The organism is Streptomyces sp. McG3 (assembly GCF_018619185.1).
Taxonomy (GTDB): Bacteria; Actinomycetota; Actinomycetes; order Streptomycetales; family Streptomycetaceae; genus Streptomyces.
The window spans coordinates 1-47,013 of the sequence record NZ_JAAXYC010000024.1 but is presented as its reverse complement, the minus strand read 5'-3'; the positions used below and the strand labels follow the sequence as shown (position 1 = coordinate 47,013).

The window sequence follows — 47,013 nt, the reverse complement described above, 5'->3', positions numbered from 1 at the left end:
AGGCTCAGAGGCGTTCGTAGACGGAGACGTGATAGCTGCTTGCGCGGGTGAACGGCTCGCCCGTCCAGGAGCCCAGGCGCCTCCGGAGCCGCAATCCCGCCCGCTCCGCCATCAGGTCCAGTTCTCCCGGTGAGGCGTAGTGGAAGCGGACCCGGAGGTGACGGGTGCGGTCTCCCTCGTGAACGAGGTAGTGGGACTGGTACGTCGCGGTGGACGGGTCGATCCTGCGGTGGCAGAGGATCAGGTGGTCATCGGTCTCGGAGACGACCTCGGGCACCCCCGACGCGGCCGCGACGGCCAGGGCTTCGGGCACGTGCGCGTCGAGAACGAGGGCGCCCGTCGGCGTGAGCCGGTCCGCCGAGGCGATGAGGCAGCGCTGAAGGCTTTCGTGGGAGGTGAGTTCGAAGAGGGTGCCCCCCACGACGAGGATGAGGGAGAACGGTCCCTCGACGGGCACATCGGCGAAGTCGCCGAGGGTGACGTGGACGTTGTCCCCGCCGGGTTTCGCGCGGAGCCGCGCCGCCATCGCCGCCGACGCCTCGATTCCGTGAACGTCGAAGCCTCGTCGGGCGAGTGGCAGCGCGACCCTGCCGGTACCCACCCCCAGTTCGAGAATCCGGCCCTCACCGGCGAGCTCGGTGAGCATGTCCACGGTCGCCGTGGTGACGCCGGGCTTGGCGAACCACCGGTCGTAGTCGGCTGCGTGGTCGTCCGCGTACTGTCCCGCCGGGACGGTCCTGGGGGCGTGGCGGTCATCGACGGGGCCCGGTGTCACGGAGGGCCGGTGGGGCGAGGGGGCTGGTCTGTCGGGTTGGACGGTCATGCCGGGCCTCCTCGGCCTGCGGTCGTTCCGGTCCCCGTGACGAGCGGTGGTCTGCGCGGTCACGGCCGGCCGGCGGGCGGTGTGCGGATCGCGGGATCATCCGAGCGGGTGCGGGCCGGGCCCGGCCGCCGGGCCGGGTTCACCGTTCGGGCCGGTCGGCAGGGCACGTGCCCCCGGAGCCACGACCCGTACTACGGTCCAGCCCAAGGAGGCCGGCTGTCCGCTCGTGGTGTCCACGACGACGAGGTCTCCGCCGGTGTGCTCGGCGAGGGCGTCCGTTCCCGACCGGTGGGGCGCCCCGGCGGCCGGTTCGCGGCGGACCCCGCTCCGCGGGGCGCGGGACGTCCACAGGCGGAGGCTGTCCTGCCGGTGATACGTCCACAGCGCGTGCTTGACCGCGGAGTCCGGCGGATCTTCGCCCCGCCAACGCGCCCATGTGTCCTTCACTACCGCTGTGTTCATGCTCCAGCGCACCATGAGCGCCTCATAGGCCGCCTTCTCGGCCAGCGTGTCGACATCGCCCGTATCCGGACCGCAGCGCGCCCCGAAGGTCTGCCGGGTCCCGTCCGCGGCGTGCAGAGCCACGGCCACGCACCGTGCTCCGGCGGGGGCCGGCAGATCGAGCCCGGTGGCCTCCGTCCCCGTGCCGTCGAGCAGTTGGGACAGGGGCTCCGGCAGCCCGGTCGAGGCCATCACGTCCGGGCCCGGAAGGAGGCCGTACCAACTCCCGCGGATGAGGTCGCGTTCCAGTACCTCCCAGGCGGCGTGTTGCGTTGCCGCCTCCGGATCCGGGTGGGCGGCGATGCCGGTGGAGCCGGCGCCCGGCCCTGGATCGCACCCGGTCGGCGCCCGGTGGTGGAGGAAGACCGCTCCGGCCGGTACGTGCACCTCGGCACCGGTGCGCAGGGAGCGCCCGAGCACCCAGAGCCGACGGGCCTCGCGCACGTCGTCCAGCGCAGCCGCGCCGCCGTCTGCCGTGAGCCCGGCGGGATCGACGGCGGGGATCCCCTTGCGGCGGAGCTCCTTGTGGGTCGCGACCACCGCCGCGTCCGCCTCGGCCGCACGTCCCGCCAGGACGTTGCCCATACGTTCGAGGAGTTCGCCGCGCGCGCTTGCCGCGACCCTCTCCGGGTCGTGTCCGGCCGAACTCCCCACGAGGATCGGACGGTCACCGGCGGCGCAGACGGCGTCGAACTGCGGTGAGCGCGCCGCCACCCGGGCGAAGACGACCTGCGGACAGGAGGCGTACGGGGCGAAGACCTGAGGCGTCCAGGAAGCCACGGCCATCAGGCGCGCACCTGTGCCACCAGTGCGGCGTCCTCCAGGATCGCCGCACCGTGTTCGGTGAGCGCGTCACGGTGCCCGGCCATGGTGCCGACCGCCTCGGCGGCGGAGCGGGCAAGGAGGTCGTGGCGCGATCGCACGGCAGCGTGCGTGCCGGCCTCGTCCGGGGCGTCGGCGATCAGGTGCCGGTACAGCAGGACACTGCGCGCCAGGACCACCATCTGCTGGAACAGGCCGGTGAGCGGCCTCGGGTCGATCCTGAGAGGGGTGGTGACCATCGGTCCGTCGTCCTCCAGGGGCCGCAGGAACGGCCGGGTCGCCACGGACGCGGCGTTGCAGCGCGTGTGGGCGCCTTCGTGGACGAGGGCTTCGGCCAGCCGGACGGGGCCCGGCAACCCGTCGGGGTCCGGCGTGAGACGGTCGCGTCGGATGAAGACGGCGCCGTGGACCGTGAAGTCGGTGAACCCGTCGATGGCGGGTCCGTCCAACAGGGCGATCTGTACGAGGACGGTGCTCAACTCGGCCGCCGCGCCGGGCCAGGCCGACGTCAGCAGGGCGATCGCGTGGTGCGCGGTGTCCCTCTCATGGGTGCGCCACCCGGTCACCTCGGAGCCGTGGAAGGTGTCCGGTTCGGTGGCTCTCTTCGGTACGGACCTCAGCGCGCGGACAACACTGCGTTCCAGGTGTGGCCCCGGCTCCGTGAGTTCGACCGGCCAGGGAAGCCCGGAGGAAGGCGAGGCGGGGCCGGCCGACCGGGCTCGGTCGAGCATGCCGGTCACGCGGGTGAGGCGCTCGGGCGTGGGATGACCGGTCCGCATCATGTGCTGGGCGACGTGCGCCGCCTCGACCACCGCTGGATGCGTGGCTTCCCGCGACAGGACCTCCAGGCCCACCCGTTCCAGGGCCGTGCGGGTCATGAGCGCCAGGGCGGAGCGCTCCTCGGTACTCTCGCGGGCGTCGGGTTCCACTCGCACCGTGGATGACCTCCGTGCTGCCGTAGGAGCGGGGATCGGGTGAGCGGTGGGGGACGGGCGGCGAACCGGATCGGCTCGCCGCCCGGGTGGCGCCGCGTCAGCTGGGCACGTCGACCATCAGTGCCAGTTCGGGAAGTTCGTCTTCGGGAATCTGCTCGATCTCCTCGGTCGTGTCGATCATGTCGATCTCCCTTCGATTACCGTCTCCGCCGACGTTGACGGGGAGTCACGGCGCGACCACGGTAGGCGCGGTCCGGAAGGGAGCACAAGGTGCCGCTGGTTCGCCGCGACGCCCGCACCACGGCCCGTTCGGCTCCTGAATACCCGGGTGGAAGTCCCTTGACGGCAGGGTGTTCCCAGTGGTCGGCACCGACGCCCGTGCGCCGCCCGCCTGCGTCTCCCGGTCGGCCCGGCGTGCTGATCGCAGCCCGGGCCTACCACGCGCGGCAGCCGTCGGAAACGCCCCCGCTCACAGCACGTCCGCTCTGTCACCTGTTCCCTCTCGGACACATTTCTGTCCGGAAGTTGCCGACAGAAGGGATGGGTCCGACGCCGGACCGGCGTTCCAGGCTTCGCCATCGGCTTGTCCGCTCCCGCGATGCGGGCAAAACTGGCGGAAACAGGACAGCTGAACAGGCTGAAAGGTCACTCTTGGAAAGCCCCGCGGCACACAGGATGATGCTTCGTCAGCTGCCCCGTCCCGAGGAGACGCCCGTGGATTCGATGGACACCCGGTCCCAGCGACCTCCAGCCGCCCCGCGGCCCGGATCCGCCACCACGGCCCCGCGGAGCTAGGCCGGCATGCGCATCGCGTACCTGCACGGGGGCAGCATTCCCTCCCCCTTCGCCAACGGAGTACACGTCATGCGTATGTGTGACGCGTTCGCGGAGGCCGGGCACGAGGTCACCCTCTACTCCGTACCCGGCTCGGGCGAGGACCCCTACGCCTACTACGGTGTGCGCAACCGCTTCCCGATCCGTCTCGTGGCCTGCCCCGACTACACGCCCTCCGGCTACTGGAAGCGGGCCGAGGACATCCGGACACTGGTGGAGGACGGCCCCGCCCCCGACCTCGTCTACGGGCGGGATCCCTACGCCCTGGCCGCCCTCGGCGACCTGGCGCCCCTGGTGTACGAGATCCACCAACTGCGCGAGGACCTCTCGCCCGTCGGCACCGAGGAAGAGCTCCTCCGCACCCCCCGACTGGAACGCGTCGTCGCGATCACTCACGCCCTGGCCCACGACCTGCGGGAGAAGTACGCGGCCCTGGGCACGCTGCCCATCGTGGTCGCGCCGGACTGCGCGGACCCGCCGGGCCCTGCCCCGGCCGGCCGTTCGCCGCTGCCGGGCCGCCCGGACGCCCCGCGCGTCGGCTACGTCGGCCACCTCTACGACGGACGGGGCATCGGCCTCGTCCTGCAGCTCGCCGAACGCTTTCCCTCGATCGATTTCCACCTGGTCGGCGGCACGGACGAGGACCGCGTCCGCTGGCAGAAGGTCTGCCGTTCTCCACACGTGTACTTCCACGGCCACCGGCCGCCCGCCGAACTCGGGTCGTACTACCCCGGCTTCGACGTCGTTCTGGCCCCCTACGAGCGCAAGGTGTACACGTGGGGAAGACTGGGGGAGACCGGGCGCTGGGCCTCGCCCATGAAGGTGTTCGAGTACATGTCCCACGGCCGCCCCATGATCGCCTCCGACCTGCCGGTCCTGCGGGAAGTCCTCCAGGACCGCGTCAACTGCCTCCTCCGCCCGCCCGAGGATCCGGACGCCTGGGCGGGAGCCCTGCACGAACTGATCACCGACTCCTCCCTCCGCCACAGACTCGGCGCCGAGGGACGGCGGCAGGTACGGGAGCGCTATACCTGGCGCCGACGGGCCGATGTCGTCCTCGCCGGGCTCGGCGGCCCGGGTAACCGCCCGACCGGGCCCACCCCATGACGGATGAAGCGCCCATCGACGGGGTAGTGGTGAACGGCTATCCGGGCCGGCCCAGCGTGCGGGCCGGCGAGATCCTGCGGCTGCACATCTCGACGCGAGCCCGGCGGTTCCGGGCCGACTTCTACCGCTGCGGCCCGCGTCCACGCCTGATGGGCCATCTGGAGGGACCCGGCGCATACGCGGAGCCGGGCGGCCACGACGAGGACTGGACCTGGCCCGGGCACGACATGGCGATCCCTGGGCACTGGCCCTCGGGGGTGTACGTCGCGGTACTCGGCCCCGGCACCGGACACCCCGCCGCGCGGACGCCGGCCGATGCGGCCGCCCTGGACGCCCGGCACTCGCGACTGCTGTTCGTGGTGACGGCCCGCGACCCCGGGCGCACCGCTCGCATCCTTTACAAGGTGCCGCTCTTCACCTACCACGCGTACAACCGGAGCGGCGGAGCCAGCCTGTATGGTGCCCTCTCCCGCACGGAGACCCGTCGCACCGTCACCCTCGCGCGCCCCGGCGGCGGAACCGGCGGCCCGGTCAAGGGCAGGCCCGACGCCCACGACCCCCGCACTCCCCGCCAGACCTTCGCGCACTGGGACGCGCCCTTCATCGCGTGGCTGGAGACATCCGGGTTCACCGCCGACTACTGCACCGACCTCGACCTTGACGAGGACCCGGAACTCGCACACCGCTACCGGCTGCTGCTGTCCGCGGGACATGACGAGTACTGGAGCGAGGGCGTCCGTCGACACGTCACCGACTTCCGCGACCAGGGCGGCAACCTGGCGATCTTCGGGGCCAACACCTGCTGGTGGCGGGTGACACCGAACTCGGCCGGCACGGCCATCAGCTGCGCCAAGTACCCGCCCGGAGCACCCCAGGGCGCCGACACCGACCGGATGCGCGGCGCCCCCGACCACTGGTGGGAGATCGAACCGGAGAACCGGCTCATCGGCGTCAGCTACCGCAACGGCGGCGGGCACTGGGAGGGGGCACGCGAGTCACTGGGCTTCACCGTTCAGCACCCCGAGCACCCGGTCTTCGCCGGCACGGGCCTGAGAGAGGGCGACGTGCTGGGAGGTGAGCATCACCTCGTGGGGTACGAATGCGACGGAGCCGCCTATCGGCGCGACCAGCAGGGCCGGGCGGTCGCCACCGGAGAGGACGGAACACCCGACGGATTCACCATCCTGGGCGTCGCGGACCTCCCCACGGCCCCCGCGTCGGGCTGGCACACGGCCGTACGCGAAAGTGACGGCCCGGGTCGAGCCGCCACCCTCGGGATCTACACGCGGGGCGGAACCGTCTTCAACGCGGCCACCACCGACTGGCCGCGGCTCCTGCCCCTGGAACCCCGGATACGAACCATCACCCGCAATGTGATCACTCTGCTCACATGAGGTCTGCCCCGGTCCTGCCGGCACCCGGGCGCCACACCCGACCGCACGTTCCCGCTGACCACCGTCAGGCCCATCGCCCGCATCCCAGGGACCGCGCCACCGCAACGGACTCGCGCACCGAGAGCGTCCTGCGCCCTTCACACGGGGGCGAACCGCCCAGAGGGGAACTGCTCATGCCCGTACGGCCCAGCACGCCCGACCGTTGCGCTCCCGCCGCGACCCCACGCGCCGGAACCCGGACCCGACGCCCGCGGGTTCCGGGCCGACCACGCCCGTGGGCGGGGGGCGCGCGACCCCATGTGTCCGGCGAGAACAGGTGAACGGGTCCGCCCCGGACGGGGCGTCACCGCGCGAGGCGGCGCGTCCCCCCACACGGCCCGGCCCGTCCCGTGGCCGCGCGGTGATCGTCGGGCAGGGCTACGTCGGACTGTCACTGGCCGTACGGGCGGCCGAGAGTGGATACCAGGTCGTCGGCTATGACGTGGACAAGGAACGAGTGAGCCGTCTGGTGGACGGCGACTCCTATGTCGAGGACGTCTCCCGCGCGCAGCTCCTCCCCCTGCTCGCCTCCGGCGCCTACCGGCCCAGCCGTGACCCGGCCGACTGCGAAGGCTTCGACATCGCGGTCATCACCGTTCCCACACCACTCAGAGACGGACTGCCCGACCTGTCCCACATCGTTGACTCGGCCCGGACCCTGGGCGGTTACCTCCGGCCGGGAACCACCGTCGTTCTGGAATCAACCACCTACCCGGGAACGACCGAGGACCTCGTGGCCCCTCTCCTGCAACAGACATCCGGACTCCTCGCCGGCCGCGACTTCCAGCTCGGCTACAGCCCCGAGCGCATAGACCCCGGCAACACCCGCTGGCGGCTGGACAACACCCCCAAACTCGTCTCCGGCGTGGACGCGACCTCCCTGCGGCGGGTCACGGAGTTCTACGGCTCCATCGTGGACACTACGGTGCAGGTCAGCAGTTGCCGGACCGCCGAGATGGCCAAGCTGCTGGAGAACACCTTCCGCCACGTCAACATCGCCTTGGTCAACGAGCTCGCCACGTTCTCCCACGACCTCGACGTCGACGTGTGGGAGGCGATCGACGCGGCGGCGACGAAACCCCACGGATTCCTGAGCTTCCACCCGGGACCGGGAGTCGGCGGACACTGCCTGCCGGTCGACCCCTCCTATCTGTCCTGGTGGGCCGAGCGCACGGCCGGCCGCACCTTTCGTTTCGTGGAGCTCGCCAACGACGTCAACGGCCACATGCCGGACTACGTGGTACGCCGGCTGACCGACGGGCTCCGGCGACGCGGCAAGAAGGTGGACGGATCACGCGTCCTGCTGCTGGGCCTCGCGTACAAGGCCAACACGAGCGACGTCCGGGAGACTCCGGCCGTCCGCATCACGGAACTGCTTCTCGCCCTGGGCGCGAACGTCAGCGCCGCGGACCCGCACGTCGCGCGGTCGGTGCCGCCGGCCTCCGGGCCACTCGACGCGGTCCCACGGGTGACGGCCGGGGAACAGGAGCTGTCGGCGGCCGATGCGGTCGTCCTGCTCGCGGACCACGACGCGTTCGACTACGGCCTCATCGCTCGATGTTCCACCTACGTCCTGGACTGCCGCCGACGGCTCGGCGGCGACAACATCGACGTTCTCTGACCACGGACTGGGAGTGACGAGCGTGAAGATCGTGATCACCGGAGGCGCCGGCTTCATCGGCAGCAACCTCGCCCATGCCCTCACCCGCTGCGGCGAGGCGTCCGAGGTCCGTGTCCTGGACGACCTCTCCACCGGTTCCCGGGACAATCTCACCGGAGCCGACGTGCGGTTCGTCGAGGGCAGCGTCCTGGACGCCGCGCTCCTCGACCGGGTGTTCCGGGGAGCGGAGACGATCGTCCACCTCGCCGCCCTGCCCTCGGTCGCCCGCTCGGTGGCCGACCCCCTGGCCAGCCATCATGCCAACTCCACCGGAACACTGATGGTTCTGGAAGCGGCCCGGCGCGCGGGCGGCGCCCATGTGATCGCCGCTTCCTCCTCCTCCGTGTACGGGGCCAACCCCCACCTTCCCAAGCACGAGGACCTGCGCCCGGCCCCCCTCAGCCCTTACGCGGTAGGCAAGTTGGCGGCCGAGTCCTACCTGGCCTCCTACCACCACTGCTACGACTTGCCGGTTCTGCCGTTCCGCTTCTTCAACGTGTACGGTCCCCGGCAACCCGCGGGACACGACTACGCGGCAGTGGTGCCCGCCTGGATCAACGCCGCCATGACCGGTCAGCCGGTCCTCGTCAACGGAGACGGCCTCCAGAGTCGCGATTTCACCTATGTGGAGACCGTCTGCCGGGTTCTCACCCGGGCGGTGCTGCGCAAGGTCGTCTCCGCCGATCCGGTGAACCTCGCCTACGGGACGCGTACGTCCCTCGCCGAACTGATCACGGAGCTGGAGGCGGTTCTGGGGACCCCGCTCGACCCGCGGCACCTGCCGCCCCGGCCGGGAGACGTTCGCCATTCCCATGCCGAGAACTCGCGGCTTCTGAACCTTGTCCCCGGCGTGCGGCCGGTCCCGTTGCGCGAGGGACTCGAACGGACTGTCGAGTGGTTCCGGGAGCAGGCCCGCTAGGACACCACCCGGCGCGGAGGCCGGTCCACCGGATGTCTCCGCCGCAGCACCCGGTACACACCTGATGGGAGCCGGACATGACCGAGCCTCGCACCACACGGCAGGACCGGCGGCAGGCAGAGGAACAGCGGCGCTCACCTGCCGTCCGGGCAGGCCTGCGCATCGCGTATCTGCACCCCGGGAGCGTCCCCTCTCTCTATGCCAACAGCGTCCACGCCATGCGGATGTGTGACGCGTTCACCGAAGCAGGGCACGACGTCACGCTGTACACGGCGCCGGGCACGTACACCGTCCCGGACCCGCACGCGTACTACGGGGTGCGCCACCGCTTCACCGTGACGACGGTCCGGAGCCCCGACTACTCACCGGCCGGCTACCGGGACCGGGCGGACCGGGTGCGCCTCCTGCTGACCCGCGACCCGCCGGACCTCATCTACGGCCATGACCTGTACGCCCTCACGGCAGCGGCCGAGGTGGCGCCACTCGTCTACGAGACCCACCGTCTGAGGGACGACCCCAACACCCTGCGCATCGAGGAGGACCTGCTCCGTAACACTCCGCCGACGCGCATCGTCGTGATCACCCGTGCCCTCGGGCAGGACTACCGGCTCGCCTACGGCCACCTGGGCAGCCTTCCGATCGTGGTCGCTCCGGAGGCCGCCGAAGAGCCCCGGACTCCCGCCCACCGGCAGGATCCACCGCCGCTGCCGGGGAGGCCGGGCGCACCGAGCATCGGATACGTGGGACATCTCTACGAAGGGCGCGGAATCCATCTCGTCCTGGCGCTGGCCAACCGCTTTCCCGACTGCGACTTCCACCTGGTCGGCGGCGCTCCCGAGGATCTCGACCGGTGGCGGAGGAGGGGCGGGCCGCCGAACGCGTACTTCCACGGTCACCGGCCGCCGGGTGCCGTCGAGGCGTACTACCCGCTGTTCGACGTCGTTCTCGCTCCCTACCAGGCGAAGGTCTACACCGCCGGCAGCCACTGCGAAACGAGCCGCTGGGCCTCCCCGATGAAGATCTTCGAGTACATGGCGCACGGGCGAGCCATCATCGCCTCCGATCTGCCCGTGCTGCGCGAAGTCCTCCAGGACGGCGTCAACTGCCTCCTGCGCCCGCCCGACGATCAGGAGGCCTGGGCCGAAGCCATCGGCCGCCTCGTCACCGACACGACCCTCGGACGTTCACTCGGCGAAAAGGCCCGCCGGCAGTTCCTGCACAGCCATACCTGGAGCCAGAGGGCCCGCTTGGTCCTCGCGGACCTCGACACGTTCGGTGTCGGCGCCGAACAGTGAGGCTGCATGGCACATCGAACCGGCCGGAGAGCCCCCGCCGTACCCCCGCTTCGTCAGGGGTGACGCACCCCGCCCGACCAGCTCTCCGCCCACCGATCACGGGTGAGCTATTCTGCGCGCATGCGCGGACAGTTCACCGGCTGGCCGGAGCAGGCCATGGACGTGTTGTGGCAGCTTCAGGGCGAACCGGACCACGCGACCCGCGAACGCTTCCGCGCGGACCGCGAACGCCTGGTCCGGCTCCCGATGATCGCCCTCCTCAACGACGTCGCGGACACCGACCCCCGGTACGAGGACTTCTCCGTGTGGCACTACCGCACCGACTCCTGGTGGTGGCAGCACCAGGCCGCGGTGATCCGGCTCGGCCGCAAGATCGAGATCGGTCTCCGGTTCTCCCTGGACGGCCTGCGGATCCAGGGCGCCTGGTGGTACCCCGACCCCGGCCAGGTGGACGTGTTCCGCAGAGCCGTGGCCTCCGAGAGGAGCGGCCCCGAACTGTCCGCCATCGTCGAGGAGGTGCGGAGGAAGGGCTACGACGTCTCCGGGGACGTGATGAAACGCCCCCCGCGCGGCTATCCGGCAGACCACCCCCGTACGGATCTGCTGCGCCACCGTTCGCTGATCGCCGCCCGTCCCCTCGGCTACGAGGAGTGGCTGCACACCCCGGAGGCGGTCGACCGGGTCCTCTCGGCCGCCGCCGACCTGGACGCCCTGCTGATGTGGCTGGTCCGCCACGTGAAGCGCGCGCCCTGACCCGACGAGGCCCGCGCGGCACGTCGGAGCGTGACCGGGAAGGGGCGTGCTTCAGTGCGGGGTCGACCACCATGTCTCCTGCCACAGGTACGCGGTCGACTCCATCGCGCGCCACTTCCCCGACACGGCTCAGCCGCCGTAGTCGTCGTGGTGGCGGACCCAGTCCATGATCCCGGCCTCCTCCTGGCGCCCGAGGGGGGTCAGGTCCAGGTAGTTGAAGGTGCCGTTGAGGAGATCGGTGCCACGCGAGTACGTCGAGTAGGTGTGGAACACACGATCGCCCTCGCGGAGGAAGACGCTCAGGCCGTGCTGCTCGCCGCTCTCGGCCCAGGACCCGATTCCGGCCTCCCGCAGCTCGTCCTTCGTGCGGAAGTTGAAGAGAACGGGCGTCACGGATTCATCCATGGTGACGTGGAAGTCGTAGTTGAACGATGTCCCGTGGGAGGAGAACCAGGGGAAGGTCCACTCCATGCGTTCGCGGAACTCCGTGATCCTCGCCAGAGGCGCGCGCGAGACCCCGGCGAATGATGTCCGGGCCGCGTGCAGATGCGCCAAGTGGCCGATGTTGTCGGCGAGGAGCGAACACCCGGTGCAGCCGGCCTCCCAGTCGGGTGCCAGCATGAAGTGGTAGACGATGAGCTGGCTGCGACCGTCGAACAGGTCGACGAGGCTCACCGTGCCGTCCGGACCGTCGAAGACGTACGGTTCGGTGACCTCGACCATCGGCAGGGCCCGGCGCTGTGCGCTGAGCGCGTCCCGCTCCCGGTCGAACTGCTTCTCCCGCGCCAGCAGTTCCTTCCGGGCCGCCAACCATTCTTCTCGCGACACAATCGCCGGACTGTTCATCTTCGGTCCTCGCTGTCGTCGTACCTTTTCAGCTGTCGGAACGTTACGTGAGGAGGCGGGCGCTCTGTCTGCCGTACTGCTCGTTCATGGCCTGTACCACCGTCCCGAGCACTTCGGCAGGGTGGCGGAACGCTTGCGGACCGCGGGCATCGAGGTCGTCGTGCCCGAGCTCCACCGGGGCTCGCTGTCCGCCGACACCGCGGCGGTCCAGTCCGCCGTCGACGCGTTGGCGGAGCCTCCGCTCGTGCTCGGCCACTCCTACGGCGGGTCGGTGATCACCGGAGTGCGCGGGGCGGGGCAGCTGGTCTATCTGACGGCCTTCGTGCCGGACACCGGCGAGAGCGCCGCCACCCTGGGCGGGGCATCGCCGCGACTCCAGGAGGCGATCATCCCCGAGCCCGACGGATCGACCCGTCTGTGTCCCGACCTCGCGGCCGAAGTGCTCTACAACGGCTGCCCCGCACCCCCCGCTGCCTGGGCGGTCGGCCTGCTCCGTCCGCAAGCCCCCGGCTGTGGACGGGGAGTCCCCCTCCATCACAGCTGGAAGGACACGCCCTCCACCTACGTCGTCTGCGGCCAGGACCGGGTCATCGACCCCGCTCTGCAACGGAAGATGGCCGCGCGGTGCACCGAGGTACGTGAGTGGCGGACGGGCCACTCCCCGTTCGTGGGGCACCCCGGTCTCCTCGCCGAACTCCTGGAGGAACTCATGCGGCGTTAACCGATCCGTCACGGCCTCTTCCGTTCTGTTCGATTCTCTTGGAACATCCTGTTCGCTTCTGTTCCCCACACTCCAAGAGGCCCCTCACTCATGGCTGATATGAATCGGCGCCGCTTCTTCCAGATAGCCGGTGCGACGGCGGGATTCGCCGCACTGTCGGGCAGCATCGACCGCGCCGCCGCCATCCCCGCCCACCGGGCTTCCGGGACGCTCCAGGATGTCGAACACATCGTCGTCCTGATGCAGGAGAACCGTTCCTTCGACCACTACTTCGGGGCGCTGAAAGGCGTCAGGGGGTTCGGGGACCCGCGGCCCGTGACGCTGCCGAGCGGAAAGCCCGTCTGGCATCAGGCCGACGCGACGGGCAAGGAGACCCTGCCGTTCCACCCGACCGCCGACGACCTGGGGATGCAGTTCCTCCAGGGCCTCAACCACGACTGGGCGGGCGGCCACCGGGCGTACAACGACGGTCGGTACGACCGCTGGATCCCGGCCAAGACGCCGACGACGATGGCCCATCTGACCCGGGACGACATTCCCTTCCACTACGCGCTCGCCGACCGGTTCACCGTGTGCGACGCCTACCACTGCTCGTTCATCGGGGCCACCGACCCCAACCGCTACTACCTCTGGTCGGGGTACACCGGCAACGACGGCACCGGCGGCGGACCCGTCCTCGGCAACGAGGAGCGCGGCTACGGCTGGACGACGTACCCCGAACGACTGGAAGAGGCCGGGGTCTCCTGGAAGATCTACCAGGACATCGGCGACGGCCTGGACGGCCCCGGCGGCTGGGGCTGGATCGACGACGCCTACCGGGGCAACTACGGCGACAACTCGCTGCTCTACTTCGACAAGTACCGCGACGCCCAGCCCGGGAACCCGCTGTACGACAAGGCGCGCACCGGCACGAACGTGGCCGGAGGCGACGGCTACTTCGACGGCATCGCCGCCGACGTCCGGGCCGGAACCCTGCCGCAGATCTCCTGGGTCGCCGCCCCGGAGGCCTTCACCGAGCACTCCAACTTCCCGTCCAACTACGGCGCCTGGTACATCGCCCGGCTGCTGGACGCGCTGACGTCCGATCCCGAGGTGTGGAGCCGGACCGCCCTGTTCATCACCTACGACGAGAACGACGGCTTCTTCGACCACGTCGTGCCGCCCTATCCGCCGACCTCCGCCGACCGGGGCCTGTCCACGGCCGACACCTCGACCGAGGTGTACGCGGGCGGCGCCGCGTACGGCCCCGGTGTCTACGGACTCGGGCCGCGCGTCCCGATGCTGGTCGTCTCGCCCTGGAGCACCGGCGGCTACGTCTGCTCCGAGACCTTCGACCACACCTCGGTGCTGCGGTTCATGGAGCAGCGCTTCGGCGTGCGCGAGCCGAACATCTCACCGTGGCGGCGTGCCGTCTGCGGCGACCTGACCTCCGCCTTCGACTTCGCCCGCACCGAGCCCGCCCCCGGCGACCTGCCGGACACCTCCGCCTACGAGCCCCCGGACCGCGAACGTCACCCCGACTACCGGCCGACCCCGCCCGCCGTCGGATCACTGCCGAAGCAGGAACCGGGCAGCCGACCCGCCCGGCCGCTCCCGTACGCCCCGTACGTCGACGGTGCCGTCGACGCGGGCACCGGGAAGATCGCGCTCACCTTCAGCCCGGGCACGGTGGCCGGCGCGCAGTTCTACGTCACCTCCGGGAACCGGACCGACGCCCCGTGGACGTACACCGCCGAGGCCGGCCGGACGGTGTCGGACGCCTGGAACTCCGCCTACTCCGGCGGCACCCACGACCTCACGGTCCACGGCCCCAACGGTTTCCTCCGTACGTTCAGGAGCCCGGGTTCCACCGTCGGCCCCGAGGCCACCGCCCGCCACAACGACGGCAGCGGCAACCTCGACCTGACCCTCACCAACCCCGGCGACAGCGAGGTCCGCCTCACGCTCTCCAACGCCGACGCCTACGGGGGAGCGGAGCAGTCGGTCACCGTCCGGCCCGGCGCCACCGTGTCGCGCACCATGGACCTGAGGGCGGGAAGGCGCTGGTACGACGTGTCCGTCACGGCCGAGGGAGACCCGGCCTTCCTGCGCCGCTTCGCCGGGCATGTCGAGACGGGGGCCGCCGGGGTCAGCGACCCGGCAACGGCCACGGGCTGACGCGACGGATTACCCGACAGCGAACGGTGGGGCCCGGACCGTCTCCGGTCCGGGCCCCACCGCTCACGCGACGCCGGGCGGGGCCGTTCAGACGGCTCCGCCGCCGCCTCCGGCACCGGACGCGGCCTTGATCCCGCGGGTGATGTCGTCCAGGACGGACAGCTTCGGCGCGTCCTTGTTGACGTCGAACCCGGACCGGACCACGACGAGCATGTCCTTGGAGGCGGGGGAGGGGAACACCAGCGACTCGACGTAGCCGTCGTCGCCCTTCTCCGTCACCACCTTCCAGCGCACGACATAGCCTTTGCCGCCCGCCACCGTGACGGCCTCGGACCTCAGCTCCTCGTGCGAGGAGATCTTCCCGTAGCTCTTACCGCCGTAGGACTCCTGGGCGTTGGGGGCGATGTCCTTCTTCGCCGCCTCCTCGGGCGTCCCCGCGGTGAGCTTCATGGCGGCCGCCGGGGCGGAGAACACCCCGCCGCGCACGCAGGTCTCGGCGGTGTCGCCGGGGCACGCGTGCTCACCCGTCGTCAGACCGGCGCCGACCGCCCCGGAGGTTCCCTTCCAGCCCTTGGGCACCGGAAGGCTGATCCCCGCGGCCAGGTCCGTGGCGAAGCCCGGCTCGGTCGGCGGGAGCCGGTCACCGGGTCCCTGGCCTTCTCCGTTCTCCCCGCCGTTCCCCCCGTCGCCCTCCTGACCGTCCTTCTCGCCGCCGTCCGGTGCGCCCGGCGGATCGGGGACGGCGGACGGCGAGGAGGCCGCCGTGTCCGGCCGGCCGCCGCCGTCCTCGCCGAGCAGATACACACCGCCCCCGATGGCGGCGAGCACCACCGCGCCCACCGTCACACCGACACCGATGCGGATCCCGCGACGGCGCGCCGCGCCGGGCGACGCGCGGACATGGCCGGTCCACTGCGCTCCGTCCCACCAGCGTTCCTGAGCGGGGCCATTGCCTGAGTGCCCGGGGTCTGGATGCCAGCCGGGCGGGGTCATCTGGGTCACGGGGGCACCCTATGCGGACCGGGTGAGAATCACATGAACTGCCCGGACCCTTGATCCCGTGGGTCAGGGCTCGATCAGCCCGGCGCGGATCGCGTAGCGGGTGAGCTCCAGGCGGTCGCGCAGACCGAGCTTCTGGAGCAGGTTGGCGCGGTGCCGTTCCACGGTCTTGACGCTGATGACGAGCAGCTCGGCGATCTCCCTGGAGGAGTGGCCCTCGGCGACCAGCTTGAGGATCTCCTCCTCGCGCTCCGTAATGGTCCGCGCGGGCAGGTCCTCGCCGTCCCTGGCCCGGTCGAGGAAGTTCCGGATGAGCGCGGTCACCGCGCCCGGGTAGAGGAACGGCTCGTCGCGCATCGCCGCCCGGCAGGCCTCCACCAGGTCCCGGTCCGCGACCGACTTGAGGACGTACCCGGCCGCCCCCGCCTTCAACGCCTCGAAGAAGTACTGCTCGTTGTCGTACATCGTGAGCATCAGGATCCGCAGACCGGGCATCACCCGGGACAGCTCGCGCGCCGCCTGGAGGCCGGTCAGACGGGGCATCGCGATATCCAGAATGACCAGGTCGGGCTGTTCGGCGCGGGCCATCTCGATGGCCTCGGCGCCGTCGCCCGCCTCGGCGACGACCGTCAGGTCCGGTTCGCCGTCGAGGATCAGCCGGACGCCGCGTCGCACGAGGGCGTGGTCGTCCGCCAGCAGGATGCGGGTCGGAGCGGTCGCGCCCCTGGAAGGCGTGGCGATGGACGGTGAGGTGGGCATGGTCACTTGCTTCCGTTCGGGACGGGCACATCGAGACGTACTTCGGTGCCACCCTGCGGGCCGGGACCGAGGAAGACCTCGGCGCCGATCAGCAGGGCGCGTTCGCGCATACCGCGCAGGCCCGCCCCCTCCGGGGCGCCCCCGAGGCCGCGGCCGTCGTCGCGGACGCGCAGTTCCACTCCGCCGGGGCTGCGCCACAGCGACAGTTCGAGCCGGGTGGCGCGGGCGTGCCGGACGGTGTTGGTGAGGGCTTCCTGCGCGATCCGGTAGACGACCAGCTCGGCCTCGGTGCCCAACTCGGGCAGGTCCTTTCCCATCCGGCGGCGGATCGTCAGCCCGTCCGGCTTCGGGGTCTCGGTGATCAGCGCCGTCAGCGCGCTCACCAGGCCCAGCTCCTCCAGCACCCCGGGCCGCAGCCGGCGCGCGATCCGGCGGATCTCGTCGAGCGACCCCCGGGTGATCTCCTGGACCTGGCGCAACTCCCCGCGCAACGGCTCCGGGGCGTGGTCGGCGACCCGCTTCAGCTCCAGCAGAACCGCGGTCAGCGTCTGCCCGACCTCGTCGTGCAGCTCCTGCGCCACACGGCGGCGCTCGGCCTCCTGCGCGGAGAGCGCGCGGGCGCTGCTGGTGGCCCGCTCGGCCTCCAGCCGGTCCAGCATCGTGTTGAACGTCTCGATCAGCGCGGCGATCTCACCGTGCCCCGCGACCTCGGGGCGTGGGCTCGGACGCAGCAGATCGGTGGTCGTCATCGCGCGGGTGACGCGCTGGAGCGGGAAGAGGCCGAGCCGGAGCAGGGCCGCGTTGGCCGCCAGCATGAAGGCGATGCCGCCGGTCAGGATCATGGCCTCGGTCAGCAGGACCGGGGTGGAGATGGTGATCGGCCCGAGCAGCAGCAGGGCGCCGGCCGCCACCAGCACGGCCGCGTTGAGCAGGAAGATCCGCCAGAACAGGGACAAGGTCGAACGGCTCCTTCGGAGGTCGGGTCGTAACGGGCGCACGGACGGCCGCGCTGACAGCCTCCACTATCGTCGCTGCGCGGGTGGACGGCCGTCGCCGCCCGGACCCGCCGCTCCGGCACCCCGCGCGCGCCCGGTCTGCATGGTGCGCACCCCCGGATATGGGTGCTGTCCCCGATGGTCCCCGGAGGCCTCCTCCGACGACCATGAGGCCAGGGCCCCGGGGGCCCTGCCCCGTGCCGCACCGCGGGGGCCGGGGCATCAGGAGCCGAGAGGGTTTCCGTACCGGGAGGGAGACACCATGCCCACGTACGACGAGCGGCTGCGTGACCTGGAGGAGCAGCTGCGTCACGACGATCCCGGGTTCGCCGAGGCGATGTCCGGCGGGACCCCGCGCACCCCGCGCGAGTACCGCCGCCGCAACGCCTGGGTGTGGCTGGCCGTCGGGCTCGCCGCACTGGGCACCGGTATCGCCGTGGGCCACGGTCTCCTGATCGCCGCCGGCCTGGTCGTGTCCGGAGCGGCGGCCCAGCTCTTCGACCCGCAGTGCGGACGCCTGCACGGGCGGGACATCCCGAGCGCCCGCTGACCCGCGTCCCTCCTCCCGGCGGTGCCTGCACGCACTGCCCCACCGGCCTCCTTCCGGCCGGCGTCGAGGCCTCGTCCGGACCTCCGGGCGGGGCCTTCGCCCGTACGGGAGGGAGGAGCGAGCTCCGTGAGGACGGACCACACGCCCCGAGGTCCGGTCGACGCGCTGAGGTCCGACCACTCGTTCAGGTCCGACCACTCGTTGAGGTCCGACCACACGTTCGGTGTGACATAGGCTGCATGTCCGGATCCGGCCGAGGCAGGGAGTGACGGATGCCCGTCGAATGGCAGCCCGTGCGGCAGTCCCGCACCCATGAACTCGTGCTCCGCAGCATCGAGGAGCGGGTCTTCGCCGGAGAGCTCCGCGCCGGTGACCGGCTGCCGCCCGAACGGGAACTGGCTCCGGTGCTCGGCGTCAGCCGCTCCGCCCTGCGCGAGGCGCTCCGGGTGCTGGAGACCATCGGCGTCCTGGTGGCCCAGCCAGGCCGGGGACCCGACGCCGGGGCCCGCATCGTGCGCAACCCGGACGACGCGCTGGGCCGGCTGCTCCGACTTCACTTCGCCCTCGGCAGTTACAGCCTCCAGGACGTTCTGGAGGCCCGTGTGGTCCTGGAGCGCTCCAGTTTCGAGGCCGCCGCCCGCCACGCACCGCCCGAGGACCTCGACGAGGCGGAGGAGCTGGTGGCGGGCATGGCCGAGCCGGGCATCGGGGTGAGCGGCTTCAATGATCTGGACACCCGCTTCCATGTGCTCATCGCCCGCAGCTCCGGCAACGCCCTGACGTCGACGCTCACCTCCGCCGTACGCGAGTCCGTACGGCCGCTGATCCTGCGCGCGCTGGAAGCCGCCGAGGACTGGCCGGCCACCGCTCGCGCCCTCAACGCCGAGCACGGTGCCCTCCTCGCGCTGGTGGGGGAAGGGCGGGGCGGAGAAGCCGCGGACCTGGTGGAGCGGCATATCCGGGGCCTGCACGGGACGCTGGTGGAAGGCCCCATCGCACCGTAGGAACCCGAGCGGGCCCTCTGCTCCCGCATACGCCCTCCGGGATCGCGTGCCGCACGAAACGCCGTCCGGGACGGTGTGCCGCACGACGCGCAGTGCGGACGTTCCCTTCGACGGCCTGTCTTCAACGGCCTGCGCCTAGTATGGTCCGACCATAGAAACCTCATAGTGAAACGCGACGGCCACTCGACCGCCGCGGAGAACCCGACCGGGGAGGCTCCATGCGCATCGGACTCTTCGCCACCTGTCTGGGAGACACGCTCTTCCCCGACGCGGTGAAGGCCACCGCGATCCTGCTCGCGCGCCTGGGCCACGAAGTGGTGTTCCCGCCGGGCCAGACCTGCTGCGGGCAGATGCACATCAACACCGGCTACCAGCGCGAACCCGTGCCCCTGGTACGCAACTTCGCGGACGGGTTCGGCGACGCCTCGATCGAGGCGGTCGTGATGCCGTCGGGCTCGTGCGCCGGTTCCGTGCGACATCAGCACCGGATCGTCGCCGACCGCTACGGGGACGCCGCGCTCCGCGCCGGAGTGGACGCCGTCGCCGCGAAGACGTACGAGCTCTCCGAACTCCTCGTGGACGTCCTCGGCGTCACCCGGGTCGGCGCGTACTTCCCGCACCGGGTGACGTACCACCCCACCTGCCACTCGCTGCGGATGCTCCGGGTCGGCGACAAACCGCTCCGGCTCCTGCGCGCGGTCGAGGGGATCGACCTCGTCGAGCTGGAGGGGGCCGACTCCTGCTGCGGATTCGGCGGCACCTTCGCGCTCAAGAACGCCGAGACGTCCACCGCGATGCTCCACGACAAGACGGACAGCATCACCGCCACCGGGGCGGAGGTGTGCACCGCCGGGGACTCCTCCTGCCTGATGCACATCGGCGGCGGGCTCTCCCGGATCCGGTCCGGGACCCGCACCCTGCACCTCGCCCGGATCCTCGCCGCGACCCGCACCACGCCCGACGTCCTGACGGAGGCCACCGCATGAGCACGTTCCTCGGCATGCCGGCCCCGCCGCCCCGCTCCCCGTACGGCACCGGAAACCTCCGCGGCGACCGGGCCTTCCCCCGCGCGGCCCACGACGAGCTGGGCAACGACCAGCTCCGCCGCAACCTCGGCCGCGCCACCGGCACCATCCGGGCCAAACGCCTCGGCGTCACCGGCGAACTGCCCGACTGGGAGGCCCTGCGGGACGCGGGCTCCGCCATCAAGACCGACGCCATGAACCGGCTGCCGGAACTGCTCGAACAACTGGAGCGCAAGGTCACCGAGCGCGGCGGCACCGTGCACTGGGCGCGCGACGCGACCGAGGCCAACGAGATCGTCGCCCGGCTCGTGAAGGCCGCGGGCAGCGACGAGGTCATCAAGGTCAAGTCGATGGCGACCCAGGAGACCGGACTCAACGAGCACCTGGAGTCCGTCGGCATCACCCCCTACGAGACCGATCTCGCCGAGCTCATCGTGCAGCTCGCCCACGACAAGCCCTCACACATCCTGGTGCCCGCGATCCACCGCAACCGGGACGAGATCCGCCAGATCTTCCTCGACCGGATCCCCGGCGTCGACCCGGATCTGGACAACGTCCCCGCCCACCTCGCCGCCGCCGCCCGCCGCTACCTCCGCGAGAAGTTCCTCTCGACGAAGGTCGCCGTCTCCGGCGCCAACTTCGGTGTCGCCGAGACCGGCACGCTCGCCGTCGTCGAGTCCGAGGGCAACGGACGCATGTGCCTGACCCTGCCCGAGACGCTCATCACCGTGATGGGCATCGAGAAGGTGATTCCCCGCTACCAGGACCTGGAGGTCTTCCTCCAGCTCCTGCCCCGCTCCTCGACGGGGGAGCGGATGAACCCCTACACCTCGCTGTGGACCGGGGCTACGCCCGGCGACGGTCCGCGCGACTTCCACCTGGTCCTCCTCGACAACGGCCGCACCGCCGCCCTCGCCGACGCCATCGGACGCGCGGCCCTCAACTGCATCCGCTGTTCCGCCTGCCTCAACGTCTGCCCGGTGTACGAGCGGACCGGCGGCCACGCCTACGGTTCGACCTACCCCGGCCCCATCGGCGCCGTCCTCACTCCGCAACTGGCCGGAATGCACGCGGCGAAGGACGACCCGAACAGTTCCCTGCCGTACGCCTCCAGCCTCTGCGGGGCCTGCTTCGACGCCTGCCCGGTCAAGATCGACATCCCCGCGCTGCTGGTGGAGTTGCGCCATCAGCACACCGAACAGAGCGGTGTCACGCCGGAGAGGCTGGTGATGAAGGCGGCCGCGGCCGTGATGAGCCGACCGGCCGTGTACACCGCCGCGCAGAAGGCGTCCGGGCTCGGCCGCGTCATCGCGGGGCGCGACGGGACGATCTCGCGGCTGCCCCCGCCGCTCAGCGGCTGGAGCGACAGCCGTGACACCCCGGCCCCGCCCCGGCAGACCTTCCGCTCCTGGTTCGCCTCCGACGAGGGCGCGGCCGCCCTGCGGGCCGCGGCCGGCGAACACGACGCCGCGGCCCCGGACGGACCCGGCACCACGGCCCCCGGCGGCGGGCACGACGAGGAGGACGCGACATGAGCAGTGCCCGCGACACCGTGCTGGGCCGGATCCGTGACGCCCTGGCGCTGGCCCCGGCACCCGCCGTCGTCGTCCCGCGCGCCTACCGCACCGGACGGGTCTTGCCCGACGACGAACGCCTCGCCCTGTTCACGGACCGGCTCCTCGACTACAGGGCGCGGGTGCACCCCTGCACCGCGGGCCACACCGCCGAGGTCGTCGGCGACGTCCTGCGGGAGCACGACGTCCGCCGCATCGGCGTGCCGGCCGGGCTGGACGCGCGCTGGCTCGCCCGGTACGACGGCGAGGTGCGGCAGGACGACGCCGATGTCCCGCCCTCACAGCTCGACACCCTGGACGCGGTGGTGACGGCGTCGGCCGCCGGCTGCGCCGAGACCGGCACGATCTTCCTGGACGGTTCGCCCGGCCAGGGCCGCCGGGCGCTGTCCCTCGTCCCCGATCTGCACCTCTGCGTCGTCGACCTCTCCACCGTCGAGGCGGGCGTGCCCGAGGCGGTGGCGCGCCTGGTGCCCGAACGGCCGACGACGCTGATCAGCGGCCCGTCCGCCACCTCCGACATCGAGCTGGAACGGGTGGAGGGCGTGCACGGCCCCCGGACGCTGGTGGTGGTGATCCGGACGGACGCGTAGCACCGTGGGCCTCGCGTTCGGATCGGGCCGGGCTCCCCGGTCCGGCCCGATCCGAACGCGAGGTCTCAGGCGGTGCCGGCCGGCCCGTGCTCCACCGTCACCGCCGCACCGCCGAACGTGATCCGCGTCCGCGCCCCGTCCTGCGCCCAGCGCACCTCGACCGTGTCACCGGCCACCCCCACCCGGCCCACCACCTCGGCGGGCTCCGGGTCGGCTTCCGGGTCGGCGGTGAGGGAGGCCAGGGCGGCCAGGACCACCGTGCCGGTCACATCGGCGGCGAGCCGGGGCACGGTCGCCCAGCGGGCGAACGCCGTCCCCTGCGGGGCCCGTACGTCCTCGGGAGCCTCCCAGCCGTGCAGCCCCCACAACCGTGAGCGCACCGTGCCGCCGGGGTCGGTGGCCCAGCCCGTCAGCTCGGCCCGCGCCCCGTCCGGCGCGCCCAGTACCCGGTGCACCCGCAGTTCATGGCGGCCCCGCGCCACGATCGCGCTCTCCACCCGCAGCCCGGGGACGGTGGACGGGCCCGCCGGAAACACCGGCAGGTGCCAGGAGGCCGCCCAGCCCCAGCCGTCGCCGTGCCCGGACCCGAGCGGATGGATGCGCCGCCGTGCGCTGCGTGCCCCGCCCACCGTCACCGACATATGGTTGTCCGCGGTGTTCGCCGCCGAGGTGGGTCCGGTCACGGTGGAGTACGCGAGCCGCGCGTAGTGCGGGTCCTCGTCGGCCGCGGACTCGCCCTCGTCCGCGCGGACATGGTCGCTGCCGTGGTTGTGCAGCCGCACCACGCCGTCCGCCCGCGTCGACTGCACCAGAAAGCCCGCCGCGGGCACGGACAGCACCCGGTCGCGCCCCTCGCTCGGGGCCGCCTCCTCCGGCGACGACCAGAATGGATGCTCGGCGGGAGCCAACAGGGACACGAACGCCTTCGACGCCCAATAAGGCGACGCGGGACCGGAGTAGGTCTGCAGCGTCGCCGCGTGCGGGCCGTGCCAGCCGAGGCTCAACAGCCCGCTCCCGTCGACCGCGCCGCGCTCCAGGAAGTATCGCAGCGCCCCGCTGGCCACCCGCCGGGACGCCCCCGGGGCGAGGGGCGTGTGCCCGGTCACCGCGCCCAGACCCACACCCGCGCTCGCGGCGAAGCGATAGGTCAGCGAGCGCCCGAAATGCAGCGGGGCCCCGTCGCCGCCGAACATCAGCGAGAAGCTCTCCAGATGCTCGCGCAACCGCGCCCCGTGCCGCGCCGACTCCCGCGCGTCGCCCGACAGATGGGCGTCGAGCAGCGGATACAGGTGCAGTGCCCAGCCGTTGTAGTGGTCAAAGGCGCGCCCGTCCCCGTCGGCGTACCAGCCGTCGCCCCGGTACCAGCTCTCCAGCAGCTCCAGAGCCCGCTCCCGGGCCCGTGCCGTCTCCGCGTCGCCCCGGCCCACCGACTCCAGGAAACCGGCCACGGTGTACGGGAACAGGTACCAGTTGTTGCCCGCCGGAACGTGCCGCAGCGCGCCCCGCAGCCACTGCTCCGCCCGGTCCCGCACGTCGGGCGTCAGCCGGTCCCAGAGCCAGGGCCGGGTGAGCCGCAGCCCGAGGGCCACCGAGGCGGACTCCACCATGGGCTGCCCCCGCACATCGTGGTCCAGGATCAGCGGCCAGGACTCCGCGTCGTCCCGGCCCGGTGTCCGCGTACCGGCGTCGAGCCCGTCCGCGTACCGCTCCAGCAGCCCGTTCGGGTCCTTGCCGCCCGCCCCCGCGACCCGGAAGCCGGCCGCCAGGAACGTGCGCGCGTACCCCTCCAGCCCGTCGGAGCGGACACCCGAGTGCGACGGGGGGCCGGGCAGGTCGAGCCGGGCGCCACCCGGCGTGGCCCACTTCCACGCGGCGTCCAGCATCCTGTCGGCGGCCGCCTCCCAGTGGGCGCGGGTGTATCCGGTGTACGGGCTCGACGCGCGGTCTTCCGGAGGGAGTTCGAAGAGGGCACCAAGGGAGACGGTCATGCGGAAATCCTGAGCGACTGATCGAAGAGGGTCAATAGATCGATCAAAAGCGGGCTGAATCGATCAAACGCTCATGGAGGGGTGGGTGTAGGCGCGTCGGCCGGAAAACCGGTGCGCTTACCATCTTTCCCGACATGGACACCATCAGCCTCTGGCAACTGGCCGCACTCGCGGCGGCATCCACCCTCGTCGGCTTCTCCAAGACAGCTGTCAGCGGTGCCAATACGATCAGCCTCGCGGTCTTCGCGGCCGTTCTCCCGGCCCGCGAATCGACCGGGGTACTGCTCCCGATCCTCATCGTCGGCGATCTCCTCGCCGTACACGTCTACCGCCGTCACGCCCACTGGCCCACCCTGCTGCGGCTGTTCCCCGCCGTCGCCGTGGGCGTCGTGATGGGCACCCTTTTCCTGCTGTGGGCCGACGACGCGGCGGTCCGTACCTCCATCGGCGCGATCCTGCTGTTCATGACGGGCGTGACGCTGTGGCGCCGCCGGATCGCGGAGAAGGAGACCGGGGCCGAGGCGGGCACCGGGGCCGAGGCGGACACCGGGCCCGCCGCGGGCGACGAAGCCGCTACCGGCACCGGCCGGACCGCCGCGCGCGGCTACGGGGTTCTCGGGGGGTTCACCACGATGGTCGCCAACGCCGGCGGGCCGGTGATGTCGCTCTATCTGCTCTCGGCCGGCTTCCGCAAGCTCGGCTTCCTCGGTACCTCGGCCTGGTTCTTCCTGATCCTGAACGTGTCCAAGGTGCCGTTCAGCGTGGGCCTCGGCCTGATCGACGCCCGCTCCCTGCTGCTCGACGCCTGCCTGCTGCTGTTCGTCCTGCCCGGCGCCTACCTGGGCCGGGTGTGCGTCGACCGGATCAACCAGAAGGTCTTCGACCGGATCGTCATCGGTGCGACGGTGGTCGGCGGACTTCAACTGCTGCTGGTCTGAGGCAGCTGGACCGCCTTCTCAGGGAAGCAGCAGCCAGTCCGCTCCCACGGCGGCCAGCAGCCCGGTCCCCAGCAGCCAGCTGGCCAGTCGGGTGCGTCCGTTCCTGCTCAGCTCGATCACCACGCCGCACAGGATGAGCGCGAGCCCGTAGACGCCGACGACGAGCACCGATGAGCGGCTCGCGATGCGCAGCCCGAGCACGAGGGCCATCGCCGCCATGCCCACCGAGGAGAGCACGATCCGCAGCCGCCGGGCCTGGCGCGGGGTGAGTCTCTTCCCGCCCTCACCATCAGCGCCGCCTCCGACCGCAGCCGCAGCCGTCGCCGTGTCCGCTTCCGTCTCCGCGACGGCGTCGGCTATCGGGGAGTCGGCGGCCCCGTCCTCCTCGCGCTGGTCCCGGTGCTGGTCCTGATCCTGGTCAGAAGTGCTCATGGAGCCGGATCGTAGTAGCTGCACGGAGCCGGGGCCCGCGGAGCCGGTTCTTCCGCTCCTGGCCCCGCCTCGGGACCGGCCCCGGCTACGGCCTTCGGGCTACCTCCGCAGGCGCGGCGCCTCGGCCGCCGCGTCAATCGTCGGGCCTGCCTCCACCCGGTCCGCCAACTGCCGCGCCCAGTCGGACAGCCCCGCGGCCGCGATGCCGTGCGGCCCGGACGCGGTGAACGGGGCGAGCGCCCCCGCGCCCCGGCGCAACAGCCGCGCGCCGCCCGCGGTGTTGCCCCGCGCGGAATGGGTCAGCCCCACCGCGAGCTGGGCCAGCCCCCGCCAGAGTTCGCGCTCGTCCTCCGGGCCCGACTTCCAGGCGTCCTCGAAGACCTCGTGCGCGTGGAACGGCATTCCCGCGTCCAGCAGTCGCTGCGCCTCCCGGAGCGTCTCCGAGGGCGTGCGGACGACCCCCTCCGGCTGTCGTTCGACGCCGGGTGTGCCGTACGGCAGGGGGCGTCCCAGTCCGTCACGGGGGCGCGCGTTGCGCGCCCGGCCCTCGGCATCACGGTCTCTGCGCGTCTCGTTCACCACTCGATTGTGCCCCGCACCTGCGGAGAATCGCGCGAACCCTGTCGACGAGCACCCGCGCACGACTAGGCTCGACCGTCGAGAAGACTGCCTCTGTGGGAAGGGTGGGCATGAAGCCGTCCCAGCCGTTGTACGAGCGTGAACCGGAACTCGCCGCCGCCGCGGAGGCGGTTGACGCCCTCTGCGGTGCGCAGGCCGTCGGCGGACTCCTGGTATTCAGCGGAGAGGCGGGGATCGGCAAGACCGCACTGCTCGCGGAGATCCGGCGGATGGCCGCCGACCGCTGCACCGTCTGGTCCGCCCGGGGAGGCGAGACCGTCACCTCCGTACCGTTCCACGTCGTACGGCAGTTGCTGCAGCCCGCACTGGATCAGTTCCCGCCCGACGAGACCCGTGCCCTGTTCGGCGACTGGTACGAGACGACCGCCCCGGCCCTGGGACTCGCCGAGCCGAGCGGGCCGCAGCCCGATCCGCAGGGTGTGCGCGACGGCCTGGACTTCGTCGTCGGCCGGCTCGCGTCCCGGCTCAGCCACCGGCCGTTACTGCTCATCGTGGACGACGCGCACTGGGCGGACGGTGAATCCCTGGCCTGGCTGGCCTCGTTCACCGCCCGCCTCGGTGAACTGCCGCTCCTGGTGGTGCAGGCCCACCGCCCGCAGGAGCTGGCCGAGCGCGACGCCAACTACATCGCCGACCGCGCGGCCGAGCGCGGCTTCGGCAGTGAGGGGACGGTGACCCGGGTCGCCCTGCGGGCCCTGACTCCGGACGCCACCGCCGTACTGGTCCGCGCGGGCCTCGGTGATCACGCCGACGACCCGTTCTGCCGTGAGGTGTGGGCCGTCACCGGAGGCAATCCGTACGAGGCGGTCGAACTGGTCGCCAAGGTCCAGGACCGCGAACTGCCGCCGGTGGAGGAATCCGCGGGCGAACTGCGCGAGCTCGGCGCGTCCGCCAGGGGCAGCGGCCTCGTCGCCCGCTTGGAGCGGCTCGGCACGAACGCCAACCGCTTCGCCTGGGCCGCCGCGGTGCTGGGTACCGACATCTCGCAGGAACTGGCCGCCACCCTCGCCGGAATGAGCTCGGCGGAGGCCGCCGACTGCACGGCCCGGCTGCGTGACGCCCGTATCGTCAGCGGTTTCGACCCGTTGGAGTTCGTCCACCCGCTGATCGCGACGGCGGTCTACCGCTCGATCCCGCCGGCCACCCGCACCGCCATGCACGGGCGCGCCGCCTGGGCGATCACCCGGGCCGGCCTGGGCGCCGCAGCGGCCTCCCGGCACCTGCTGGAGGTCCACCCGGACGACGACCAGGAACTGGTCGCGCAACTGCGGGAAGCCGCCGGCCAGCACCTCGCCGTCGGTGCGCCCGAAGCGGCCCGGCGCTGCCTGGAACGGGCGCTGGAAGAGCCGCCGCGCCCCAAGGACCGGGCGGTCCTCCTGTACGAGCTGGGCTGTGCGACGCTGCTGAGCTCGCCGCCCACCACGGTCCAGCACCTGCGCGCCGCCCTGGACATGCCGGGGCTCGACGACGGGCTGCGGGTCGACGCCACCTTCCGGCTCGCCGCCGCGCTCGCCCACAACAACCAGCTCAAGGACGCGGCGCTCTCGCTGGCCGCCGAGGCCGCGCGCACCGCACCCGGCTCCGGGCTGATGCGGCTGCAGGCCGCGCACTTCATGTGGGAGGGCATGCAGGCCACCGAGGACGATGGACCGGCCCGCTCCCGGCGGCTCGCCCGTAACGCCGACCACCTCAAGGGCCGCGACAACGCGGAGCGGGCGCTGCTCACGCTGCGGGCCTTCGACGCCATGGTGCGCGGTGAGAACGCCCAGCTCATCGTGGACCTGTGCGAACGCGCGCTGATCGACGGCAGTCCCGCCCGGGGGCTCGGCTGGACCGACTCCGAGTGGGGTTTCGAACTCCCCACCATGGTCGGTATCGCCTACACCTTCGTCGACCAGTTGGACCGTGCCGAGAGCCTCTTCGGCGAAGCGGTCCGGGCCTTCGAGATCTCCGGCTGGAGCGGAGCCCACCTGGCGTTCGCGCACACCCTGCTCGGCATGGTCCACCGCCGTCGCGGCCGTCTCGCGGAGGCCGAGGGCTTCCTGCGCGAGGGGCTCCGCCTCGCCGACCGCGTCGGTTCCGGACTCCCCGTCCACTGGGACGCGGCCTGCCTGCTCATCGACACCCTGCTGGCCCGCGGGCGCACCGAGGAGGCCCGCCGTATCGCCGACCGCTACGACTTCGGCCCGCCCTACCCCAGCGCCATGGTGCTGCCCGACGGTCCGTCCATGCGGGGCCGCCTGCTGCTGGCGGAGGGCCGCAGGGAGGACGCGATCGCGGAGCTCGAAGCGGCGGGCGCCGCTCTGGAGTCGCGCGAACGCTTCAACGGCGTCTGGGCTCCCTGGGCCGGCGACCTGGCGCGGGCCCTGGCCGATGACGACCCGGCCCGCGCGGCCCACCTCGCCGCCCGGAACCGCGTGCACGCCGAAAGATTCGGCACGCCCACCGCCATGGGGGAGGCGCTGCGCTGCGTCGCCCTCTTCGCGCCCCCGGAACGGTCCGCGCAACTGCTGGCCGAGGCGGTGGGACACCTGGAGAAGTCCCCCTCCGCCTACGAGCACGCTCTCGCCCGGGTCGACTACGGCATCGCGATCGGTTCGCACCGGGAGCTCGCCCGCGCCCAGAAGCAGGCGATGGCCTGCGGCGCCGAGGGGCTGGCCGCCCGCGCCCAACAGGCACGGGCGTCGATACGGTCCTCGGAGTGAGGTAATGTTTGTCCTGCGCGGTCAACCGGGGAAAACCGGCGGAAACGCGACGGGACGTGGCGCAGCTTGGTAGCGCACTTGACTGGGGGTCAAGGGGTCGCAGGTTCAAATCCTGTCGTCCCGACTGGAGACAGTCGTAGATCCAGGGCCGGTTTCGGAGTAATCCGAAACCGGCCCTGGATCATTTCTGGGGACCAGTTGGGGACCAGCTGGAGGTCCGGCGTCCTTGACCGGGTCTCCGGGTCAGCGGGTCATGACGATGGGGCTCGGCAGCGAGCGTGGTGCGCGCAGCGCGCTGAAGTGGGCCGAGAGCGCCGCTCCGGCGGCCGTGATCTTGTGGACGTCCGGGTGCAGGTAGCGCTGGGTGGTGGTCAGTGAACCGTGGCCGGCGATCCTGCGGAGGACGTGTACTCGGACCCCCGCGTCGGCGAACGGCGTGGTGGGCGGCTCCGGAACCGATGTCCAGGACGCGGCGGCCTTTGACGTCGCCAAGGGCTTCTGCACCCGAACCGGTCCCTTCCTCGGGCATCCAGCCGAGCCGGTAGGGGTCGGGAGGGGTGTAGCCACGGGCCAATTGGCGCCGGCCGTTGATCTGCCAGGCCCGAGTGTTGATGTCCTCTGCGAGCACGGTGCCTCCTGGGTGAGCGGTGAGAAACGTCAGGTGTGCGTGAACAGATAGGAGGGGCCCTCGCCATGGCGGGCTCGCTCGACGGCGTCGAGGCGGTCGAAGGCACGCGGAGCCATCAGCTCCTGCCAGGTCAGTAGGTCGTGGACAGCCCACATGTCGTGCTCGGCGGGATCGAGTCGGATCCGGCCGAGCTGGTCGGCGGTCAGCTGCCCTCCGTCGAAGATGAGCCCCACCTTGTTCAGCGGCAGTCGCGGCCCGGCGTGCAGGAAGTGCGTCAGGAGGAGCGTCGGAGTGTCCGGACCGAGTTCGATGCCCGTTTCCTCGACCGTCTCGCGCAGGGCGGTCTGTAGAGGATCCTCGCCGGGAGCGTCGAGGTCGCCGCCCGGGAACTGCCAGAGCCGCGAGCCGTAGACCGAGCGGAGCTGAATCGGCCGGTCGTGTTCGTCGCGGATGTACAGGCAGCCGTACACCGTGTGGTGGGGGACGGTCTGCGCGTACGCCTGGGGCGTCATCGGCATGGGGCGGCCGGGCCGGGCCGGGCGGTGATTGAAGGCGAGGGCGAGAACGCCGAGGGCTTCCCTGTCTGGCGGGTAGACGCTGCGGAGGACGGCGGGCAGCTCTCCGGGCGGCCCGTCCGGGTCGATGCGCGCAGGGTTCTCCGAGCTGAGCAGGTCCTCGAAGGAGCGGTAGGGGGTGATCCGCTGCACGACGACATCGAGTTCCCGCCCGGTGTCCCGATCCCGGAAGACAACCGTGTCACCGACCGCGACGACGCGCTTCCTCGGAGCGGCCACCATCACCTCGACCGTCTTGCGGCCTGCTTCCACTTGGCGGGGTGCTCGTGGGATTCGTCTCCGGCCGCCGGGCTCGGGACAGCTGGATTCGCTTGCTGGGTGTCGTCAGGCACGCATTCCTCCGTTCGATGTGGTTTGTCCGTTGCAGTCCTGGGATCACTACCGGGTCGGGGCGTGGTGGGCATGCTCCTGTGTTGCCGGATCCGTGCGGGCGGCGAGGAAGCGGACGAGGGTGTCGGCACGCTAACGAAGTTCGATTGCTCCGTAGAGCGCATGTGGCTCCCGCCGCATCAGCGCGTCGTACCGGTCCGCTGCCGGGAAGTGCCAGAACTCGGTCGCATGGTTGGTGAAACCTGCGTCCTCCATGGCGTTGAGCAGCAGCGTGCGGTGGTAGTACGCACGATCGCCGAGGTTCGGGGCGTGAGGGCTGGTCGTGACCGACTCCCCGCGCTGAGTACGCACCACAGTGAAGCGGTGCCGGTCTACTTGGCACCGGCCCGTTGAATTGGCCACGCGGCCTTGTTCGCCATGATTAGGCTGCTCATACTTGAACATCCGGACAAACACCGGGATGGGGATCACCATGGTGGCACCCAGAGGTAGTTGCGGTAGCCGGAGCCGGCGGCAGCGTGATGCACAGAATCGTGAACCGGGGGGCGGGCGCACCCGCAGGCCGCCGACGGCGGGGGCGGTACATGTCGGGCCCGAGAAGATCTGCTCAACTGCCGCAATTCGTAAGTGACCTGATGGTCCAGAGAGGTTGCCGCGTGTACCTGAGTGTGCCCTTCGAGGACGGCGAGGTCTTCGTCGTCGAGCTGCCCGATGACCAGGGGGCCGGGGTGATCCGGGCGAGCCGCGGCGACGGGCTCTTCGAGGCGTCCGCCGACACGTTCGAGTCGGGCATGGCGCGGGTCCAGCGGGTGGCCGCGACCATGCTGGAGCGGCTGGCGGATCTGCCACGCAGCCCTGATCACGTCCGTGCGGAGTTCGGGCTTCGGGTGACAGCCGAGGCGGGCCTGGTGGTGGCGAAGGGATCCGGAGACGCGCACATCAAGCTGGAACTGGAGTGGAGCCGGACCGAGGGCGGTACGTGACACCGGCAGCGGAGCCGGACCACGCGTGGGAGCGCGGAACGGCCCGGGTGCTGCACGGGGGCCGTCCGGTCGGGGTGGCGTTCCTGATCCCCGACCGGTTGCTGCTCACGTGCGCCCATGTCGTCGCCTCCACCGCCGACCTTCCGGAGGACGAGCCACTGCCCGAACTCTTCCCGGTCACCCTGGACTTCCCACTGCTGCCCGGGCACCCCGAGGTCTCGGCGACTGTGCACTTCAGCGTGCCGGTGGCCGACGACAGCAGCGGTGACGTCGCCGTCCTGCAGCTGACCGGCGAGCCCCCGCCGGGGGCCGTCCCTCTGCGGATCGTGGAGGCGGACGATCTGGCCGGGCACCGCTGGCGGGCCTTCGGGTTCCCGAAGTACTCGGGACGAGGTGGCACCAAGGACGCCGGAATCTGGACCCGCGGCACCATCGAGGGCCGCGAGGGTACTGGCTGGTGGCAGCTGACCTGCGACGAAAACGTACCGTTCTCGCTGGCCGGCGGCTTCAGCGGAGCGCCGGTGTGGGACGAGGAGTACGGCGGTGTCATCGGCGTCGTCGTCGCCGTCGAGGGGGACCAGCGGCGCCGGACGGGATACGCGCTCACCGTGGAGTCTCTCACCCGGGAATGGCCCCAGCTGCGCAGGAGGCTGCTGGCGGACAGCCCGTACCGGGAGCTGCTGCCGTTCACCGAGCACGACCGCGCCGTCTTCCACGGCCGTGGGAACGAGACGCAGCGGCTGCTCGAACTCCTCGACCAACAGCAGGTTCCCCTCCTGCCTGTGCTCGGGCCCTCCGGGGTCGGCAAGTCCTCGCTGGTCGGCGCCGGCCTGCTCGGGAGCCTCGACCACGACCGTTACGTGATCGCCCGCATCCCGCTGGGACTGCGCCTCACCGCCGAGGAACTGCTCGCCTGGGCCCTGGCCTCGGCAGGAGACGCGGACACCATGAGGGCCGACTGGTACGACCACTGGTCGGCGCTGGCCCGGCAACTCACCGACGAGCAGGGCATCCGTACCGCTGTGGAGCAGACGCTGGCCCGGCACAGAGGGCGGTCCCGGTTGTTGCTGGTGGCCGACCAGTTCGAGACGCTTCTCACCGATGCGCCGAGAACCGCCCGTCGGCTGGACGCCATGCTCGGGGTCTTGACGGACCGCCGCACCGACGGAAGCCGCCCCGCCCAGGCCGTGGTCGTCGTCCGGATCGACTTCCTTCGGCACATCGAGCAGCTGCCCCACCTTCGTACGGCATGGGACGCCACGTCGATGGTGGTGCAGCCGATGATGCGGAACCAGCTGACCCAGGTGATCACCGGACCGCTGGCGGGCCGCGCGGGGATCCGGTTCGCCGACGGCCTGGTCGAGCGGATACTGCGGGACGCTCCACCCGGTCCCGCGGCGCTGCCGATGCTGGAGTACGCCCTGAGCCGGCTGTGGGAGCGGCAGGAACGCGGCTGGCTGACCACCACCGCCTACCAGGAGCTCGGCGGTGTGCAGGGCGCCCTGGCGGGCGACGCGGATCAGAGGCTCTGGGCCTGGGCGGACAGGACCGAGCGACAAGCGCTGGAGCGGATCTTCATCCAGCTCGTACGTCCCGGAGAGGAACTCGACGCCGGAGAACGCGGCCCGGACACCCGCCGGGTCGCCGCCCGCACCGAGTTCTCCGAGGGCGACTGGGCGCTGATCCACCGGCTGGCCAGCACGCGGCTGGTCGTGGTGACGCGCCGCCCGACGGGCCGGGACACCGCTGAACTCGCGCACCAAGCACTGGTGGAGACCTGGCCGCGACTGCGACGCTGGATCGAGGAGAACCGGGAGTTCCGCAGCTGGCAGGAGGAGCTTCGCCGCTCGCTGCGGCTCTGGCACGAGCGGGGCCGCTCGCGCGACCTGGCCCTCGGCCGGGAGCAGATCGCCCGGGCCCGGAAGTGGCTCGGTGAACGCGGCGACGAGATCCCCGCCGAAGAAGCCGAGTTCGTGGCGGTCAGTGACCAGGTCCGACAACGCCGCGTCCGTCGGCGTCGCCTGGTCCTCGCGAGTTTCGCCGTGCTGACCGTGCTCGTTGTCGTCGCGGCGTCCCTGGCCACCCGCAGTGCCCGCGACAGCAGCGAGCAGCAGGCGCTGGCCGCCTCCCGGAGTCTGGCCGAGGAGAGCCGTCAGCAGGCAATCGCCGACCCCGCCCTGGCCGCTCGTCTCGCTCTGGCCGCCGATCGTGTCTCAGCGACTCCGCAGACCCGCGCCCGACTGCTGGCCGCGGTGTCCTCACCCTTGCGCGCCACTCTCGCGAGACACACGGCAGCGGTGGAGTCGGTCGCCTTCAGCCCGGACGGCAAGACGCTCGCGACCAGCGGCAACGACGGCACAGCCCGCCTGTGGGACGTGCAGGGACGTCGGCAGGTAGCGCAACTCGACAGTCGCAGCAGCCAAGTGCGCAACGTGGCGTTCAGCCCCGACGGCAGAACCCTCGTCACCAGCCACGACCGTTGGAAGGCCCGGGTGTGGGACGTCCGCACGCGCAAGCAGACCGCTCTCCTGACCGGCGCCGGGGACCCAGCGGTCTTCAGTCCGGATGGAGCCAGCATTGTCACCGGCGGCCAGCAGGGCGAGATCCTTATCTGGGACGCCCGTTCTCATCGGAAGACCGACGAACTCCAAGTCCACCCCCGCACCGACGGCGTGCAGCTCCACGGCCTCGCCTTCAGTCCGGACGGCGCGACGTTCGCCGTCACCTCCTCGGACGTCCGGGACAGAAAGAGCCAGGCGTCCGAGGTGCAACTCTGGGATGCGGTGGAGAGGAAGCGTCTCGCCACACTGACGGGACATACGGGTCAGGTGACTTCGCTGGCCTTCTCCCCGGACGGCGACACGCTGGCCACGGGCGCGAGCAATGCGACGACACAGCTGTGGGACGTGCGTACACGCCGCTCGACGGCCACGCTCACCGGCCACAACGGCTCCGTCTTCGCACTGGCCTTCAGCCCGGACGGCCGGACTCTGGCCAGCGGGGGACAGGACCGCACCGTGAGACTGTGGGACGTGCGGGGTCGCACGGCCGTGACTGTGCTGAACGGGCATGCGGGGTTGGTGGACGCACTCGCCTTCAGTCCGGACGGCGCGACGCTGGCCAGCGGATCCGAGGATGCCGCCGTTCGGCTGTGGGACATGAGAGCCGGGCGGCCACGCGCAAGCTTCGCCGGGCCAGGCGGTTCGGCACGCCCAGCGGACTACAGCCCCGACGGAAAGACGCTCGCCACCGGCGCCGGCGACGGGACGGTGTATCTGCACCATGTCGGCACGCAGCGGCCGGTGGGCCGCCTCACTGGACACACCGGCGAGGTGAACACGGTGCGGTTCAGCCCGGACGGCCGGTTCGTCGCCGCGAGCAGCAACGATGATGCGTCAGTCGTGCTGTGGGACGCACACAGCCACCGGCGCCTGGCCAGTCTCAAGGGTCACGACAGACCCGTGCAGCGCGTCCTCTTCAGCCCCGACGGCAAATACCTCGCCACCAGCAGTTACATCGACAGGACGACCCGCCTGTGGAGTGTGCGCACCCATGGGCAACTGGCGTCCTTCACCAGCGCGAGCCCGCTGATGGCCTTCAGCCCGGACGGCACGGTCCTCGCGACCGGCGGAGACGAGTTCTCCTCCGTACAGCTGTGGGACGCACGGACACACAAGCGCCTGGGTGCCCTGGACGGACTGACCGGCATGGTCAGCGACCTGGCCTTCAACCCGGACGGCGATCTCCTGGCAACGGCGAGCTGGGACGGCGAGCTACGGCTGTGGAACGTACGGGACCGCAGCCTCACCGCAACGCTCGCAGGGCACACCAACGCCGCACAGTCAGTAGCCTTCACCTCGGACGGGAGGACGCTCGCCAGCAGCGGCAGGGACACCACGGCAAGGCTGTGGGATGTACGAACCCACCGCCGCCTCGCTACCCTCAGCGGACACACTGGCGCCGTCTGGTCGGCCGTCTTCAGCCCCGACGGCCAGACCCTGGCGACCGTCGGCGACGACCGGACGATCAGGCTGTGGAACGTCGAGACCCATCAGCAACTGGCCCTGCTCACCGGGCACACCGGTGTCCTGCGCTCGGCAGTCTTCGCCCCGGACGGGGACACCCTCGCCACCAGCAGCGACGACGAGACCATACGGCTGTGGAACACCGACGCCTTCAACGACCTCGCCACCCTCAAGGACCAGGCCTGCGCCATCGCGGGCCGGTCTCTGACCGAGCGGGAATGGCACCGCTATGTGCCCGACGGGGTCGCCTACCAACGGATTTGTCCATGAAGCCACGGCCTCGGCCGCATCGACGTTCGACACCCCACCCGCGACCGGGACGTGAAGAAGACCGCTGCCTGGCGTGGATCCGGGATTCGGTGTCCCCGGCCCAGGGGTGTCCGGCGGATCTTGGGGTCGTAGGCTCGAACCATGATTGATCTCCAGGTCCGTAGCGAGGACGGCACCATCGCGGCTCGCGCCAAGCATGGAGTGGTCTGGGGGCCGGAGCTGGCCGAGCTCGACCAGTCGGTGTTTCCGATGCTGGGGCACCTGCTGCCGTACGCGGACACTGTTTTCAACAGCCGCCAGGTGACCACCCTGCTTGCGGAAGTACCGCGCCTGCCTCCGGGCGTGGTCACCGATGAGTTCGCGCGTGAGCTTCTGGACCTGGGCCGGACGGTTCTCGACGGACAGCACCTCTACCTGTGGTTCCTCGGGGACTGAGACAACAGGTCTGCTCAGGCCCGGAGCCACAGCCGGATCGCGCCGGTGGCGACATTTCCCTGGAAGACGTCGGCGCGTTGCAGCCCGTCCATCAGGGCGCGGGCGGTCTCCTCGTCGGCGGGGGGGATGCCGAGTACGACGAGCCCGGGCTCGCTGACGTGGCGGCCGGCGATGACGGAATCCGTATCCGGTCGACGCCGCCGCCGGTGCCGGTGCGCGGCCGGGTAGAAACAGGCCGGGTAAGTAGACCACGAAGACGGGCGCGGGCAGGAGGCAGTCAACGGCACGACCCAACAGACGGTCGCAGGTCGGGACGGCACGAACGCAGGAATCGTTTCAGGGCTTTCTGGCGACTGCCCCGTACATGGCGATGTCGCGGCCGTCGATGCCTTTCTGCTCAGGGCCGGGGCGCCAGGTGTGCACTTGGGTGACCCCCGGGTCCTGGAGATCCAGGCCGTCGAAGAGCGACGTGGCGGTCCGCAGATCTCGCAGGACGAAGGGCATGCCTTGCTGGCGGTACTCCTGGGCGACCCGGTTGACCTCCTCGGGCGCGAAGTCTGCGGTGCCGATGGTCATTGCCAGGTAGCTGCCGGAGGGCAGCGGGTCCAGCAGGCGTTGTACCAGGCGCTGGTCGTCCGGGGGCAGGATGAAGTGCATGATGCCGATCACCATGAGGCCGACGGGCCGGTTCAGGTCGATGAGATCCCGGAACTCGGGGCTGTCCAGGATGGCGTCGGGGTCGTGCATGTTCGCGTCCACGTAGGCGGTGGCGCCCTCGGGCGAACTCTGCAGGAGGGCGCGGGCGTGAGCGAGGACGATGGGGTCGTTGTCGACGTAGACCACGTGCGATTCCGGAGCCACCTCCTGCACGATCTCGTGCAGGTTCGGTGAGGTCGGAAGGCCGGTTCCGACGTCGAGGAACTGGCGGATGCCCCGTTCCTGTGCCAGGAAGCGCGCGATGCGGTGCATGAACCGGCGGTTCTCCAGCATGTGCACGGGGAGGGCGGGCCAGTGCCGGGCCATGGCGTCGCCCGCTTCCGCGTCCACGGGGTAGTGGTCCTTGCCACCCAGGATGTAGTCGTACACCCGTGCGGAGTGGGCCCGTGTGGTTGCCAGTCCGCCCTGACGGTCGTTCGGCGTGTTCATACAGAGCCTCTTTCGTCCGGGGACGGGCCTTCTCGACGGTATAGAGGCCCTGTTCCGGGCGCAAACGATGAGATGTTCGATACGGGCGGTCATGAGTCCGGCCGGGCTTGGAGGGCGATGATGGCGATGTCGTCCCGGCGGTGGTGAAGAGGTGGGAGAAGGCCGCGGACCAGGGAGGGCAGCGGCGGGCCCCGGCGGGCCAGCGCATCGGAGCGTTCACGCAGCCGCCGGAGGTTGTCTCCGATGTCCGTGTCCGGCGTCTCCACCAGCCCGTCGGTGTAGAACACCAGGGTGTCGCCCTCACGCAGGTCTGCGTCGAGGGTGGCGCGGGTGAGGCTGTCGGTGACGCACAGGGGCGGGTCCGGGGCCGTGAGGCCGTGCAGATACCGCGACGGCGCGTCCGCCGGGATCAGTAGGGGCGGCGGGTGCCCGGCGTTGGACAGGGCGATGTGCCAGCCGCCGTGTGTCTGGCGGCGCAGGACCGCGTGAACCGCCGTGACCATCGATGGACTGTCGAGCGCCTGCACGATGCGGTCGAGACGGCTCAGGGTGACAGCGGGACTGGCGGCCGGTCCGCTGTCGTACGCGAGCCCTCTCAGGATGCTGTTGACCCGCGCCATCGCCATGGCCGCGTCGAGGTCGTGCCCCGCGATATCGCCGATGGACAGGGCGAGGGCGTCGGCGGAGAGCCGGACGGCGTCGTACCAGTCCCCGCCGACCTCCGCCGCAGAGTCCGCCGGATGGTAGAGCGCGGTGATCGTGAGACCGTCGATGGCCGGCGGGGCCGCCAGGAACGACTGCTGCAGTGCGAGCGCCTTGCCGCGGATGTTCTGCAACTCCATCGTCCGGCGCAGCGGCCCGCTCATCTGCTGGAAGACGTCCCGCAGCAGCGAGAGGTCGGCCTCGTCCGGGGGCGGGTTGCCCCGGCAGGTCGCGATCGTCGCCAGCGCGACGGTCCGGCCGTCCACCACCACGGGCACCAACGCCACTCCAGTCGCCCCGGCCTCCCGCAGCCACCGCACGGAAGCGTCCGAAAGCCCGTCCCCGGGAGGCCCTTCGGGGGGGAAGACCACCAGCCGAGCCTCCTGGCTCTCGATCGCCCGCCGGGCGACCGGACCCAGCACGAAATCGGCGTCCAGCCGGGGGAGGGAAGGCAGCCCGGGGGCGAGCCCCACACGCTCCGGCGACGTTGCGGCCGGTGCGTCGGCGGGCCGCACACCGGCCTCGACGCCGTCCACGACACGGAAGATGGCCACAGCATCAGCGAGCTCGGGCACAACAGCCGCCGCCGTCGTCAGAAAGGCTTCCGAAAGATCGCGGGCCGCGGGCACCGCCGCCATACGCGCCAGCAACTTCTCCCGCATACGGGCGCGCCAGTGCTCCTCCGCGTCGCTGGCCGTCCCGACAAACTCCAGCTCACCGTCCTCGTCGACAACAGGCGCAGCGATGATCTTGACATGGCGGAAGCGATCGACCGCGCCGTCGAGCCGCACCCTGACGATCGTGTCGAGAGGGGACCGCTGCCGCGTGGCCCTGCGCCACGCCCGCTGGAACCAGTCCCGGTCCTTGGGATGCACGGCATCCATCCACGAGGTATCAGTGCCAGGAGTCCACAGCTTCTCTGCGATCCCGCCCCCGGACAACACGGTGACGACACCGCTGGGCGACATCACCCACAATGACTGCGGCACGGCCCCCATGAGCGCCTGGTACCGCATGAGGAGACGCTCCTCATTCACGGCCGTTCCCTCCGCCGCCGGGCCGGCGAGCCCGAGGACCAGGCCGACGGCATGGCACCGCCTGCGGCCGCCTCCGACCGCATTCGCCCGCCCCACTCTCCAGAAGGCGCCAGTGGATCATCACCACTCATGCTCCGATGATCCCTCGCATCCCGCACATCAGCACACCCAGACGCTCCGCGCGACCACCGAGCCTCCAGCGGCCGACGGCGCCGCGGTACGTACCGTCGGCCGCGGAGTGCGCTCGCGGGGGCCAGGCAGCCGGAAGCGAGGACACGCCCCCGAGTGCGACCGGGGGCTTCCTCAGAAGGGCACTGCGTGCGGGCTCTGGGGACACAGCCTGACTACGGGACGCCCTTTGGGCCGTGCCAGACCGACTGTCACCGTCGGGACGCGAGGTGCAGGACGGGTGTGTGGTCCGGGGAGACGACGAGCCGGCCGATGGACAACTTCTCCTCGGCGTAGCCGAAGCTCATGGCCGCGGCGAGCGCCTCCCACCGCGCCTGCTCTGTCCCTGGCTCCGCGCGATGCGTGTCAACCACACCTACGGCCGCGGCGGCGCCCTGGCCCACCTCGCCGCCTACGACGTCCACCACGCGCAGGTGTTCGGCCGCAACGAGCCGCGCACCGGCATCGACCCGTTCATGAACCCGGTCACCCAGGTCATGACCCAAGAGCCGTACGCCAGTGTGCCCGTGCGACCTGTGTACGCGCGGCTGGAATGTGCACGGCATCGGAGACCGCCGCGATCTCGCGCAGCAAGTCGCAGACACCGCGCACTTCACCAACTGTCCACCCCGTGTGTGCGCACGCTGACGCGCCACACGCACGACGAGGTTGACGCGGGCCGGAGTTCGCCCTCCAGAACGCGAGGCAAGGAACGTGGGCTGGACCACTTCGAGGGCCGCACCTGGCGCGGCCGTCGTCGGGGATGCCTGCCCTATGGCAACGGCCCGGCTCGCCCGTTGCCCTGCCGCCAGCTCACCTCGGTGAACTGGCCCGTGGCAGCAGCATCGACCGCGTGGAGGGAAAAGCGCGCGGAGCCGCCCGGTAGCGAGGAAGCGTCGGCGGGCCGGTGTCCTGCCCACTTCCACCGTCCTGGTGGAATGGCCCGCCGGGGTGGATGTGCCGACGCACCTGCGCCACCTGCGGCCGAGATCTGCCAGTACGGACGGGCAATCGTCACCGGCTACAGGTACTCCACCCGAAGACCCGGCCGATGGAGGTCGCGGTAACGATCAAGGCAATCGGTCAGCATCTTGGCCCCGCCCGGCACACGCTCGGCCAACAGCTCCCAACCCGCGAAACGCACGTGTTCAGGGACGAGAACGAGGCCGCTGACGGCGTCCCAGAAGGCACTCCAGTTCCGGCCGTAGAAGTCCGGAAAGTCGAACTCGCGCTGAAGCAGCCGATGCAGTTCGTCCTCGTTCGCGACCGAAGCTACGTCGATGGTCACCATGACCGCATCTTAGGCACCAGCCGCGTCCTCGAAGACGGCAGACCCAACGAAGCACTACTACGCTGCACATCGCGAAATCACGTTCGGTTGCAAGGGGGCAGGCAGATGTTGATCGAGGTTGCGGGAGTGCGCGTACCTGTGGGGCGGGCGGCAGAGGCAGCGCGACTGGTATGTGAGGAATACGCTGATGACGCGTTGTACCACCACTCTGTGCGGTCGTACTTCTTCGGTGCGGCCTGGGCGGAGACACGTGGCCTCGCCTTCGACCGGGAGCTGTTCTTCGTCTCGGCGTTGCTGCACGACTTGGCTCTCACTCCGCCTTTCGACAGCCACACGCTGTCGTTCGAGGAGGCTGGTGGCCACTTGGCGCGGCTCTTCACGGCCGGTCTTGGTTGGCCGACCGAGAGGCGCCATCGGGCGGCCGAGCTGATCGTGCTCCATATGCGGGACGACGTTGCGCCGGAAACAGACGTGGAGAGTCGGCTGTTGCAGGTGGGGACCAGCGCGGATGTCTCCGGGTCGGGGCTGGAAGCCTTCGACGCGTCGTTCAGGGACGCGCTCGTCGAGGCATATCCCCGACGGGGCTTTGCCAAGTCCTTCGTGCACCTGTTCCAGGGCCAGGCGGAGCGGAAGCCAGGATGCGCGGCGGCGGAGTTGGTAGCGGGAGGGTGGTCGGAACGGGCCATGTCGAACCCGCTCGATCAGGGCTGAGTCCGCAGGAGCTGGAGATCGGCGACGAGCACCTGGCCGAGGGTGAGACCCGCTCCTTCGACGCAGGCAAGGAGATGTACCGGCACTGCGCCCTGGCCCTGGGGCGGCGAGGAATGGTTCTAAGCGGGCGGGCAGGGCCCGTGGCAACCACCTGCGAAGTGGCTACTCCGGCCGCCCGCTTCCGGTCCGTCGACATGACGTGATTGCTCTCTGCGGGGCGTAGGAAGGTGGGCGGGCGAACGGCGGCAGGCGGCGGCGACGGCTTCGTCGATCGGTGTGGTGCCGGAGATGAGCTCCAGGGTCCGGCCCGCCGTCGCCGTTGCCACGACCAGCGCGGCGAGGACAGCGGCTACGTCCGCGCGGTCCACCTGACCGGGGCCAGTTCTCTCGGCGAGGCGGATCAGGCCGGTGCCCGGTCCGTCCCGGAAGTAGCTGGGGCGCAGAATCGTGCAGTCCAAGGCTGAGCGGGACGCGAGGTCCTTGTCGACCTCGCCCTTCCCTCGCATGAAGGCCTGGATCTCAGGATCGGCCGGGTACTTCATCGCAGGGTCGGCACCCAGGGCGGACAGCATGAGGTAGCGGCGCACACCGGCGAGCTCGGCGGCGTCCGCGACGGTGAGGGGAGCGTCGCGGTCGACCGGGTGCGCCCGGGTGCTGCCTCCCCGCCCGATGCCGCCGGCGAAGGCGACAGCGTCTGCTCCGGTCAGGGCTGTGGCGAGTTGCCACGGTGTGGCGGTGGTCAGGTCCAGGAGGAGAGGTTGAGAGCCTGCCGCTCGGAGGGCGCCGGACTGTCCCGAACGGCGGATGATGCCGGAGATCCGGTGCCCTCGGGCCGCGAGCAGACGTGTGAGCTTGAGCGCGACGCGGCCGTGGCCGCCAGCAATGACGATATGCACTTCACCTCCCTGCCCAATCCCGCTGGCGCTCCTGCACGTCTTTCAGTCTCGGAACGCATGTGCGGGCGGCACCCTCTGCCCCTGGTCCTTCACCGTTCGGCGAAGGTGGCCGAGCAGCCCTGGCACATCAACGTGCGCGAACCACTGCGCGGCAGGGAACGAGGAAGGCGAGCTCTCCTCCCGCTTCCCCGCGACCGCCGTCGGCGGCAAAGGTGGGGCCGTCTCCTTGAGTCGGCTGGCTCGTACTCGACGACGGGCGTGGTGCACGGTTCGGCGAGTTCCAGGAGGGCTGCCTGCTCGGTCTCGTCCGCGCTCAGGTCCCAGCGGAGTTTCGTCGCGGTCCGGTCGACGAGGTAGGTGCATGCCGTGGATTCGGAGGCCGGCATCCCTCGGGCGTGATATCGCCAGGCCGTCGACCTGTGATCTGGCAAAGGCGGGAGGCTTCGCGTTCCGTACCTTCATGCTGAAACGCTGAGCCCTCCCCGGGACCGAGGGTCTGTCCGGCGGAATCCGCCGGACAGACCCTCCACGCAGCCACCGAATCGCGATGAGTCCGGGGAAAACCGACCGTGCCGCCTGCGGAGGTCGCGCGTCCGCCCCTTTCAACGGCGTCGGAGATCCGCTCACAGAACCCGGATCACCAGCCGTTGCGGGCGACCCCATCCGCGCCCGGCGCCGACGGGGGCGACGATCGGGGACGTCGGGCCGCGCGATCCACGGGCGTCTCCCGGGGCTGTCGGGCGACGGCGGTGCGGAATCCGTCGCCGAAGCGGTGGTCGAGGGCGTGGGCGAGTAGGGTCGCAGGTTCACATCCTGTCGTCCCGACTGGAGACAGTCGTAGATCCAGGGCAGCGCGTACGTCGGCGACCTTCGCCGACGCGACGACCGGGCGGTGCCCGCCCTGGTCGCCCGGGACGGATCTCAAGGGGTCTGGTTCGGTGTCGCGGCGCTGTCGGGTTGGTCTTCCGTGCCACGGGGGCGGGGGTTCTTGCCGGTCGGGCTCGGCTTGGACAGCTTGAGTCCGGCGATGCAGCCGATGATGCCGATCAGGAACAGCACCTTGAGCGTGCTCGCCGCCTCGCCTCCGGTGGACATGGCCCAGGCCACAGTGAGGGCGGCACCGGTGCCGGTCCACACGGCATAGGCGACGCCGATGGGGATGTGCTTCGCCGCGAGCGACAGGCCGATCATGCTCAGGACCAACGCGATGAAGAACACCACGCTCGCGACGGGCTTGGAGAGACCGTCGCTGGCGCCGAGCGCGGTGGCCCAGACGGCCTCCAGCACGGCACTGATGAAGAGAATCAACCAGGGCATGTCAGCTCACCGCTTTCAGTCCGACGACGAAGCCGATCAGGCCGGCCAGCAGGGCCGCGCGCAGGGGTGTCAGCCTCTCCTGGCCCCGCGCGGCGGCGATCAGGACGGTCAGGACGGCACCGATACCGACCCACACCGCGTAAGCGGTGCCGGTGGGCAACGAGGTCATCGCATAGGCCAGGCCCGCCATGCTCAGCGTCATGGCGACGGCGAAGACAGCGGTCGGCACGAGCCGCCGGAATCCCTGGGACATCCCCAGGGCGGTGGCCCAGACAGCCTCCAGCACAGCGGAGGCGATCAAGACGATCCACGCCATGTGCAGTTCCTCTCCATGTTTTCGTACGACTGTGCCAAAAACTACGGTAGCACGTAGTCGCACAGTCGTGCGACAATGGCGTCATGCCTCGTGTGATCGACACCGATGAACGCAACCGCCGGGTTGCGGAAGCGGCGTGGAGAGTTCTGGTGCGTGAGGGCATCCCGGCGCTGTCGGTGCGCAAGGTCGCTGCCGAGGCGGGGCTGCCGCCGAGCTCGCTGCGCTACACCTTCCCGACGCAGGCCAGCTTGCGGATCAGGGCGTACGACATGGTGGTCGAGCGCCTGGCCGACCGGGTCGCCGCCATTGCGCCGGGCGCCGATTGGGCGCGGGCTGTACTGCTGGAACTACTGCCCCTCGATGAGCCCCGGCGCTTGGAGATGGAGATCACCGTGGTCCTCGGCACGGCGGCGATGGCGGACGGCGACCTGCGTGCGACGCACCGCAGGGCGCACCAAGCCGTGAGGGACCTCTGCGAACGGGTGGTACGCGTCCTGGGGGTGGGCCCGGAGGACGTCCGGGTCGAGACGGAGCGCCTGCACGCGATGGTGGACGGGCTTGCTCTGCACATGATCCGGCAGGGCGAGGGCACGGACTGGGCCGTACGGGTGGTCGACACCCACCTGGCGAGTCTGAAGCGGGCCCCATCGCATCAGGTGCTGCCACCGGCGTTCGGGTAGCGTCCGCGCCGGGTCGGGAGGGGGGCGTCGGTTCGTAACCGAGCGGCCGGTGGAACTCGTCGAGGTCATGGGCCAAGGGGTCGTAGTCTCAGATCCTGTCGTCCCGAACCGGCCCTGAGCCCATCCGGGGACCGACGTCGGCATCGCTCCCCAACGGAATGCGTAGTAGAGGGAGTTCCGCGCGGTGTCCGGCAGGCCGAGTCACGTCGCACCGCGCGCCGGTCCGCGCTCACGCACCGGCGCGGCGGACCGCGCGGTCCGGGCCCCGCCCGCCGCCCGTGTCGCGGCGAAGACCCGGTCGGTGCCCGAGGCGGTCACGTAGGTGATCCTCGTGGTGTCCGTCTCGTCCCCGGTGATGCCGGGGGCGGTCGCGGGCTGTCCGCCGGCGTACACGGTCGCGTGGGCCGCAGGGGCGACCGTGCCCCTGCGGCCCGCCCGGTCAGCCGCCCGGAACGCCGGCCTCCGGAGCGCGCACGACCGGGCACAGCCGCTGGGTGGAGAGGCGCCGCAGCGCCGCTTCCGCGAGCAGCGCGACGGACGCGACCGCGAACAGCGGCTGCAGGGGAGCCCAGTAGCTCAGCGCTCCGGACGACCCGAGGAGGACGAGCACGAGCTTGTTGCACACGGGGCAGCCCACGGCGAAGAACGACAGCACCCCGCCGAGAGCCCCCATACGGCCGTCCCGGACGGTCCCGGGAGGTTGCGCGGACGGCGATGCGGCCGGAGATGCGGCCGACGGGCGGACGTACGTGCTCAGCACGAGTCCGGCCAGGACGGCGGTGAGGGCGAGGGCGGGATAGTTCCACCACTGCACGGGGACCGAGCGGCCGAACAGGGGGGTGGGCACCACATCGGTGGGTACGCCGACGGCGACGGCCGTGGCCAGGGCGCCGAGCCCCGCCACCAGCCACTGCCCGGCCTGCCACGCGCGCAGCGCCTCGCCCGCCCGGCTGAAGGAGCGCCGGGAAGAGGACATGAGGAAATCTCCGTTTCCGGATGGAAGAGATCAAGGAAGAGATCGAGGACGCGACCGCGAGGGCCGGCCTACATCCGGAGAACGGAGAAGGCGGTGACGGGATGAGGTGGCGCGGGGCCGCCGCGGCAGAACGAGGCACCCGTACCGGCCGCCGGTACGGGGCCGTCCGTCCACTGCGGCGAACCGGCCGCCGGGAGGGCCCCAGCAGCGGCGTCGGAGCGCGGCGCGACGCTCTCGGCGACCGCCGTTTTCCTGTCGCACGGAGTGGATCCCTCGTCGGCCGAGGGCTGCACGGCGGCAGCCGAGGCCGCCTGCGATACCGAGATCGAGCCGGAAGGGGGCACGTCCTGCGGCGAGGAGGACCGGCCGAGCAGGCAGAGCAGGCCGACCGCGGCCACCAGGAGCGCGAGCAGACCGCGCTGCGCGACGGTGGCCGCCGCGGGGGTCGTCGCTCGCCTCATGTACGCCTGCTCCTCCTGGAAGGTCACCCCACGATAGAACACGTGGAAGAACACGCGAACGGGGCTCCGGCCCTCGGCCTCGTGCCAGGGCCGGAGCCCTGCGTCAGGCGAGCAGCTTCGCCTTCGCCCGCTCGTACTCCTCGGGGTTGAGCGCGCCCTTGTCCTTGAGTTCGGCGAGCTTCGCCAGATCCTTCACATGGTCGCTGCCGCCGGATCCGCCCTGGCTCGTGGCCGCTTCGCGCACGTAGTTGCGGAACGCCGCCTCCGAGTCCTTGGCCAGCTTCTCGTCGCGTTCGTGCATGCTGCGACCGCGGACGATCAGGTAGATCAGTACGCCCAGGTACGGCAGCAGGATGACGAGGACCAGCCAGCCCGCCTTGGCCCAGCCGTTCAGCGAGTGGTCCCGGAAGAGGTCGGTGACGACCTTGAACAGCAGGAAGAACCACATGACCCAGAGGAACAGGTACAGCATGGTCAGAAAGACTTCCAGGAGCGGGTAATCGTCCATGGGCCTACTCCCTGTCGCACGGATGGTCCCTTATTCATACATTGGGGCCGATTGGTCCGCATCTGTGGAGCAGGGCAGCGCGCGAGCGGAGAGAGCGGTGCGTCAGGCGCGGTTCTCGTCCCGGGCGATCCGCAGCACATGCGCGGGCGGGTGGGTGATGCCCAGATCCGGTCGCCAGGCCGCGAGGATCTGTGCCGACGGATCGAACAGCGGGGCCGGCAGTTCCTCGGGCGCGGTCCACCGCCAGGCGCTGATCAGGTGCGGCTCGGTCACCTCGGGGACACCGGAGGCGAGCCGCACGACGGCCGCCATGCTGACGCGGTTGATCCCGCCGATCACGTCGTGGACCATCGCGACGACGTCCACGGCCGCCTCGTCGACCACCAGACCCGTCTCCTCGCGCAGCTCCCGGGCGGCCGCCGCGGCGATCGACTCGTGCGTCGCGTCGACCTTCCCGCCCGGCAGCTCCCACGTACCGCTGTGGTGCCGGCCCAGCAGTACGCGTCCCCGGCCGTCCTCGACGATCACGCCGACCCCGAGGGCCGCCTGTGCCG

At 71.1% G+C, this 47,013-nt stretch carries 45 protein-coding genes, 1 tRNA gene and 1 pseudogene; 21 read left to right on the top strand and 26 right to left on the bottom strand.

Annotation, left to right across the window (positions count from 1 at the left end):
- Positions 1-4: 4 nt before the first annotated feature.
- The 3 genes from HET64_RS06655 to HET64_RS06645 all read right to left on the bottom strand — a co-directional run bounded on the left by HET64_RS06655 (position 5) and on the right by HET64_RS06645 (position 3,081).
- Positions 5-823 (bottom strand): class I SAM-dependent methyltransferase, encoded by an 819-nt coding sequence (locus tag HET64_RS06655; protein ID WP_215103107.1) that lies wholly within the window; start codon positions 821-823, stop codon positions 5-7.
- 96 nt (positions 824-919) lie between these two features.
- The gene (locus HET64_RS06650; protein ID WP_215103106.1) at positions 920-2,110 is read right to left on the bottom strand and encodes a YcaO-like family protein; all 1,191 of its coding nucleotides are present in this window, start codon (positions 2,108-2,110) and stop codon (positions 920-922) included.
- Positions 2,110-3,081, bottom strand: coding sequence for an HEXXH motif-containing putative peptide modification protein (locus tag HET64_RS06645; RefSeq protein WP_215103105.1), 972 nt, complete (start codon positions 3,079-3,081; stop codon positions 2,110-2,112). The genes HET64_RS06650 and HET64_RS06645 overlap by 1 nt, the downstream gene beginning before the upstream one ends.
- A gap of 864 nt (positions 3,082-3,945) precedes the next feature.
- Between HET64_RS06645 and HET64_RS06640 the strand changes: the two genes are divergently transcribed.
- The 6 genes from HET64_RS06640 to HET64_RS06615 all read left to right on the top strand — a co-directional run bounded on the left by HET64_RS06640 (position 3,946) and on the right by HET64_RS06615 (position 11,082).
- On the top strand, positions 3,946-5,022 hold the full coding sequence (locus HET64_RS06640; RefSeq protein ID WP_215103104.1) for a glycosyltransferase family 4 protein: 1,077 nt from the start codon (positions 3,946-3,948) through the stop codon (positions 5,020-5,022).
- Positions 5,019-6,416 carry a N,N-dimethylformamidase beta subunit family domain-containing protein gene (locus tag HET64_RS06635; RefSeq protein ID WP_215103103.1) on the top strand — a complete coding sequence of 466 codons (1,398 nt, stop codon included), beginning with the start codon at positions 5,019-5,021 and terminating at the stop codon, positions 6,414-6,416. Before HET64_RS06640 ends, HET64_RS06635 begins: the two co-directional genes overlap by 4 nt.
- Positions 6,417-6,816: 400 nt before the next feature.
- Positions 6,817-8,076: a nucleotide sugar dehydrogenase gene (locus HET64_RS06630; RefSeq protein WP_308369858.1), complete on the top strand. Its 1,260-nt coding sequence runs from the start codon at positions 6,817-6,819 to the stop codon at positions 8,074-8,076.
- 22 nt (positions 8,077-8,098) lie between these two features.
- On the top strand, positions 8,099-9,034 hold the full coding sequence (locus HET64_RS06625; RefSeq protein ID WP_215103101.1) for an NAD-dependent epimerase/dehydratase family protein: 936 nt from the start codon (positions 8,099-8,101) through the stop codon (positions 9,032-9,034).
- Between the two features lie 77 nt (positions 9,035-9,111).
- On the top strand, positions 9,112-10,329 hold the full coding sequence (locus HET64_RS06620; protein ID WP_215103100.1) for a glycosyltransferase family 4 protein: 1,218 nt from the start codon (positions 9,112-9,114) through the stop codon (positions 10,327-10,329).
- A gap of 120 nt (positions 10,330-10,449) precedes the next feature.
- Positions 10,450-11,082 carry a DUF2461 family protein gene (locus tag HET64_RS06615; protein WP_251144887.1) on the top strand — a complete coding sequence of 211 codons (633 nt, stop codon included), beginning with the start codon at positions 10,450-10,452 and terminating at the stop codon, positions 11,080-11,082.
- 129 nt (positions 11,083-11,211) lie between these two features.
- Here HET64_RS06615 and HET64_RS06610 read toward each other — a convergent pair whose 3' ends face one another.
- On the bottom strand, positions 11,212-11,928 hold the full coding sequence (locus HET64_RS06610; protein WP_215103099.1) for a DUF899 domain-containing protein: 717 nt from the start codon (positions 11,926-11,928) through the stop codon (positions 11,212-11,214).
- 64 nt (positions 11,929-11,992) lie between these two features.
- On the opposite strand from HET64_RS06610, the gene HET64_RS06605 reads away from it, so the two are divergent.
- Entirely contained in the window at positions 11,993-12,649 is a 657-nt protein-coding gene (locus HET64_RS06605; RefSeq protein ID WP_215103112.1) for an alpha/beta hydrolase, read from the top strand.
- Positions 12,650-12,739: 90 nt separating this feature from the next.
- On the top strand, positions 12,740-14,806 hold the full coding sequence (locus tag HET64_RS06600; protein WP_215103098.1) for a phosphocholine-specific phospholipase C: 2,067 nt from the start codon (positions 12,740-12,742) through the stop codon (positions 14,804-14,806).
- 87 nt (positions 14,807-14,893) lie between these two features.
- On the opposite strand, the gene HET64_RS06595 is transcribed toward HET64_RS06600, so the two are convergent.
- From HET64_RS06595 to HET64_RS06585, 3 genes are all read right to left on the bottom strand, one after another.
- Complete coding sequence (locus tag HET64_RS06595; protein ID WP_215103111.1) at positions 14,894-15,799, bottom strand: DUF2510 domain-containing protein; 906 nt, start codon at positions 15,797-15,799, stop codon at positions 14,894-14,896.
- A gap of 72 nt (positions 15,800-15,871) precedes the next feature.
- Positions 15,872-16,564, bottom strand: coding sequence for a response regulator transcription factor (locus HET64_RS06590; RefSeq protein ID WP_215103097.1), 693 nt, complete (start codon positions 16,562-16,564; stop codon positions 15,872-15,874).
- A gap of 2 nt (positions 16,565-16,566) precedes the next feature.
- Entirely contained in the window at positions 16,567-17,520 is a 954-nt protein-coding gene (locus tag HET64_RS06585) for a HAMP domain-containing sensor histidine kinase (RefSeq protein WP_215103096.1), read from the bottom strand.
- Positions 17,521-17,821: 301 nt separating this feature from the next.
- Between HET64_RS06585 and HET64_RS06580 the strand changes: the two genes are divergently transcribed.
- From HET64_RS06580 to HET64_RS06560, 5 genes are all read left to right on the top strand, one after another.
- Positions 17,822-18,109, top strand: coding sequence for a DUF3040 domain-containing protein (locus tag HET64_RS06580; RefSeq protein WP_215103095.1), 288 nt, complete (start codon positions 17,822-17,824; stop codon positions 18,107-18,109).
- Positions 18,110-18,381: 272 nt separating this feature from the next.
- Positions 18,382-19,113: a FadR/GntR family transcriptional regulator gene (locus tag HET64_RS06575; protein WP_215103094.1), complete on the top strand. Its 732-nt coding sequence runs from the start codon at positions 18,382-18,384 to the stop codon at positions 19,111-19,113.
- 218 nt (positions 19,114-19,331) lie between these two features.
- On the top strand, positions 19,332-20,099 hold the full coding sequence (locus HET64_RS06570) for a (Fe-S)-binding protein (protein ID WP_215103093.1): 768 nt from the start codon (positions 19,332-19,334) through the stop codon (positions 20,097-20,099).
- The gene (locus HET64_RS06565; protein WP_215103092.1) at positions 20,096-21,673 is read left to right on the top strand and encodes a lactate utilization protein B; all 1,578 of its coding nucleotides are present in this window, start codon (positions 20,096-20,098) and stop codon (positions 21,671-21,673) included. Before HET64_RS06570 ends, HET64_RS06565 begins: the two co-directional genes overlap by 4 nt.
- A complete protein-coding gene (locus HET64_RS06560) occupies positions 21,670-22,302 on the top strand; it encodes an LUD domain-containing protein (protein WP_215103091.1) in 633 nt (210 codons plus the stop codon). The genes HET64_RS06565 and HET64_RS06560 overlap by 4 nt, the downstream gene beginning before the upstream one ends.
- A 65-nt stretch (positions 22,303-22,367) precedes the next feature.
- On the opposite strand, the gene HET64_RS06555 is transcribed toward HET64_RS06560, so the two are convergent.
- Positions 22,368-24,290 carry a DUF2264 domain-containing protein gene (locus HET64_RS06555; RefSeq protein WP_215103090.1) on the bottom strand — a complete coding sequence of 641 codons (1,923 nt, stop codon included), beginning with the start codon at positions 24,288-24,290 and terminating at the stop codon, positions 22,368-22,370.
- Between the two features lie 134 nt (positions 24,291-24,424).
- On the opposite strand from HET64_RS06555, the gene HET64_RS06550 reads away from it, so the two are divergent.
- Complete coding sequence (locus tag HET64_RS06550) at positions 24,425-25,228, top strand: sulfite exporter TauE/SafE family protein (protein ID WP_215103089.1); 804 nt, start codon at positions 24,425-24,427, stop codon at positions 25,226-25,228.
- Between the two features lie 18 nt (positions 25,229-25,246).
- On the opposite strand, the gene HET64_RS06545 is transcribed toward HET64_RS06550, so the two are convergent.
- Both HET64_RS06545 and HET64_RS06540 read right to left on the bottom strand, forming a co-directional pair.
- Complete coding sequence (locus tag HET64_RS06545; RefSeq protein ID WP_215103088.1) at positions 25,247-25,660, bottom strand: hypothetical protein; 414 nt, start codon at positions 25,658-25,660, stop codon at positions 25,247-25,249.
- Between the two features lie 99 nt (positions 25,661-25,759).
- Positions 25,760-26,239: a DUF309 domain-containing protein gene (locus HET64_RS06540; protein WP_215103087.1), complete on the bottom strand. Its 480-nt coding sequence runs from the start codon at positions 26,237-26,239 to the stop codon at positions 25,760-25,762.
- Between the two features lie 110 nt (positions 26,240-26,349).
- Between HET64_RS06540 and HET64_RS06535 the strand changes: the two genes are divergently transcribed.
- Positions 26,350-29,004: an AAA family ATPase gene (locus tag HET64_RS06535; RefSeq protein ID WP_215103086.1), complete on the top strand. Its 2,655-nt coding sequence runs from the start codon at positions 26,350-26,352 to the stop codon at positions 29,002-29,004.
- Positions 29,005-29,054: 50 nt separating this feature from the next.
- Positions 29,055-29,128, top strand: a tRNA-Pro gene (locus HET64_RS06530).
- Between the two features lie 119 nt (positions 29,129-29,247).
- Here HET64_RS06530 and HET64_RS06525 read toward each other — a convergent pair.
- The 3 genes and pseudogenes from HET64_RS06525 to HET64_RS38800 all read right to left on the bottom strand — a co-directional run.
- Positions 29,248-29,442, bottom strand: a pseudogene (locus tag HET64_RS06525) (site-specific integrase); the annotation flags it as partial.
- A gap of 219 nt (positions 29,443-29,661) precedes the next feature.
- Positions 29,662-30,459 carry an NUDIX domain-containing protein gene (locus HET64_RS06520; protein WP_308369856.1) on the bottom strand — a complete coding sequence of 266 codons (798 nt, stop codon included), beginning with the start codon at positions 30,457-30,459 and terminating at the stop codon, positions 29,662-29,664.
- A gap of 210 nt (positions 30,460-30,669) precedes the next feature.
- The gene (locus HET64_RS38800; protein ID WP_251144885.1) at positions 30,670-31,011 is read right to left on the bottom strand and encodes a M15 family metallopeptidase; all 342 of its coding nucleotides are present in this window, start codon (positions 31,009-31,011) and stop codon (positions 30,670-30,672) included.
- Positions 31,012-31,193: 182 nt separating this feature from the next.
- Between HET64_RS38800 and HET64_RS06510 the strand changes: the two genes are divergently transcribed.
- The 3 genes from HET64_RS06510 (at position 31,194) to HET64_RS06500 (ending at position 36,250) form a co-directional block, all read left to right on the top strand.
- A complete protein-coding gene (locus tag HET64_RS06510; RefSeq protein WP_215103085.1) occupies positions 31,194-31,520 on the top strand; it encodes a CU044_2847 family protein in 327 nt (108 codons plus the stop codon).
- Positions 31,517-35,815, top strand: a complete 4,299-nt coding sequence (locus HET64_RS06505; protein WP_215103084.1) for a trypsin-like peptidase domain-containing protein — start codon at positions 31,517-31,519, stop codon at positions 35,813-35,815. The genes HET64_RS06510 and HET64_RS06505 overlap by 4 nt, the downstream gene beginning before the upstream one ends.
- A gap of 141 nt (positions 35,816-35,956) precedes the next feature.
- Positions 35,957-36,250 (top strand): hypothetical protein, encoded by a 294-nt coding sequence (locus HET64_RS06500; RefSeq protein ID WP_215103083.1) that lies wholly within the window; start codon positions 35,957-35,959, stop codon positions 36,248-36,250.
- A 14-nt stretch (positions 36,251-36,264) separates the two neighbouring features.
- Here HET64_RS06500 and HET64_RS06495 read toward each other — a convergent pair whose 3' ends face one another.
- The 5 genes from HET64_RS06495 to HET64_RS06475 all read right to left on the bottom strand — a co-directional run bounded on the left by HET64_RS06495 (position 36,265) and on the right by HET64_RS06475 (position 40,594).
- Entirely contained in the window at positions 36,265-36,537 is a 273-nt protein-coding gene (locus tag HET64_RS06495) for a DUF6207 family protein (RefSeq protein ID WP_215103082.1), read from the bottom strand.
- Positions 36,538-36,586: 49 nt separating this feature from the next.
- Entirely contained in the window at positions 36,587-37,396 is an 810-nt protein-coding gene (locus HET64_RS06490) for an SAM-dependent methyltransferase (protein ID WP_215103081.1), read from the bottom strand.
- 89 nt (positions 37,397-37,485) lie between these two features.
- Positions 37,486-39,135, bottom strand: coding sequence for a SpoIIE family protein phosphatase (locus tag HET64_RS06485; RefSeq protein ID WP_215103080.1), 1,650 nt, complete (start codon positions 39,133-39,135; stop codon positions 37,486-37,488).
- A 380-nt stretch (positions 39,136-39,515) separates the two neighbouring features.
- Positions 39,516-39,731 (bottom strand): hypothetical protein, encoded by a 216-nt coding sequence (locus HET64_RS06480; protein ID WP_215103079.1) that lies wholly within the window; start codon positions 39,729-39,731, stop codon positions 39,516-39,518.
- 593 nt (positions 39,732-40,324) lie between these two features.
- Positions 40,325-40,594, bottom strand: coding sequence for a barstar family protein (locus HET64_RS06475; RefSeq protein ID WP_215103078.1), 270 nt, complete (start codon positions 40,592-40,594; stop codon positions 40,325-40,327).
- A gap of 105 nt (positions 40,595-40,699) precedes the next feature.
- Between HET64_RS06475 and HET64_RS06470 the strand changes: the two genes are divergently transcribed.
- A complete protein-coding gene (locus HET64_RS06470) occupies positions 40,700-41,305 on the top strand; it encodes an HD domain-containing protein (RefSeq protein ID WP_251144884.1) in 606 nt (201 codons plus the stop codon).
- Positions 41,306-41,424: 119 nt separating this feature from the next.
- Here HET64_RS06470 and HET64_RS06465 read toward each other — a convergent pair whose 3' ends face one another.
- From HET64_RS06465 to HET64_RS06455, 3 genes are all read right to left on the bottom strand, one after another.
- Positions 41,425-42,201 carry an NAD(P)H-binding protein gene (locus HET64_RS06465; RefSeq protein ID WP_215103077.1) on the bottom strand — a complete coding sequence of 259 codons (777 nt, stop codon included), beginning with the start codon at positions 42,199-42,201 and terminating at the stop codon, positions 41,425-41,427.
- A 921-nt stretch (positions 42,202-43,122) separates the two neighbouring features.
- The gene (locus tag HET64_RS06460) at positions 43,123-43,518 is read right to left on the bottom strand and encodes a multidrug efflux SMR transporter (RefSeq protein ID WP_251144883.1); all 396 of its coding nucleotides are present in this window, start codon (positions 43,516-43,518) and stop codon (positions 43,123-43,125) included.
- A gap of 1 nt (position 43,519) precedes the next feature.
- Entirely contained in the window at positions 43,520-43,834 is a 315-nt protein-coding gene (locus HET64_RS06455; RefSeq protein ID WP_215103076.1) for a multidrug efflux SMR transporter, read from the bottom strand.
- Between the two features lie 83 nt (positions 43,835-43,917).
- On the opposite strand from HET64_RS06455, the gene HET64_RS06450 reads away from it, so the two are divergent.
- The gene (locus tag HET64_RS06450; RefSeq protein WP_215103075.1) at positions 43,918-44,514 is read left to right on the top strand and encodes a TetR/AcrR family transcriptional regulator; all 597 of its coding nucleotides are present in this window, start codon (positions 43,918-43,920) and stop codon (positions 44,512-44,514) included.
- A gap of 201 nt (positions 44,515-44,715) precedes the next feature.
- Here the strand turns inward: HET64_RS06450 and HET64_RS06445 are convergent, their stop codons facing one another.
- From HET64_RS06445 to HET64_RS06425, 5 genes are all read right to left on the bottom strand, one after another.
- Positions 44,716-44,907, bottom strand: a complete 192-nt coding sequence (locus tag HET64_RS06445) for a hypothetical protein (RefSeq protein WP_215103074.1) — start codon at positions 44,905-44,907, stop codon at positions 44,716-44,718.
- Positions 44,908-44,953: 46 nt separating this feature from the next.
- Complete coding sequence (locus tag HET64_RS06440; RefSeq protein WP_215103073.1) at positions 44,954-45,490, bottom strand: hypothetical protein; 537 nt, start codon at positions 45,488-45,490, stop codon at positions 44,954-44,956.
- Between the two features lie 68 nt (positions 45,491-45,558).
- Entirely contained in the window at positions 45,559-45,951 is a 393-nt protein-coding gene (locus HET64_RS06435; RefSeq protein ID WP_251144882.1) for a hypothetical protein, read from the bottom strand.
- A gap of 103 nt (positions 45,952-46,054) precedes the next feature.
- Entirely contained in the window at positions 46,055-46,459 is a 405-nt protein-coding gene (locus tag HET64_RS06430) for an SHOCT domain-containing protein (RefSeq protein ID WP_215103071.1), read from the bottom strand.
- 102 nt (positions 46,460-46,561) lie between these two features.
- Positions 46,562-47,013, bottom strand: a 452-nt coding sequence (locus tag HET64_RS06425; RefSeq protein ID WP_251144881.1) for an NUDIX hydrolase, incomplete at its 5' end; no start/stop codon positions are given.

Bases quoted from the DNA above. Each gene is read 5' to 3' on its own strand.
- HET64_RS06655 (WP_215103107.1), bottom strand. From the start codon at position 823: ATGACCGTCCAACCCGACAGACCAGCCCCCTCGCCCCACCGGCCCTCC.
- HET64_RS06650 (WP_215103106.1), bottom strand. From the start codon at position 2,110: ATGGCCGTGGCTTCCTGGACGCCTCAGGTCTTCGCCCCGTACGCCTCC.
- HET64_RS06640 (WP_215103104.1), top strand. From the start codon at position 3,946: ATGCGTATGTGTGACGCGTTCGCGGAGGCCGGGCACGAGGTCACCCTC.
- HET64_RS06635 (WP_215103103.1), top strand. From the start codon at position 5,019: ATGACGGATGAAGCGCCCATCGACGGGGTAGTGGTGAACGGCTATCCG.
- HET64_RS06620 (WP_215103100.1), top strand. From the start codon at position 9,112: ATGACCGAGCCTCGCACCACACGGCAGGACCGGCGGCAGGCAGAGGAA.
- HET64_RS06615 (WP_251144887.1), top strand. From the start codon at position 10,450: ATGCGCGGACAGTTCACCGGCTGGCCGGAGCAGGCCATGGACGTGTTG.
- HET64_RS06610 (WP_215103099.1), bottom strand. From the start codon at position 11,928: ATGAACAGTCCGGCGATTGTGTCGCGAGAAGAATGGTTGGCGGCCCGG.
- HET64_RS06600 (WP_215103098.1), top strand. From the start codon at position 12,740: ATGGCTGATATGAATCGGCGCCGCTTCTTCCAGATAGCCGGTGCGACG.
- HET64_RS06595 (WP_215103111.1), bottom strand. From the start codon at position 15,799: ATGACCCCGCCCGGCTGGCATCCAGACCCCGGGCACTCAGGCAATGGC.
- HET64_RS06590 (WP_215103097.1), bottom strand. From the start codon at position 16,564: ATGCCCACCTCACCGTCCATCGCCACGCCTTCCAGGGGCGCGACCGCT.
- HET64_RS06580 (WP_215103095.1), top strand. From the start codon at position 17,822: ATGCCCACGTACGACGAGCGGCTGCGTGACCTGGAGGAGCAGCTGCGT.
- HET64_RS06575 (WP_215103094.1), top strand. From the start codon at position 18,382: ATGCCCGTCGAATGGCAGCCCGTGCGGCAGTCCCGCACCCATGAACTC.
- HET64_RS06570 (WP_215103093.1), top strand. From the start codon at position 19,332: ATGCGCATCGGACTCTTCGCCACCTGTCTGGGAGACACGCTCTTCCCC.
- HET64_RS06565 (WP_215103092.1), top strand. From the start codon at position 20,096: ATGAGCACGTTCCTCGGCATGCCGGCCCCGCCGCCCCGCTCCCCGTAC.
- HET64_RS06560 (WP_215103091.1), top strand. From the start codon at position 21,670: ATGAGCAGTGCCCGCGACACCGTGCTGGGCCGGATCCGTGACGCCCTG.
- HET64_RS06555 (WP_215103090.1), bottom strand. From the start codon at position 24,290: ATGACCGTCTCCCTTGGTGCCCTCTTCGAACTCCCTCCGGAAGACCGC.
- HET64_RS06550 (WP_215103089.1), top strand. From the start codon at position 24,425: ATGGACACCATCAGCCTCTGGCAACTGGCCGCACTCGCGGCGGCATCC.
- HET64_RS06545 (WP_215103088.1), bottom strand. From the start codon at position 25,660: ATGAGCACTTCTGACCAGGATCAGGACCAGCACCGGGACCAGCGCGAG.
- HET64_RS06535 (WP_215103086.1), top strand. From the start codon at position 26,350: ATGAAGCCGTCCCAGCCGTTGTACGAGCGTGAACCGGAACTCGCCGCC.
- HET64_RS38800 (WP_251144885.1), bottom strand. From the start codon at position 31,011: ATGGTGATCCCCATCCCGGTGTTTGTCCGGATGTTCAAGTATGAGCAG.
- HET64_RS06500 (WP_215103083.1), top strand. From the start codon at position 35,957: ATGATTGATCTCCAGGTCCGTAGCGAGGACGGCACCATCGCGGCTCGC.
- HET64_RS06490 (WP_215103081.1), bottom strand. From the start codon at position 37,396: ATGAACACGCCGAACGACCGTCAGGGCGGACTGGCAACCACACGGGCC.
- HET64_RS06475 (WP_215103078.1), bottom strand. From the start codon at position 40,594: ATGGTGACCATCGACGTAGCTTCGGTCGCGAACGAGGACGAACTGCAT.
- HET64_RS06470 (WP_251144884.1), top strand. From the start codon at position 40,700: ATGTTGATCGAGGTTGCGGGAGTGCGCGTACCTGTGGGGCGGGCGGCA.
- HET64_RS06460 (WP_251144883.1), bottom strand. From the start codon at position 43,518: ATGCCCTGGTTGATTCTCTTCATCAGTGCCGTGCTGGAGGCCGTCTGG.
- HET64_RS06455 (WP_215103076.1), bottom strand. From the start codon at position 43,834: ATGGCGTGGATCGTCTTGATCGCCTCCGCTGTGCTGGAGGCTGTCTGG.
- HET64_RS06450 (WP_215103075.1), top strand. From the start codon at position 43,918: ATGCCTCGTGTGATCGACACCGATGAACGCAACCGCCGGGTTGCGGAA.
- HET64_RS06440 (WP_215103073.1), bottom strand. From the start codon at position 45,490: ATGTCCTCTTCCCGGCGCTCCTTCAGCCGGGCGGGCGAGGCGCTGCGC.
- HET64_RS06435 (WP_251144882.1), bottom strand. From the start codon at position 45,951: ATGAGGCGAGCGACGACCCCCGCGGCGGCCACCGTCGCGCAGCGCGGT.
- HET64_RS06430 (WP_215103071.1), bottom strand. From the start codon at position 46,459: ATGGACGATTACCCGCTCCTGGAAGTCTTTCTGACCATGCTGTACCTG.